Here is a 56,880-nt window from a genome sequence, read left to right on the forward strand (position 1 = left end):
CCACGCCCATGGAGACCACGACCTTTTCGATCCTGGGCACCTGCATGGGGTTGGAGAACTTGAACTCCTTCTCCAGCTCGGGCACGATGCTCTCGCGGTACTGCTGCAGCAAACGAGGGACTGCCGGTGCTTCAACGGTGGTATCGCTCATGACAGCTCCTTGCCTGACTTCTTGGCGAAGCGGGTGCGCACGACCTTGACTTTGCCGTCACGCGCCTCCTCCTTGATGTTTACGCCGATGCGAGTCGGCTTCTTGGTCTCCGGGTCGATGACCATCACGTTTGAGCGATGGATGGGCGCCTCGGTCGGGACGATGCCCGACTCCTGACCCTGCTGGGTGGCGCGCACATGCTTCTTGACGATCTGAATACCCTCGACGATCAGACGGTCATTGGGCAGAATCCGCAGAACCTTGCCCTCCTTGCCGCGATCCTTGCCGCGGATGACCTTGACCTGGTCGCCTGTCTTGATCTTGGCTACCACTTCAGATCACCTCCGGTGCCAGGGACACGATCTTCATGAAGCGCTTGTCGCGCAGCTCACGACCGACCGGTCCGAAGATACGAGTGCCGCGGGGCTCACGGCCTGTGCCTAGGATGACCGCCGCGTTCTCGTCGAACTTGATGTAGGAGCCGTCATGACGACGATGCTCCTTGACCGTGCGGACGACGACCGCCTTGACGACCTCGCCCTTCTTGACCGACCCGCCGGGAATGGCATCCTTGACGGTGGCGACGATCACATCGCCAATGCCGGCATAGCGTCGCTTCGACCCGCCGAGCACGCGGATGGCCAGGATCTCCTTGGCACCCGTGTTGTCGGCGACCTGAAGCCGCGATTCCTGCTGAATCATTGATTCTCCTTAGCCGCGCTGGTTCTCCGCAGACACCCCGCACCAGGGCGGGATGAAATGCGGAGCCTGGCCGAACTTGTTACTTGGCGCGCTCGACGATGGAGTCGAGACGCCAGCGCTTGGTCTTGCTCAGAGGACGGGTCTCCATGATACTCACGAAGTCGCCCACATGGGCCTCGTTCTTCTCATCATGGGCCTTGACCTTGCGGTTGCTGCGGACGACCTTGCCGTACAGGGGGTGGGTCGAACGCTGCTCCAGCTCTACGGTGATGGTCTTGTCCATCTTGTCGGACACGACGTAGCCGCTGCGAACCTTGCGGAAGTTGCGCTCCTGCTTGTCAGCCATGCTTACTTCTCCTCAGCTTTGCTCTCGGCCTTTGCTTCGGCGGGCTCCTGGCTGATGCCCAGCTCGCGCTCACGCAGGACGGTGTACATCCTGGCGATGTCGTGCTTGACGGCCTTGAGGCGGGAGGTGTTCTCCAGCTGACCAGTGGCCGACTGGAAGCGCAGGTTGAACAGCTCTTCCTTGGACTTCTTCAGGAAATCCTCGATCTCCGCATTGGTCTTTTCATTCAGATTCTTGATGGAATACTCGGCTGTTCCGACTGACATCAGATGTCACCGCCTTCACGTGCAATAATCCGGCACTTCATGGGAAGCTTGTCAGTAGCGCGGCGAAGGGCCTCGCGGGCCACATCCTCGCTCACGCCACCGATCTCGAAGAGCACCCGGCCGGGACGGACGTTGGCCACCCAGAACTCGGGCGCACCCTTGCCGGAGCCCATTCGGGATCCCAGAGCGTGCTTGGTCAGGGGGCGATCCGGGAAGACCGTGATCCAGACGCGGCCACCACGCTTGATGTACCGTGTCATGGCGATACGGGCCGCCTCGATCTGCCGGTTGGTCAGGTAGGCCGGAGCCAGGGCCTGGATGCCGTAATCGCCGAAAGCGATCTCGTTGCCGCCCTTGGACATGCCCGAACGACCCGGACGATGCTGCTTGCGGTATTTAGTCCTCTTTGGGATAAGCACGGCTCACTCCTTTGCTTCGGTTGCGACGGGGGCCGAGGCGGTCTGCTCCTGAGCCGCCGCCGGCGGCGCGGCCACACCGCTGTTCTGCTTGGCTGCATCCTGCTCGCGGCGGGTGCGTCCCTCGGAGGGACGGACGCCACGACGGGGACGACGATCGCCACGCCGACCGGGGCGGTTGTTCTGCTGAGCCTGCTGCTCCTCGAACTGACGCTCGGTCATGTCGCCCTTGTAGATCCAGACCTTGACGCCGATGCGGCCGTAGGTGGTCCTGGCCTCGAAGAAGCCGTAATCGATCAGGGCGCGGAGCGTCTGCAGGGGCACACGACCCTCGCGGTAGAACTCCGAACGGCTCATCTCGGCTCCGCCCAAGCGGCCGGACAGCTTGATCCTGATGCCCTTGGCGCCGGCCCGCATGGCATCCTGCTGAGCCTTGCGCATGGCCCGGCGGAAGGTGACGCGGTTGGTCAGCTGCTCGGCGATGCCCTGAGCAACAAGCTGGGCATCGATGGAGGCGTTCTTGACCTCGAAGATGTTCAGCTGGACCTGCTTGCCGGTGATCTTCTCCAGCTTGGCGCGCACGCGCTCGGCCTCGGCGCCGCGACGGCCGATGACGATGCCCGGCCGGGCGGTGTGGATGTCGACGCGCACACGGTCGCGGGTCCGCTCGATGACGATCTTGGAGACGCCTGCGCGTTCCAGATCCTTGTTCATCTCCTTGCGGATCTTGTCGTCCTCAAGAACGAAGTCGCTGTATCGCTCCCCCGACTTGTTGGAGTCGGAGTACCACTTGCTGCGGTGCTCCTCGGTGATGCCGAGTCGGTACCCAAACGGGTTGATCTTCTGCCCCATTATCGGGCTCCTTCCTTGTCGGCCACCACGACGGTGATGTGGCTGGTCCGCTTGTTGATGCGGGCCGCACGACCTTGGGCGCGGGCGCGGAACCGCCTCAGGGTGGTGCCCTCGTCCACGTAGGTCTCACGAACCATCAGCTCGTTCTCGCGGAAGGGCTGGTTGGCCTTGTCCGCCTTGACACGCGCGTTGGCGATGGCGCTCTCCAGGCACTTGCGGACCGGAACGGCCGCATCCTGGGGGGCGAACTTCAGAATGGTCACGGCCTCGGTCGCCTGCTTGCCTCGGATGAGGTCGACGACGCGGCGAGCCTTGCGAGGCGTCACGCGAACGTGACGTGCAATTGCCTTAGCTTCCATGTGTCTCTACTCTCCCTCGCCTCAGCGGCGTGCTTTCTTGTCGTCCTTCACGTGACCCCTGAAGGTCCTGGTGGGGGCGAATTCGCCGAGCTTGTGGCCGACCATGGCCTCGGTGACGAAGACCGGGACATGCTTGCGGCCATCGTGCACAGCGAAAGTGTGCCCGATGAAGTCCGGGGTGATCATGGAACGACGGGACCAGGTCTTGATGACGTTCTTGGTGCCCTTCTCGTTCTGCTCGTCGACTTTCTTCTGCAAGTGGGCGTCGACGAATGGGCCCTTCTTGATGCTACGAGTCATCTTTCCGACACTCCCTTACTTGCGGTTCTTACCATTTGGACGACGACGCACGATCATCTTGTTGGAGGCCTTCTTGGGCCTGCGGGTGCGGACCTCGCCCTTGCCCCAGGGAGACACTGGCGGCTTGCCGCCACGAGTGCGTCCACCATGCGGGTGGTCGACCGGGTTCATGGATTCACCGCGGGTGATGGGCCTGCGTCCCATCCAGCGGGCACGTCCTGCCTTGCCGAGCTGGACGTTGGCGTGGTCGTTGTTGCCGACCTCGCCCACGGTTGCACGGCAGCGGGAGTCGACGTTGCGGATCTCGCCGGAGGGCATACGCAGCTGGGCGTAGGCCCCGTCCTTGGCCACCAGCTGGACGGCAGCACCGGCCGAGCGGGCGATCTTGGCGCCGCCCAGGGGCCGCAGCTCAATGGCGTGGACGATGGTGCCGGTCGGGATGTTGCGCAGAGGCAGGTTGTTGCCGGGCTTGATATCGGCCTGGGGGCCGGTCTCGATGACGTCACCCTGCTTGATGCCCTGCGGGGCGATGATGTAGCGCTTCTCGCCGTCGGCGAAGTGCAGAAGGGCAATGCGGGCCGAACGGTTGGGATCGTATTCGATCTCAGCCACCTTGGCCGGCACGCCGTCCTTGTCCCAGCGGCGGAAGTCGATGAGACGGTACTGGCGCTTGTGCCCGCCGCCGCGGTGGCGGCTGGTGACGCGGCCATAGGAGTTGCGTCCGCCGGTCTTGCTCAGCTTGCGAACCAGCGACTTCTCGGGCTTGGAGCGCGTGATTTCGGCGAAGTCCGAAACCGAGGCGTTGCGACGGCCCGCGGTCGTCGGCTTGTATGTACGGATAGCCATAATCTAGTTCTTCCTTAACTTTTCTCGGCTAGCCTTCAGTTGTTGGTACCGAAGACATCGATCGACTGGCCCTCGGCCACCTTGACGATGGCGCGCTTCTCGGCGGCGCGGCGACCCCAGCCCGTACGGGTCCGGGTCCGCTTGCCCTGACGATTGAGGGTGTTGACCGATGTGACCTTCACATTGAAGATCTGCTCGATGGCCTGCTTGATGGCGACCTTGTTGGCATCAGGGTCCACCACGAATGTGTACTGGCCGCGGTCCGAGTTGGCGTAGCTCTTCTCGGAGACGACCGGACGCAGAATGATGTCGTGCGCTGGCTTGTGAATAGCTGCCATGAAAATCAGGCCTCCTTGACGGTCTCGGACTTGGCGCCGCCCTTGACAGCCAGGAAGGCGTCGAAGCCATCCTTGCTGAAGACGACATCCTCGGCCGTGACCACATCGTAGGTGTTGAGCTGATCGGCGAAGAGGACATGGACGGTGGGCAGGTTCCTGACGGAGAGCCACTCGTTGATGTTCTCACGGGACAGCACGACGGTGGTGAATCTGTTGTCGACCAGGGGCAGCAGGGCTGCCTTGGCGGCCTTGGTGGACGGGGTCTCGCCAATGCCGAAATCGACCACGTGCACGCGTCCGGCGTTGACCCGGTCGGACAGGACGTAGCGCAGGGCTGCGGCCTTCATCTTCTTGGGGGTGCGCTGGGAGTAGTCGCGCGGCTGGGGGCCGTGGACAATGGCGCCACCGGTCCACTGGGGAGCGCGGATGGAGCCCTGACGAGCACGACCGGTGCCCTTCTGCTTCCAAGGCTTGCGGCCGCCGCCGGAGACGGTGGACCGGGTCTTGACCGAGTGCGTGCCCTGGCGGGCAGCAGCCAGCTGGGCGACGACCACCTGATGGATCAGCGGCACATGCGAGCGGACATCCTCCTCGGCAATGCCGAAGATCTGCTCGGGCGCATCCACGGTCCCGGTGTTCTTGCCCTGGGCGTCGGTGATGTTCAGAGTCAACTTAGCCATGGTTTCAGGCTCCCTTCACTGCCGAACGAACCAGGACGATGGCGCCGCGGGGCCCGGGCAGGGCACCCTTGATGGCGATGACGCCCTTCTCGGCATCTGCGGAGACGATGGTCAGGTTCTGGACGGTCGAGGTGTCATGACCCATGCGGCCGGCCATCCGCTTGCCCTTGAGGATGCGGCTGGGCGTTGCGCAGGCGCCCACTGAACCGGGGCGGCGCTCGTTCTTGTGCGAGCCGTGGGTGCGGCGGTAGGACTTGAAGCCCCAGCGCTTGATGGTGCCGGCAAAGCCCTTGCCCTTGGTGGTGCCGGTCACATCGACCTCGCTGCCCTCGGGCAGCAGGTCCAGGCCCAGCTCCTGGCCGGGCTGGTAGCTGTCGGCATCGGCGGTGCGAACCTCGACCAGGTGACGACGCGGGGTCACTCCGGCCTTGGCGAAGTGACCAGCCAGCGGCTTGGTCACCTTGGTGGGGTCGATCTGCCCGTAGCCGATCTGGATGGCCTGGTAGCCGTCCTTCTCCTGGTTCTTGACCGCGGTCACCACGTTGGTGGACACGTCCACCAGGGTCACCGGGACGAAGAAGCCGTTCTCGTCCCAGACCTGGGACATGCCCAGCTTGCGGCCCAGGAGAGCCTTGCGGTTCCTCTGCTCTTCAGCCATGCGGTTTCCTCCTCCCCTACAGCTTGATCTCAATGTTGACGTCCGCCGGCAGATCGATGTGCATCAGCGAATCCACAGCCTTGGGCGTGGGATCCACGATGTCGATCAGGCGCTTGTGGGTGCGCATCTCGAAGTGCTCGCGGGAGTCCTTGTACTTATGAGGAGAACGGATGACGACATACACGTTCTTCTCAGTCGGCAGCGGAACGGGGCCAACCACAGTTGCGCCCGCGTTCGTCACCGTCTCGACGATCTTCTTCGCCGATTGGTCGATGACCTCATGGTCATAGGACTTTAGCCTGATGCGGATTTTCTGTCCCGCCATTGCCGTCCGCCCTTTCTAGCGATCTATGAACTGATTACCCAGTCTGTTTCGAGGGCACGGAACGACGGCCGCAAGGAGACATTCCTCCCGACAGGCCTCAGCCGGATCCATGCGCAGCCGTGGAGAATCCCGTGGGGATGGGACTCCTCGCTGCACCCGCTATTGTGATTGACAAAATGCGAGCCCAAAACAGGCAACTTTCTTATTAAAGCACGAGGGTTCCCCTAGAAGAATCCGGGCGTGTCGCACCGATGCCTGGGGAACCCTCGACTCGATTATGGCCCTGTAAGGCCCGCTGGGAGGCCTCCTGGACCACATCCTCATCCTGGCGGGCCACCCTCATCCGGTGGCCCTCCTCCTGGCTGACCCCGTAGTAGGCTGCCACGGCGATGTCCTTCATATCCTCAATCAGCGGAATGCGGGGGTTGGCCGGCGTGCACTGGTCCTCATAGGCGCGCATGCCGATCTGATCCAGGGACTGCCAGTAGAGGTCCTCGTCCACTCCGGCTGCCTGGAAGGAGGCATCCATGCCCAGGCGCTCGTCCCTGTAGGATTCCACAGCACGGGCCAAGAGCTCCACGCCCTCCTCTGGCGCAGCGGATTCGATGCCCAGCACATGGGCCATCTGCCTGTAGCGCTCCGGGGCCACATACTCGCTGTACTTGGGCCAGCTGGTAGGCTCGTCCGGGACCCGTCCGTTGTAGCGGATCACATAGGGCAGGAGGATGGAGTTGGCCCGCCCATGGGCCACATGGCAGAGGGCTCCGATGGTGTGCGCCATGCCGTGGCACATGCCCAGGAAGGCCGAGCCGAAGGCCATGCCGGCCATGGTTGCCGCATTGTGCATCTTCTCCTGGGCGCGCACCTTGGCCTCGCCGCCGGCGGTGCCCACGGCAGGCTCCAGGTTGTCCCAGATCAGCTTGGCCGCATGCAGGGCCATGGCGTCGGTGTAGTCATTGGCGTAGACCGAGACGAAGGCCTCCATGCAGTGGGTCAGGGCATCGAAGCCCGAGTCGCAGGCCAGCTGCTTGGGCTGGGTGCGGGCCAGAACCGGATCCACGATGGCCACGCTGGGGGTCAGGGCGTAGTCGGTGATGGGGTACTTGTATCCGGTCTTATGGTCGGTGATGACCGCGAATGGGGTGACCTCCGAACCCGTGCCCGAAGAGGTGGGAATGCAGACCAGCCTGGCCTTGGTGCCCAGGGGCGGAATCTTGAAGGCCCGCTTGCGGATGTCGAAGAACTTCTCGCGAACATCGGCAAAGGAGATCTCCGGATGCTCATAGAGCAGCCACATGATCTTGGCCGCGTCCATGGGACTGCCGCCGCCCACGGCGATGATGGTGTCGGGACCGAACTCATCGCGCATCATGGCCGCACCGCGCTCCACTGTCTCGACGCTGGGCTCCGGCTCCACATAGTCGATGATGCGGAAGGTGACCGGCTCGGGCCGGGCCCGCAGCTGATCGATGATCTTGTCGACGATTCCCAGCTGCTCCATGACCTTGTCGCATACGATGACGGCCCGGCGGATGCCGAACATGTCGCGCAGGTAGCGGACGGAGTTGGGCTCGAAGTAGGTCTTGGCCGGCACCTTGAACCACTGCATGTTGTTGTTCCTCCGCGCGATCCGCTTGATGTTGATCAGGTTGACCGCCTGGACGTTGCCCGAGACGGAATTGCCGCCGTAGGAGCCGCAGCCCAGGGTCAGGGAGGGGGCGATGGCATTGTAGATGTCACCGATGCCGCCCAGGGAGCTGGGCTGGTTCCAGACGATCCGGCAGGCGTGCATGCGCTGCCCGTACTCGCGCACCAGCCTCTCGTCATCGGTGTGGATGGCTGCCGTGTGCCCGGCGCCGTAGCGCAGCATCTGCTCGCAAAGGGTGAAGCCCTCTTCCTTGTTGCGGGCCTTGAGCACGGCCTGCACCGGAGCCAGCTTCTCCAAGGTCAGGGGTTCCACGGGGCCCACCTGGTCGCATTGGGCTGCCAGGATGGTCGCGTCCTCGGGGATCTCGAACCCGGCTTGACGGGCGATGAACTGGGGGGACTTGCCCGGAACCTCGGAGTTGAGCCTGGGAGCGGGAGCGTCGTCACCAGCATGGGCCCGCACGCCGAACATGTACTCCTCCAGCTTGGCCTTCTCCTCGGGATTGACGAAGTAAGCCTTGCGCCGCTTCATCTCCTCGATCACCCGGTCATGCACATCCTGATGGGCGATGATGGCTTGCTCCGTGGCGCAGATCATGCCGTAGTCGAAATGCTTGGACAGGATCAGGTCGTTGACGGCCCGGGGAACGTTGACCCTGCGGTCCACATATGCCGGAGCATTGCCGGCTCCTACACCCAGGGCAGGCTTGCCCGAAGAGTAGGCGGCCTTGACCATGCCAGGACCGCCGGTAGCCAGTATGGTGGCCACGCCGGGGTGCTGCATGAGCGCGCCGGTGGCCTCGACTGAGGGGTGCTCGATCCACTGGATGCAATCGCGCGGAGCGCCCGCCTCCATGGCTGCGTCGCGGACGATCCGGGCCGCCTCCACCGAGCAGCGCTGGGCGTATGGGTGGAATCCGAAGACGATGGGACAGCGGGTCTTCAAAGCCAGCAGCGACTTGAAGATGGCAGTCGAGGTGGGATTGGTCACCGGGGTCACGCCGGCCACGACTCCCACCGGCTCGGCCACCTCGATGATGCCGTCCACGTCGTTTTCGCTGATGATGCCCACGGTGCGCTGCTTGGCCAGATAATTGGTCACATGCTCGCAGGCGAAGATGTTCTTGGTGGCCTTGTCCTCCACCAGGCCGCGCCCGGTCTCCTCCACGGCCATCTGCGCCAGGGGAAGGTGCTTGTTCAGGGCCGCGATCGAGGCCTTGGCCACGATCCGATCGACATGCTCCTGGTCGAGCTCTTCAAAGGCACGTAAAGCCGACTGCGCGCGGACGACCAGGGCATCAACCTCCCTGCGGGCCAGCTCACTGCTGTCGGGCTGGCCGCCTTCCCTGCCGGCTGCCGGCTCCTTCACTTGATGGTCATGCTTCTGCTTCTGCGTTCCAGCCAAGATATTGGCCCTCCTCATGTTCCGCGGATGCCGATGAGGGCCGGCAGAAAGTCCCAGACTGTCTCAGAGCGTGCCGATCCACGAAAGACATCCGTCATAACGTGACGAAAGTCACAATATAGACCAGAGGGGGCACTATTGAGCCCCCGGATGAGCGAACGTTCGCTTGAAGCGTGTCATGTGGGAATTCGTGGCATTTCTGGTCGCTTTCCGCACCCGAACGTGCGCTTTGACGTTCGCTTCAGACCGGGCCGTCCAAGCATGAACAGGCATGAATCCAGGCATGAAAAATCCCCAAGGTCCGGGGGAACCTCGGGGATGGAAAAAACTGCGAACGTCAGCGCTTGGAGAACTGCGGGGCGCGACGGGCCTTGTGCAGACCGGCCTTCTTGCGCTCCACCACGCGGGCGTCACGGGTCAGGAATCCGGCCTTCTTCAGGGCAGGACGGTTGGCGTCCCGGTCGATGGCGTTCAAGGCGCGTGCTACGCCCAGACGGACTGCGCCGGCCTGGCCGGTCACGCCGCCGCCCTCGACGCGCACAACCACGTCGAACTTGTTCTCAAGCTTGAGCAGCACGATAGGCGAGTTGACCTCGCGCTGGTGCAGCTTGCTGGGGAAGTACTCCTCCAGGGTGTGTCCGTTGATGCTCCACTTGCCAGAGCCCGGAATCAGACGGACGCGGGCGACTGCCTCCTTGCGGCGGCCGGTGCCGTAGCCCGGCTCGATGGCGGAGGTGCCGGTGCCTGCGCCGGCGTTGGTCTCGGAAGTGTAGGAAGCGCTGGTCTCCTCGGCCTCAAGAACCGCGGAGCTGTTGTTGTTGTCAGCCATGGTGATTATCTCCTCTGGTCCTACTTGGCCTGCTGGGCGACCTGATGGATCTTGTACTCAATGGGCTGCTGCGAGGTGTGAGGATGCTCCTCGCCTGCGAAGACCCGCAGCCTGGTCAGCTGGACCTTGGCCAGCTTGTTCTTGGGCAGCATGCCCTTGACCGCCGTCGTGATGATGCGCTCGGGGTTGTGCTCCATCAACTGCCCGTAGGAGTCGCGACGCAGCCCGCCAGGGCGGCCGGAGTGGGTGTAGAGCACCTTGTCGTTCTTGTTGCCCGTCAGCACCATCTTGGACGCGTTGATGACGATGACGTTGTTGCCGGAGTCGGCGTATGGCGCATAGGTGGGCTTGTTCTTGCCGCGCAGCAGATCGGCCACCTGGGCTGCCAGACGCCCCAGCACCACACCGGAGGCATCGACGATATACCAGTCATGTGTCAGATCGGCTGGTTTCGGGGTGAAAGTCTTCACGATTCAACCTTTTCCTTGCATTGTGTTTCGGGCTCTCCGCGCCGCATGCTGCCATGCTGGCCGAAAGCCATGTATTCCGTGGGCTCCCTGAAAGTCCTAGACGGCGAGTGGGAAAAGCGCTTTGAGGACCCCTTAGGGAAACACAACAATCCATTATTGTAACGCCTGTGGGCCGTTCGTCAAAATTCGCGTCGGCACCGGTCTCAGCGCGAGGCGGCTGCCCGTGCCACCTGCCCGTCCGGGTCCTTGCGCAGGGCCTCAAGGGTCGCCTGCCCGGTGTTGGGATTCAGGGCCACGGCCCGGCGCACCATGGCGGCCAGCACATGGGGGGCGTCCTGCTCGTCGCGAGTGCCCAGAGCCCCGAGAAAGTCCAGGGTATCGGCATCGGTCCGATCGTCCTGGGCGCCCTCCAGGCGCATCTTCCAGGAGGTCATGGGGTTGGTCAGCGCAGCAGCCCTGACACCAGCGTCCTCGTCCTTGGTGAGCAGACCGACCAGCCAGTTCTTGTCATCCTTGTTGGCGGCCACCGCCCGTCGGACCTCAGGGCTGGAATCCTGGGAGAGCTTGACCAGAATGTTGGGGAATGGCATGGTCTGCGCCAGGTAGACCCTGTCCTCCACCGGCGTATGCTCATTGCCAGCCACTGCCTCCAGCAGTGCCGTGAAGCGCGAGAAGGCGGCCTGGTCGGACCTGTCGGGCAGGGGGCTGCGGGCGAATTCGTGCAGCTCGGCCGTATCCGTGGAATGCCTGAGCCTTTCATAGAAAACGGTCAGGGCCTCATGGGGCTTGCCGGCTGATGGGGATTCGGTGTCCGGTTGGTCCTGGGGATTGGTCATGCGGCCAGCTTAGGTCCTCTCCTTGATATCAGACCCGGCCCGGGATCCCCCTTAGCATGGAGATAGTGCAAGAACCGAGGAGACGACAGGCATAGGAGGCAAGCCGATTTGCTCACCATACTGGATACGCCGCAGAAACCGGCCACGGGTTCCCTTACCGAGCGGAAGTCCGAGTTCATCGGCCAGGCCTGCCATGTGGAGGACCAGCAGGCGGCCATGGCCTTCGTCCAAGAGGTCCGTTTACAGCACCCCAAGGCCCGGCACGTCTGCCACTGCGCGATCTGGGGACCCGAGGGCCGCACCAGCGAACGCATGAGCGATGACGGGGAGCCCTCCGGGACGGCCGGCAAGCCCATACTTGAGGTCATGCGTCGGCGGGGAGTGACCGACTGCGTCCTGACGGTGACCCGTTACTTCGGGGGGATCCTTCTCGGGTCAGGAGGGCTGATCCGGGCCTACTCCTCAGCAGCCTCCCTGGCGCTCAAGGCGGCAAAGCAGGCACGTGTGCTCCCGACCCAGCGATTCACGATCACCGTGGACTATCCAGAGTACGATCCTCTGCGCCGTCTGATCCGCACCTCCGGGGGGCACGTGGAGACCGAGGACTTCACTGATCAGGTCCGGCTGACCTACGACCTGGAGCCCGCAGCGGTGCCGGCCTTCCATGGTCGGCTGGACGACCTTCTGCAAGGCCGGGCAGAACCCAGTGCACTGGGCGAAGGCCAAAAACTTATTCCCCTGTCTGGGGACCAAGCTTCATCTGCCACATGATCGGCGGGACGGGCCATGCAGCCATTGCCCAGCTGTGATCTGCCCTGCCGGACAGGCTCACGCCAAGCATCTTCGGTCCGCCGCCTCACAGACTCGGACCTTCCCAGGCCGCAGCTCCACACAATATGTGGGAATAAACACGGATATGGGAATAAACGTCTTTGGCAATAAATCCCCAGTAATGAATGGGACCGGTGATCGTGCAGAATCAGCGATCACCGGTCATCTGGCGGAGACGAGGAGATTCGAACTCCTGGACCGCTTGCGCAGTCAACACCTTAGCAGGGTGCCCCTTTCGGCCACTCAGGCACGTCTCCATGCAGGCTCCCGATCCAAGGCCTTAGCCCCAGAGTTTTGGGAACAAAACAATAGATTACCATGATTTACCGACCTGACTCGCCGGTGCGACAGGATGCAATGAAGCACAGGACAGATTCGTTTATTTTCATGGATAAAAACCAGAATTGTGAATCTTTTTCAAGAATTTACGTTTGAGAATAATTTATTGCATGTTCCTCTGGGGCCCCCTTATATCATGGAGCCATGAGTACCGCACCAAGGCTTGCAGCCGCCAAGAAAGACTGGGGACATGACGAGACCGGCTGCACGGTGCTGCACATTGACATGGATGCCTTCTACGCCTCCTGCGAAGTCGCCCGACACCCTCAATTGCAGGGCCGGCCGGTCATCATCGGCACCGGACGGCGGTCGGTGGTCTCCGCGGCCAGCTATGAAGCCAGGGCTTTCGGCATCAACTCGGCCATGCCCCTGGCACGTGCCGAGCGATTGTGCCCTCAAGGGGTGTTCCTCCCGGTCGACATGACCTATTACCGGAATATCTCACGAAGGATATTTGATACGGTTTTCTCACGAATTACTGATCAGATCGAGCAGGTCTCAGTAGATGAATGCTATATGGACGTGTCCGGGGCGCTCATGCGCTGGGGCATGCCCACGGCCATCGCCCGGTGGATTCGAGCCAGCGTGGCCCGACAATTCCACGTGACCTGCTCGGTGGGCATCGCCACCAACAAGCTGGTAGCCAAGATGGCCTCCACCAACGCCAAGCCCGACGGCATGCTGCTGATCCCCAAGGCCCGGCAGGCCGAGTTCGTCCAGCTGATGCCCCTGCGCGGCATCCCCGGCATCGGACCGGCCCTGGAGAAGCGGCTCAACGCCTGGGCCATCAAGGACGTGGCCGACCTGGCCACCATGAGCGAGCGGGATCTGACTCGGGCCACGGGATCGAACCTTACCGCCAGGAAGCTGGCACAGGCCTCACACGGACTGGACGACGATCCGGTCCAGCCGCGAGCGCCGGAGAAATCCCTAGGCGCGGAACGCACCTTCCTGCACGACACGACCAGCATGAAGCAGGTCTGCGACCTCCTGCGCGTCTGCAGCAACGAAGTGGCCACCGGACTGCGATCGCACGACCTGATCGCCCGAACCATCACCGTCAAACTGCGCTTCGATGATCTGCGCTATATGACCAAGGCCCACACCCTGGAAACCCCGGTCAACTCAGCCAACCGCATCTATCCGCAAGCAGTCGGCCTGCTCAAGGCCATGCTGGGGCTGCCCGATGGCGTGCCCATGGACACACCCCTGCCCAGGCTGATCCGTCTGGCCGGTGTCAGCGCATCCGGCCTGAGCCGGGTGGAGGACACTCCCATCCAGCCGTCCTTGGACGACATCATCCACGAGAGCAAACGCCGCACCGGCAGCGAGGCCCAGCGCCTGGATCAGGCAGAGGCCACCATGGACTCCATCAGGAACCGCTACGGCAAGGGCTCAGTCAGCATGGGCCTCTAAGCGGCGCTCCGCAGACGCCCCAGGGCCAGATCCAGCTGCTCGTCAGCGATGGTTGACGAGAACCGCAGATAGCGGCCATCCCCGTAGAACTCCCCCGGGCTGGCCAGGATCCCCAGACGGGACAGTTCAGCCATGTCTGCCCAGCAATCGCCCGAACGGGCTTGTGCCCAGATATAAAGGCCGCCTTGAGGCATGACGGCATCGTATCCGTAAGCTCCGAGAGCTTCAGTCAGTGCATGCAGGCGACGAGCATAGACATCGCGCTGGGCCGTCACGGCCTCGCCATCCTCCAGAGCGGCCCGCATGGCCCGTTGCACTGGACCTGGCACAATCAGTCCGACCTGCTTGCGGTAGGCGGTCATGGCCTTCACCAGTTGAGCATCGCCGGCCACCAAGGCAGCCCTATATCCGGCCATGTTGGACTGCTTGCTCATTGAGTACAGGCACAGTATCCCGCTGGCATCGCCGCCACAGACTTGGGGCTCCAAAATGCAGGGTGAGGCCTGGGCGGATCCTGACCAGTCCAGCAGGGCATAGCACTCGTCACTCAGGACCGTAGCCCCTATCGAACGGGCTGCCTGTACAATCTTCGCCAACCCGGCTCGGTCGATGACCCGTCCACTGGGGTTGCCCGGCGAATTGATCCATATGGCTCGCACGCCGGGCAGGTCCACCCATGAATCCGTATCAGCCGGATCATCCACGGTCGTCACCAGGGCCCCGGCCAGCTGGGTTCCGATGGCATAGGTAGGATAGGATACCCTCGGCTGCACCACCCGGTCCCCCGGCCCCAGATGCAGGAGGGAGGCCATGAGCGCCACCGCCTCCTTGGATCCGACGGTGGGAACCAGGTCCGCTCCCAGGGCATCCAGATCGACCCCGCGGCAACGACGGAACCAGTCGGCCACGGCCTGCCTCAGAGGGCCATCACCGGCAGTTTTTGGATAGCCTCGTGCCTGGCCGTCATCCGCAGCCGCAGCCAAGGCCTCCCTGACCGACCTGGGCACAGGATCCACCGGCGAACCTACCGACAGGTCGACCAGGCCGCCGGGGCATTGCTCAGCATGCCGCCGATAGGGGTCGATCCTTGACCAGTCGTAGGGGGATTCGAAAGAGTGGAAACCCATGGCCCTTCTTTCTCCTATAAATAAGCCGCGGTGGGATGGCTCCCGTCCGCGGCTCGTCAGCCTGAATCGACTACTTGTTGGGCGGCAGGGCTGCCACACCCTCCGGATCATGATCGTAGGGGCCGACCGCGGCAGCGCCGCCGGCATCCCCCACCTGGGCGAAGAAATCAGTCGCCGCGTCCTTGTACCAGGTCCACTCCTCGGGCAGGTCGTCCTCGTAGAAGATGGCCTCCACCGGGCAGACCGGCTCGCAGGCGCCGCAGTCCACGCACTCGTTGGGGTTGATGTAGAGCGAACGGACGCCCTCGTAGATGCAGTCCACCGGGCATTCGTCCACGCAGGCCTTGTCCTTGACGTCCACGCAGGGCTGAGCGATGACGTAGGTCATGGGTTACCTCCTGAGTATGCGAGTATTCACTCTACACTGCAGCGCCGACGCTCCAGGTCAGTCCAGACCAGCCTGGGTGGCCTTGGATATCTTCCCGCTGAGCTGATGACGGCCGAGCAGGGAGTGCCGGTAGGAATAGCCGAAGTAGATGGCCAGTCCTGCAGCCAGCCAGACCACGAATCGGATCCAGGTCAGCACGGTCAGGTTGAGCATGAGCCAGAGGCAGGCCAGGGCGATCAGAATGGGCACCCAGGGGTTGCCGGGCATCTTGAAGGACCGGGGCAGGTCAGGCCGGCGCTTGCGCATGATGGGCAGGGAGATGGCCACCAGCAGGAAGGCCGAGAGCGTGCCGATGTTGACCATGTCGGACAAGACGTCTATGGGGAAGCAGGAGGCCACTACAGCCACCACAATGCCGCCCAGGATCTGAATGCGGGCCGGCGTGCCATGACGGCCAGTGCGGGACAGGGCACGCGGAAGAAGCCCGTCCCGGCTCATGGCGAAGACGATGCGGGTCAGCCCCAGCAGGAGCACCATGACCACGGTGGTCAGCCCCACCACGATGCCGAAGGAGATGATCTTGGCGGCCCAGGGAGCACCGACCATCTCGAAGCCTGTGGCCAGGGAGGGATTCTTGGCCTTGGCCAGGTCCTTGTAGGAGACCATGCCGGTGGTGACGATGGCGACCAGGATGTACAGGGTAATGACGATCAGCATGCCCAGGCCGATTCCGCGGGGAATGGTCTTATGGGGCTCCTTGGCCTCCTCGGAGGTGGTGGCGACAATATCGAATCCCACGAAGGCGAAGAAGACCAGGGCCGCGCCTGAGAGGATGCCGGGGATACCGTAGATAGTGGGCTGCATGCCTGAGACCCACTGCCAGAGGGGCTGGCCCATGATTCCCGGCACGCTGGCCCCCGGAACGGCAGAAGCCGGCTCAGAAGGCGGGATGAAGGGCCGGTAGTTGTCCAATTTTACGTAGAAGAAGCCCACCACGATGACGAAGACCACGATGCCGATCTTGAGGACGGTCAAGGCGCCGTCGAACCGGGCTGAAAGCTTGGTGCCCAGGACCAGAAGGACCGTGAAGAGGGTGACGACCACCAGCGGGGCCAGGTCCACATCCAGGCCACCCAGATGGAAGCTGGAGCTGAAGGAGGTGCCGCCCATCAGATGGATGAAGTCGTTCAGGTAGACGCCCCAGTACTTGGAGATGACCGAGGCGGCCATGAGCATCTCCAGAATCAGGTCCCAGCCGATGATCCAAGCCACCAGTTCGCCCATGGTGTTGTAAGTGAAGGTGTAGGCCGAACCTGAAACCGGGATCATGGAGGCGAACTCCGCGTAGCACATGACGGCCGCCGCACAGACGATGCCTGCGATGACGAAGGAGATGATGACAGCCGGACCCGCATGGAAGGCCGCTGCCTGGGCCCCCACCGAGAAAATGCCCGCGCCCACGGCCACTGCGACGGCCATGATGGCCAGATCCCAGGTGGTCAGCGTCCGCTTGAGCGACCTGCCTTCCTCCCCGGTCTCTGCCAGGGTCTGTTCAACCGATTTCTTCCTGAATAATTCCATCTTGCTCCCGACTCATGAGTCCCGCTCCGGCGAGTAATCATAGGATATGGTGCCATACAAAACCGAAATACGCTCAATACGTGAAAGCAGGAGCTACCAGGCCAGGTCGATGCCTGGGGTAACAGGCTCGGGAATCAGATGGATGCCGAAGGTGGAATCCACACCTTTCTGGATGGCACGGGCCAAGGCCACCAAGTCGTCTGAGCGAGCACCTCCGCGGTTGGTCAAGGCCAGTGTGTGCACATCAGACAGGGCGGCAGCCGACCCCTCTTCCAGGGCGAATCCCCTGTGGAAGCCTGCATGATCGATCAGCCAGGCTGCTGAGGTCTTGACCAATGCCGAGTCTTCGACAGGATAGCGCGGGGCATCCGCCGGCAGGGCATCCGCGGCCTTGCGACTGATGATCGGATTGGTGAAGAAACTCCCGCAGCTATGACGGTCAAGCAGCACCCGCTCGCCCCTGGGGCCGTGAAGGTCATCCTGGACTGCCTCCAGAGCCTCTTCCAGGTCGGAGGTCCGACGGCAGGATCCCATCCAATCTGTCAGGTACCGGTAGGGATCCTCCAGCATCCCCTTGCCTGCTCTGATGGTCAGAACCGCCTGACGGATCCGCTCCAGGGGTAGGGTTGCCCCGACCTCCACACCCAGGGCCCTGGCCAGCTGGGCGGAACCCACCTGAGAGGCGGACCCGTGTCGCAGGACCAGGGTGACCGAAAGGACCACGTAGCGCGGCGTGGGGAAGAACCGTGCGTCGGGCACAGCCGGCGCCTGATACATGGTCTGCTTGAGCAGGGAGGTCCTGTATCCGAAATCCATATCCGAGGCCCGCAGATAGGCAGTGACCTTGTTCTGGCGGTCCCAGACCTCGACCGAGTCGACCAGGCGGCCGACCTCCTGGCCGTAGGCGCCGATGTTCTGGACCACCGAGGCCCCGACAGTCCCGGGGATGCCGGATAGGCCCTCTGCCCCGATCAGGTGCATGCGCACGCAGTAGGAGACCAGATCATCCCAATTGGTCCCAGCCGTTGCGTTGATGTGAACAACAGGAGCACCACCTTCAGGCGGAGCCACCTCGTCGGGCACGCTGATGTCCTGACGGGTGTCACGCACAACCACGCCGGGAAAATCCTGGTCGGAGGCCAGCAGGTTGGATCCCCCGCCGATCAGGCAAAGGGGCAGCCCCTTGGAATCCGCGTCCTCCACAGCCTCGATCATGCCCACACGGCTTTGGGGCTGAACGAAGGCGGCCATGCTCCCGCCCACACCCACAGTGGTGATATCAGCAAAGGTCGGCATGGTGTCTCTGGAGGATACGTCAGACATGCAATTCACTGTATCATCGTCCCCTTATGAGGGCCTCTCCCGAGCAGGAGCCATGCCAGACCTGGGATGCCCCCTGTCGCCCTTGGCGATCATCAATCGGCCATACTCGGATAGCAAAGCAAGGGCATCAAGGTGACTGCGAAGTCCTGTCTGACCCCCCTATCAGCTTTTCCTATAGCTTTCGCAAGACCCGCGCAGGGTCAGGGGACGATTAGCGGCGATAGATATTACCTATATGCCAGGTCGTTGACGGGCCTGCTTCCTGGGGGTTTTATGTGACAAGAGCTTTGGGAAGGGGAATCTCCAAAGCCCTGTTTCCGGACGAAGGGCACCGGAACCACCTGGACGCCTGACCGGGCGTTCATAGGACACATCAGGAAATGAGCATGCAATGACAGAAGACAGACGAACCCAGTTCCACCAGATAGCCCATGGCCAGACAAGCCGCCCCTGGCTGACCTCCGCCTGGCAGCACCACATCGGGCACGAGTACGGTGCCGAGAATTTTGCCGCAGCCACCTTGGACTTCGTTCGCAAGTGGGATTGGGACTGGGTCAAGATCAACCCGAGGGCCATCTACTATGCCGAGGTCTGGGACGCAGTCTACGACAAGGATCACTATGATTGGCTGATCCCGCGCACCGTCCGCACGGCCATCCAGGAGGCAGGGGACATCGCCCGCATCGACTACCGCGATCCTGAAACCAATAAGGTCCTCCAAGAGCAGATCCAGGCTGCAAGAGGCATCCGAGACGGCCTGGAGGACCGAGCAGTCATCGACACTGTCTTCTCCCCACTCTCAGTCCTCCTTCAGTTGGCCGATCTCCCCTCTATCCCGAGGGGCAGGGCTCCGCGCAGGAGGATGACAGGGGCCTGAACAGACAGACGCTGATCTTCAACCAGCCCGAGGCGGCCAAGTCGGCGCTGGACAACATCGCCCGGACCCTTGCCGACTACGCTACCCTGCTGGTCAGCCCCAAGGAGCAAGGCGGGGCCGGCCTGGACGGCATCTTCTTCGCCGAAACGGGCCTAGCCAGCCATGGCTACTTCAACCAGGCGCAACTGGAGGAATGGGCCAAGCCCTATGACCGGATCGTGATCCAGGCGGTCAGACAGGCCAATCCGGAAGCCCTGGTCCTGGTGCATACCTGCCGGGAGGATGCGCATCCCGAAGAATTCACCGACCTGAATCCCGATTTTCTTCATTGGGATCAGTTCCGCCCAGGCAATCCTGAAATCAGCACCGACTTTCCAGCGGTACCCGTGGGAGGAGCCGACTTCGAACTCTTCAATCCGGGGAGCGACGTGGATCAGATCCGCCAGGAATTGGATCAGACCATCCGGGCCCGTCAAGGCCGTCCCTTCCTCCTGGCGCCCTCATGCACCATCCCAACGCCCGCCGACGAGGAGGCCCTGCGCCTTCTGAGCGGAACCCGGGCCCCCGAGCAAGTCTGAAACCACAAACAACCCACCGACATCAACTGTCAAACTCCAAGGGAGACATCATGGTCATCACATCAAAGCAGCACCGGCAGCACCGTGGCACCATCAGGGCAATGGTTGCCCTCATGACCGCCATGGCCATGGCCGGAGCGCTGTCGGCCTGCGGATTGGGAGGCGACCAGGGCTCCTCTGCAGGATCGTCGGATCATGTGACCATCGCTGCCATCTACCCCAAGACCGGTCTCTACGCCGAGTACGGCAAGATGTTCCAGCAGGGCTTCGACCTGGCCAAGGACCAGGTCAACAAGAAGGGCGGAATACAGGGCAAGCGCCTGAACATCGACTACTACGACACCCAATCAGACGCCAAACAGGATGCCGCCGTTGCCCCAAAGATCGCCTCCGATAAATCAGTCATCGCCGTTGTGGGAGACTACTCCTCGCCGGCCTCCTCAGCCGCATCGCCCATCTTCCAGCAGGCTGGACTGGTCCATTACGGCTTCAACAACTCCTCGCCGACTTTCACGAATTCAGGTGATCATGTATGGACACCTCAAATATCGCAGAAGACCTACCAGGAAGCCAACGCTGAGGCGGTGTCCAAACGAGCCAAGAAGATCTCCGTCGTCTATATAGAAAACGACTGGGGGAAGGAATCCTTCCAGTACTTCAAGGAGGCTGCGGAACGGCTCGGGGTGCAGATCGTCTACCAGTCCTCCTATCTGCCAGATTCCACGGACCTGACTCCGATACTGATCCCGGCCAAGAATGCCGCCCCCGAGGCCGTGGTGGACATCGGTTACGGACCAGATGGGGCGCTGATCGCCAACACCCTGCGGGACAAACTGGACTATAAGGGACCCTTCTTCGGCGGTCAGGAGACCAAGGAGTTCCTCTCCCTGACCGGAGCGAACGCCCAAGGGGCCATCATTACCGGTGTCTTTTCGGCGACAGGCACCAAGGATGCGAAAGCCAAAGCCTTCGTCAAGAGCTTCGAGGACCGGTACCACACTGTTCCGGGCAACTTCGAAATCACTGCCTACCAGGCCATCAAGGACCTGGCCTACGCGGGCGAGAAGACCAGCCCCACCAGGGAGGGCATCCAGGAGGCCCTAAGCAAGGTCAAGGACTTCCCGCTCTACCAAGGCCAGGGAGGGACTTTCCGATTCAACACCAAGACCCGCCGGGCGGATACGATCAAGCCCATCCTCCTCCAGGTGGATCAGGGCAAATTCAAACAGATCGAGGAGTGAGCAGCGATCATGGTCGAGACGCTCTTTTCCGGACTCATCCACGGCGGTGTTTACGCTCTGGCCGCCGTGGGTATGTCCCTGGTCTTCGGAGTGACCAATGTGGCCAACTTCGCACAAGGGTCGCTGGTGGCGGTCGGGATGATGACGGCCTGGTGGGTAGGCTCCTCCCTAGGCTGGGGACTCGTTCCCACCATCCTGGCCGTCGTCCTGGTCACGGGCCTGGTCGGCCTGATCACCAACCTCCTGGTCATCACTCCCCTGGAGGGTCGGCAACCGATCGCCGCCCTTCTGGGCACCGTGGGTCTAGGACAGGTCCTGGATAACGGGATGCAGCTGATCTTTGGCTCTCAGACCAGGCCCTTCCCCCAGCTGTTGCCCACCCACAACCTGCATGCCCTGGGCATCAGCTTCGGCACCTCCGACCTGGTCATGGGTCTGGTCGCCCTGGCCAGCATGGTTGCGCTCTGGGCCTTCTTGACCTATGGCAGGACCGGACAGGCCATCAGGGCCACCTCCCAGGATTCCCAGGCCGCATTGCAGATGGGAGTACCTGTCACCTCCATTCGCACCATAGCCTTCGTTATCGGTTCGGTCCTGGCTGGTATCGCCGGAATTTTCATCGGCCTGTTCAAGACGAACATCAACCCCATGGACGGCAACGCCATCGGCATGACGGCTTTCGTGGCCGCCGCCATCGGCGGGCTGGGCTCCATCCCCGGAGCCATCATCGGTGGCCTGGTGCTGGGTTTGGCCGAGGCCGTCGGCGTAGGACTCTTCGGCGATGGTGTACATGACCTAATCACCTTCGGCACCCTCCTGCTGGTTCTGATCCTCAAGCCTTCAGGATTCCTGGGCCGCAAGGCAGACATGGGCAAGGAGCCCATGACCGGAACCCTCCCGGAAGCCGCCAGACCCATCCGTCTGCCACTTTGGGCCAACCTCGGCCTTGCAGCAGCCGCTCTGGCCACCCCCTTCATTTTCTCCGACCATCTGGCCGGCATCGGGACCCAGGTTGCCATCTACGCCATCGCCGCAGTGGGCCTGACGCTGATCTCGGGCTCGGCCGGGCAGACCATCCTGGGGTTGGCGGGACCTGTGGCCGTGGGAGCCTACGCCTCGGCCCTGTTGACCATGCGTCTGCATTGGCCCTTCACCCTCTCCCTGCTGGGCGCGGCCGTCATCGCCGCCCTGGCCGCATCCCTGCTGACATTCCCGGTATGGAAGCTCAGTGGCCACTATGTGGCTATCGCCACCATAGGGGTGGGAGCAGTCATGGTCGCCATCATCCGCATCTGGGAACCTCTGACCAGGGGCTCGCTAGGTCTGCAGGGCATTCCGCTACCGACCTTCCTGGGCAAGCCGCTCTACACCCAGCAGATGCAGTACCTGCTGGACCTGATCGTTCTTCTACTAGTCCTCGCAGTGATCTCTCGGATCAGGTCCTCACACCTGGGTCACGTCTTCGAAGCCATCGGCGAGGACGGACAAGCGGCCTGGTCCCTGGGGATCAGGACAGGGGCCTACAAGGCACTGGCCTACGCCCTGGCATGCGGTGCTGCGGGTATCGCTGGTGCTCTGCTGGCGCACCAGTACACCTACATCGATCCGACCCTCTTCAACCCGACCATGTCGACCCTGATTCTGACCATCATCGTCCTGGGCGGGATGAAGTCCCCGACCGGAGCCGTGATCGGCTCCCTGATCCTGGTAGGCGCCCCTGAACTGCTGCGCATCCTGCCCGAGGTGAGAATCATGGCCTACGGACTCGTCCTGATCATCTTCATCATCTGCAGACCACAGGGTCTGTTCTCAACCAAAAGGAGGGCATGATGACGGGCAGCCGACATAATCCCGAACCTGTACCCGACAATCCCGATCAACCCCTGCTCAGCGTGCGCGATCTGAGCAAGAGCTTCCAGGGACTGCAGGCGGTGGCCGACGTCAACATGGATCTGGCATCCGGCCAGGTGATAGGAATTATCGGCCCCAACGGATCAGGAAAGTCCACGACCATCAACCTGATCTGCGGCTTTCTCAAGCCCGACTCGGGCCAGATCAGCCTTAAGGGACGCACCGTGACCGGCCTGCCCGCTACGGACATGGCCGAGCAGGGGGTGTCCCGCACCTTCCAGAACGGCAGGGTCTTTCCGACCATGAGCGTTGAGGAGAATGTGGCCGTAGGATTCCATAGACGCCTGGAAGCCCGCAGACCCTTTCGCCGCCTGGAGCGGTGGCCCGTCCTGCGATGGATCCCCCTGCTGACGCAGACCTGGCTGACGCTGGTGCCCGGTCCCGCTTGCCGGAGGGAGGCGGTCGTCGAGCGCAAGGCCGTCCAGTCTGAAATTGACAGATTCAGCGAGCGCCTGGAGGAGCATCGCACCCAGGCCGCCTACACACTCTCCTACGCCAACCGGCGACGCACCGAGATAGCCAGAGCCCACGTCAGCTCACCCGACATCCTGGTTTTGGACGAGCCCACGGCAGGAATGAACCAGTCGGAGACCGCCGAGGTGCTGCAGCAGCTCCTGGAACTCAAGGCCCAGGGGCAGACCATGCTTCTGGTCGAGCACAAGATCGACCTGATCGAAGCACTGTGCGATCAGGTCATCGCCATGGACGGCGGCAGGATCATTGCCTCCGGACTTCCCAAGCAGGTCAGTGCCGATCCCCGCGTCATCACCGCATACCTGGGCGACCGCAGACCCCGCAACGATGCCCCCATGAACGGGCAGGCGGATGTTCTGGCCCGGCAGAACGCCCTGGCTCCGGTCACCGCTGCGGAACCGATTGATGGCCAGGATCCCGACAGCACGGGAACCAGGCTGAGAGCCAAGGCTGAGGCCTCTGATGATGAGGGGAAGCCGACAGCCGAGGGGGAACGAACATTGCTCTCCCTGGATGGCGTCGATGTGAGCTATGGCCCGGTCAAGGCCCTGGACCATGTCAGTCTTCGCATTCCCCAAGGCGGCATCGTCTCGCTTCTGGGTGGAAACGCTTCAGGCAAGTCCACAACCATGAAGACCATCCTGGGCCTGCTGGCTCCAAAGGAGGGGACCATCCGTTTGGATGGACAGGAAATCACCCACACCCCCACCAAGGATCGGGTCCGTTCCGGAATCGCCTCGGTCCCGGAGGCAAGAAGGGTCTTCGCGGCCATGAGCGTGGAGGAGAACCTGCGTATGGGCGCCTACACCCAAAGGGAGCGCAATCAGATCGAACAGGATCTGGATACCATATATGAGCGCTTCCCCCGCCTGGCCGAACGCCGCGGGCAGCAGGCCGGCACCCTTTCAGGAGGCGAGCAGCAGATGCTGGCCTTCGGCAGGGCCCTGATGAGCCATCCCCGGCTGATATGCATGGACGAGCCGACCATGGGCCTCTCGCCCAAGCTGGTCGACCAGGTGCTTGAGCAGATCGCCTCCCTTCGGGACCAGCTGGGCATCTCCATCCTTTTGGTCGAGCAGCAGGCCGAGCTGGCCCTGTCCATCGCCGACTACGGGTACGTGCTGCAGAACGGCTTGATCCGTCTGGAGGGGCCTGCCCGACAGCTCTTGAATGATGAACGTGTCCGCCAGGCATACCTGAGCAAGGCAACCTCCCGATAGCGGGCGATAAGGAACACCTATGAGCGGAGCCTTGCCCGAGACCCTGAAAGAAGATTCGATGGTGGGCTAGCGAAGGATTCACGACCGGACATAAGCAGAGGAAGACACCCGCATGAGCAAAGGATTCGCAACAAAAGCCGTCCATGACGGCTATGACTGTCAAAGTCAGGGCGGAGGCGCGGCCAGCGTCCCCATCTACCAGTCGGCCGCCTTTGACATGGTCACCGCCGACCGGGGAGATGCCCTGGCCGCCGGCGAAATTCAAGGGTTCTCTTACTCGCGCCTGGCCAACCCCACCGTCAAGGTCCTGGAGGAGCGTCTGGCCAGTCTGGAGGGTGGCAAGGGGGCTGTGGCCATGGCTTCAGGGATGGCCGCCGTGTCATCCGCCCTCATGTGTGCAGCCGAAGGTGGCGGGAGACTGATCTCCCCTGTCGATCTTTATGGAACATCCGTGGATACCATGAAGACCTTCTTTCCCAACTTCGGCATCGAAACGGATTTTGTGGACGACATCAACGACCTTGAGGCAGTGGAATCCCTGATCCAGGACGACACCAGGGCCATCTTCGCTGAGTCCGTGGCCAATCCGTCCACAGCCATAGCCGACATCCCTGGCCTGGCCGACCTGGCCCACCGGCATGGACTGGCCCTGATCGTCGACAATACGGTGCCCACGCCGTACCTGCTCAACCCGATCGACTTCGGTGCCGACATCGTCGTGCATTCGACCACCAAGGGGATCAGCGGCCATGGCAATGCCCTGGGCGGGGTCATCGTGGATGCGGGACGGTTCGACTGGGGCAATGGCCGCTTCCCGCAGATGAGCCAGCCCGAGCTGATCATCAGCGACGAGCGGCACGGGTCCATGGTCAGCTTTCTGGATGCCTTCGGCAAGATGGCCTTCCTGCACAGGGTCCATACCAAGTACCTGCACACCTTTGGGGCGGTCATGAGTCCCTTCACCGCCTATCTGCAGCTGACGGGCCTTGAGACCCTGGCCCAACGGGTCGCCACCGAGGTGAAAACGGCAACAACCCTGGCCCGCCACCTGCTGACCATCCCCCAGGTGGAGCAGGTCAACTATTCGGGCATACCCGAGGGGCGGCACCAGGGCGATGCAGACCAGCAGGACCGCCTGGCATCGACCCTGCTGCCCAAGGGCGTCGGCACGATTCTCTCCTTCAAGGTCCAAGGGGGCTACGAGCAGGTCAAGCGCATCGTGGACTCGGTGCGTCTCATGAGCTACATGCCCAACATCGGCGACTGCCGCACCCTGATTGTGGACCCGGCCAGGATCACCCACAGGGAGGTTCCAGAACCCTACCGCCTCAGCGCCGGTGTGGGCGACGACCTGATTCGAATCTCCGTAGGCCTGGAGAACCCGGACGACCTGATCGCCGATCTGGATCAGGCCTTTGCGGCCGCCTACCAGGGCGCTCTCCAAGGCTGAGTCCCCTTTACATCACCAAACCCGTTCTGCTCCCAGCAGTATCTTCAGATAATGCGGAGCAGGCATATAAGCAGATTTATATAAAGACGAAACCTTGTATAAAAAAGGACCCGACCAAATGGTCGGGTCCTGATGAAGCCAAAAGACGGGAAGAACTCAGCGGGTCTCCCGGTGCAGGGTATGCTTGCCGCAACGGGGGCAGAACTTCTTGAGCTCCAGACGGTCAGGAGTGTTACGACGGTTCTTGGTCGTAATGTAATTACGCTCCTTGCACACGGTGCACGCCAGCGTAATGCCAGGACGGATATCTGCGGCTTTTGCCATGGTTCACCTCTATAGTCGTTGCACGACCGACGTATGTCGGCCACAGTAGCGAGGAAGAGACTCGAACTCTTGACCTTACGATTATGAGTCGTACGCTCTAGCCAGCTGAGCTACCCCGCCAGAGAGCCTCGGGTGAGAATCGGACTCACGACCTCTTCCTTACCAAGGAAGTGCTCTGCCACTGAGCTACCGAGGCGTGGCGGATAGAGGATTCGAACCTCTGAAGCATTACGCGGCTGATTTACAGTCAGCTCCCTTTGACCGCTTGGGAAATCCGCCATGCCGCACTAGAACCGGAGCTCCGTACGGCAACTTGCCTATAATGACATGTTTTTCTGTTTTCCGCAAGTCCCGCTCCAACGTCGTGTCTTCCGCGTCAGGGCGGGACAGACCGGTCAGAAATCCCAGTCCTCGTCGTCCGTCTCCACGGCCTTGCCCATGACGTAGGAGGAGCCGGAGCCGGAGAAGAAGTCGTGGTTCTCGTCGGCGTTGGGGCTCAGGGATGCGATGATGGCCGGATTCACATCAGTGGTGTCCGAGGGGAAGAGGGCGGGATAGCCCAGGTTCATCAGGGCCTTGTTGCCGTTGTAGCGCAGGAACTTGGTGACATCCTCCACCAGGCCCACCCCGGAGTACAGGCTCTCGGTGTATTCCACCTCGTTGTCGTACAGGTCGCCCAGGAGCTCGTAGGTGTAGTCGCTCATGGCCTGACGCTCAGAGTCGGAGACCTTGGCCAGACCCTTCTGGTACTTGTAGCCGATGTAGTAGCCATGCACGGCCTCATCTCGGATGATCAAGCGGATCAGATCGGCCGTGTTAGTCAGCTTGGCATGGCTGGAGAAGTACATGGGCAGGTAGAAGCCCGAGTAGAAGAGGAAGGACTCCAGCAGGGTGGAGGCCACCTTGCGCTTCAGGGGGTTGTCGCCCTCGTAGTAGTCCAGAACGATCTGGGCCTTGCGCTGAAGGAACTCGTTGTGCTCGCTCCACTCGAATGCAGCGTCAATCTGAGGGGTGGAAGCCAGGGTGGAGAAAATGGAGGAGTAGGACTTGGCGTGGACCGACTCCATGAAGGCGATGTTGGTGTAAACAGCCTCCTCATGGGGGGTCAGTGCATCCGGGATCAGGCTGACGGCGCCCACGGTCCCCTGGATAGTGTCCAGAAGGGTCAGCCCGGTGAAGACCCGCATGGTCAGGGTGTGCTCCTCCTCGCTCATGGCCTGCCAGGAGGGCAGATCATTGCTGACGGGAACCTTCTCGGGCAGCCAGAAGTTGCCGGTCAGACGGTCCCAGACCTCCAGGTCCTTCTCGTCCTCCAGACGGTTCCAGTTGATGGCGGAGACCCGGTCGATCAGCTTCAGCGGCTGCCGGGGAATGGAAATGGGTGGGACCATGGTTGATTGCTCCTTGTTGGATAGGTGTTCGACAGTGCGAAGCGGATCATGACTGGACCGTCAGTCTACCGCATGGACGGACCCGGCCTGTGGATGTGGATACCAAAGGGCCGGCGCCGCCCTCAAAGACGGCACCGACCAGGGATTGCATATGCCTTAGGGCAGATGCATTAGAGCATGCAGCTGACGCAGCCCTCGACCTCGGTGCCCTCCAGCGCCTGCTGGCGGATTCTGATGTAGTAGAGGGTCTTGATCCCCTTGCGCCAGGCGTAGATCTGAGCCTTGTTCAGGTCGCGGGTGGTGGCCGTATCGGGGAAGAAGAGGGTCAGCGAGAGCCCCTGATCCACATGCTGGGTGGCCTCGGCGTAGGTGTCTACGATCTTCTTCCAGCCGATCTCGTAAGCGTCCTCGAAGTAGTCCAGGTTCTCGTTGGTCATGTAAGGGGCCGGGTAGTAGACGCGCCCGATCTTGCCCTCCTTGCGGATCTCGATCTTGGAGGCGATCGGGTGGATGGAGCTGGTGGAGTGGTTGATGTAGGAGATGGACCCGGTCGGGGGGACGGCCTGGAGGTTCTGGTTGTAGATGCCGTCCTTGAGGATGGCCGCCTGGAGTTCCTTCCAGTCCTCCACCGTGGGGATGTGGACCTGATACTGGTCGAAGAGGTCCTTGATCCGCTGGGTCCTGGGCTCCAGGGAACGGCTGCCCTCGGTGTACTTGTCGAAGTAGTTCCCCTGTCCTGCCGGCTTGGCGTAGTCGGACTTGGCGAAGGAGGCGAAGGCCTTCCCCCGCTCCACGGCCAGGGCATGGGAGGCCCTGTAGGCGTGGTAGGCCACGGTCATGAAGTACATGTCCGTGAAGTCCAGCCCCTCCTCGGACCCGTAGTGGATGCCCTCGCGGGCCAGGAAGCCATGGAGGTTCATCTGACCCAGGCCGATGGCATGGCCTTCATCGTTGCCCCTCTTGATGGAGGGGACGGCCTCGATGTTGGTGTGGTCGGAGACGGAGGTCAGGGCCCGCACCGAGGTTTCGACCGTGTCAGCCAGTCCGCCGTCCATGGCCTTGGCGATGTTGAGGGACCCCAGGTTGCATGAGATGTCGCGGCCGATATGCTCGTAGTTCAGGTTCTCGGAGTAGGTGCTGGGCTCCTGGACCTGCAGGATCTCCGAGCAGAGGTTGGACATGGTGATCCGGCCGTCGATGGGGTTGGCCTTGTTGACCGTGTCCTCGAAGAGGATGTAGGGGTAGCCGGACTCGAACTGGATCTCGGCCAGGGTCATGAAGAAGTCACGGGCGTCGATGTACTTCTTGTGGATCCGCTTGTCCTTGACCATCTCCTCATAGTGCTCGGTGATGGGGATGTCAGCGAAGGGCTTGCCGTAGACCCGCTCCACGTCGTAGGGCGAGAAGAGAGCCATGGGCTCCTTGCGCTTGGCCAGCTCGAAGGTGATGTCGGGGATGACCACGCCCAGGGCCAGGGACTTGATGCGGATCTTCTCGTCCGCGTTCTCCCGCTTGGTATCCAGGAAGCGCATGATGTCGGGGTGGTGGGCCGACAGGTAGACGGCGCCGGCACCCTGGCGGGCGCCCAGCTGGTTGGCGTAGGAGAAGGAATCCTCCAGGAGCTTCATGACCGGAACCACGCCGCTGGACTGGTTCTCGATGTGCTTGATGGGCGCGCCCATCTCGCGCAGGTTGCTGAGCAGCAGGGCCACGCCGCCGCCCCTCTTGGACAGCTGCAGGGCGGCGTTGACGCCGCGGGAGATGGACTCCATGTTGTCCTCGATGCGCACCAGGAAGCAGGAGACCGGCTCGCCGCGCTGGGCCTTGCCCAGGTTCAGGAAGGTGGGGGTGGCGGGCTGGAAGCGGCCGGAGATGATCTCGTCCGTGTACTTCATGGCGGCCTGCTCGTCCCCGTCGGCCAGTTCCAGGGCCACGGCCACGCAGCGCTGGGGGAAGTCCTCCAGGTAGCGCTTGCCGTCGAAGGTCTTCAGCGCGTAGGAGGTGTAGAACTTGAAGGCGCCCAGGAAGGTCTCGAATTCGAAGCCGCTCTCGGCCGCATGCTTATAGATCCTGTCCAGGAACTCAGGGGTGTAACGATCGAAGACCTTCCGGTCGTAGTACTCGTGATCCAGGAGGTAGGCGATCCTCTCGGCCGTGGAGGGGAAGGTCATGGTGTTGGGCCGCACGTGCCGGTCCATGTACTGGCGCTCGGCCTCGTGGTCCTTGTCGAACTGGATCCTGCCGTCCTTGTCGTACAGGTTCAGCATGGCGTTCAGGGCATGGTAGTCGTGAGCCGGATCGAAGGTCTCTTCATCCTCGGATGCGGTCCTGTCCAGGGCCAGGGACGTGTCCTCGTTTGCTCCCATCGGGTGTCCTTTCATGAGTTTTGCGGTGATGATGCGTGTAATGAAATTGGCTCAGGACTCGGGGTGGTTGCGGAAGAAATCCACAACCCCGCGGCGGACCTTCTCCTGGTCCTCCTTGGTGCCCATGAGCTCGAAATAGTAGAGGAAGGGCACATTGCACTTGCGGGAGATGATGTCCCCCGCCATGCAGAAGGCCTCCCCGAAGTTGGTGTTGCCCGAGGCGATGACCCCGCGGATGCCGGCCCGGTTGGCCGGGTCGTTCAGAAAGCGCTTGATCTGCGGCATGACCGCCTTCTTGGCCGATCCGCCCCCATAGGTGGGGACGATCAGGATGTAGGGCTGTCGAATGTTGAGCGGCGGATCCTTGGGCCTCAGAGGGATGCGGAAGACGTCAATCCCCTCCTCGTCCAAATGGCAGTTGGCGATGAACCGGGCGGTGTTGCGCGAGGCCGATGAGAAGTAGACCACAGCCCCCAGGCGCTGACCCTGGGCGGCGAACTCGGGAGCGCTGAGCTCCGAATCAGTTCCGGCGGTCTGCTGTTGCTCCATGCTTCCTCCTGATCAGGCCATCCAGAGCCTGTCTTGACGGTGATGCCCGCCCTGAGGACGGACCGATCAGAACCCGCCCAGCGCGAGCCTGAACTACTATATGTGCTGTTGATATCGGAAACGGTGAGCATATATAGGGTTTTCTGTGCCCAATATCACACCGTCTCCAACTGGCCTAGAAGTCCCAGTCATCGTCGTCCGTGGACTCGGAATGCCCCATGACGTAGGAGGAGCCCGAACCCGAGAAGAAATCATGGTTCTCGTTGGCCGATGGCGACAGGGCCGCCAGGATCTCCGAGCTGACATCGGTCTGGTCGGCTGCGAACCGGGCCGGGTAACCCAGGTTCATCAGCGCCTTGTTGGCATTGTAGCGGACGAAGGCGAAGACATCCTCGACGAAGGGGAAGCCCTCATAGATCTGCCCGGAGTAGACCATCTCCAGATCGTAGAGCTTGTCCAGCAAATCGTTGGTGAACTTCTCCAGCATGGCCTGGTCGGCCTGGGTCCTCTCCTCCAGACCCCGCTGATACTTGTAGCCCGAGTAATAGCCGTGGATGGCCTTGTCGCGCAGGATCAGCCGGATCATGTCAGCCGTGTTCATCAGCTTGGCATGGCTGGAGAAGTAGAGGGGCAGGTAGAAACCTGCATAGAGCATGAGCGAGGAAAGCATGGTGGAGGCCACCTTGCGCTTCAGGGGATCCTCGCTGACATACTCGTGCAGGACCGTGTGGACGCGCTCCTGGAGGACATCGTTGGCCACGGCCCAGCGGTAGGCCTTGTCGATCTCCTCGCTGGAGCAGAGGGTGGAGAAGACCGAGGAATAGGAGCGGGCATGAACCGACTGCATGAAGGCGATATTGGTGTAGATGGCCTGCTCCTGCTCGGTGCGGGCGTGATCGATCTGCACCAGCTCGCCGATGGTGGCCTGGGTGGTGTCCAGCATGGTCAGCCCGGTGAAGACGCGGACCGTGGTCTGGCGCTCGTGATCGGTCAGCGTGTTCCAGGATGGGATGTCGTTGGACAGGGGCACCTTCTCGGGCAGCCAGAAGTTGGAGACCAGGCGGTTCCAGACCTCCAGATCCTTCTCATCGGTGATCTTGTTCCAATTGACCGGGCGAATCCTGGCCTCAGGGGTGACACGGTACTGGGGCGGGGTGATGGATTGGCGCATCATCTCGTCGTCGGCATAGACGCCGGCCTCTGACTTGGTGCTCTCTTCGGTGCTTTCCTGCTGGCTCATGACAAAACCGCCTTTCGTGAATCAGTCGACTGCTGCTGGAGCTGCACTCCCATTCCGGCCAGAATGGCCCTGACCGCTTGAACATCCTCGGAGGTGCCCAGCAGCTCGAAGCGATAGAGCTCAGGGACGCCGCACCGGCGGGCTATCAACGGGCCGGCCGCGCAATAGGCGCTGCCGAAGTTGCGGTTGCCCGAGGTGATGACCCCGCGGATCAGTCCGCGGTTGACCGGATTGTTCAGGAAGTGGATGACCTGCTTGGGCACGGCCCCCTTGGCTGACCCGCCCCCATAGGTGGGCACCAGCAGAAGGTAGGGCGCATCCATAACAGGCATGGGCTGGCGCCGTTCATACAGGGGGATGCGGATGGGCTCCTCCACGCCCAGCCGCTGCACAAAGCGGTGGGTGTTGTTGGAGACGCTGGAGAAATACACCAGCCTGGAGGCGCCATCGGGAGGATCGTGCCGATCCACATCTGCTGAAGACATAGTGACTGCTGCTCCTTGATAAACACTATATGTTGGATATACTTGGCCAGCCAACCACAATATATAGGTTTATCCAAGACGACACAAGTTCACAGGAGCAAAACCGCCCCCGCTGTGACATTCCATACAACAGCAGGGACGGCAGTCAAATGCTTTTACGATTGCGCGAGTGCGACCTTCAGTCGGAGGTCTAGTCCTTGGGCAAACCCTGTCGACGCAGGTCGGCGCAAACCTCCAGGACCCGGTCGTTGGCCTCCCTCTCCCCCACAGTGATGCGGATGCCCTCGCCAGGGAAAGTCCTGACCGACAAGCCTGCGTCGCGGAAACGCTGATCAGCCTGCGCGGAGGCCTGGCCCAGGGGCAGCCAGTAGTAGTTGGCCCGAGGTTGGGAGATCTTCCACCCCTGCTCCTGCAAACCAGCCAGTACTCTGGCCCGCTCCTGCTTGAGTGCCTGGACCCGTTCGGCCAGGCGGTCCTGTGCATCCAGGCTGGCCATTGCCGCCGTCTGGGCCACATCGGAGACGCCGAAGGGCAGGGCCACCTTGTTCATGCCGGCAATGATCGGCTCGGCAGCCACGGCGTATCCGATCCGCAGCCCCGCCAGTCCGTAGGCCTTGGAGAAGGTCCGGGCCACTATCACGTTGGGATGCTCGCGCATGAGTGACAATCCGTCGGCGCGGTCAGGGTCGTCGTTGAACTGTATATAGGCCTCGTCAAAGAGTACCGGCAGGTCGGCGGGCAGGGCCTGCAGCAGCCGTTCGGCCTGGTCGCGGCCGACGTTGGTCGCAGTCGGATTGTTGGGATTGTTGACGATGACCAGTCTGGTGTTGTCGTTGACCGCGGCGATCATGGCCTCGATGTCATGCCGTCCCTGCTTGTCCAGGGGCACGGGCACGCCGGTGGCTCCAGCCGAGGTGACGATGATGGGATAGGCCTCGAAGCTGCGCCAGGGGTAGACCACCTGGTCGCCATGACCGGCCACCAGGTCAACCAGCTGGGTAATGACCTCAGTGGACCCGCAACCCAGCTGGATGCATGCGGGATCCACCCCGTGCAGCTGGGCCAGCCGCTCCACCAGACGGGTGCCATGCATGTCCGGATAACGGTTCAGATGGCTCAAGGCCTGCTCCGAGACGGTCCGGAGCACGCCCGGCAGAGGCGGGTAGGGATTCTCGTTGCTGGAGATCTTGTAGCTGGTCAACCCGGGAACGGCTGGTGCCGGGCTGCCCTGCCGGTATCCGGGCAGGGAATCAATGCTGGCGCGATGACGATAGTACATGGGCACCATGCTAGTGGCCGCCATATGTCTCCGCGGTGTCTGTTCCGCTGCACGGTCTCCCGAGACGCGAATGGCCCCCGGTCCTTGCACAGGACCAGGGGCCACTATCACCGCCTCTTTACTTGAGGATGGCCAGAACGTCGCGCGCGGACACGATCAGGTAGTCCTCGCCGCCGTAGTTGACCTCGGTGCCGCCATACTTGGAGTACAGAACCTTGTCGCCAACCTTGACATCCATGGGGATGCGCTCGCCCTTGTCGTCACGACGGCCGGGGCCTGCCGCCAGCACCTCGCCCTGCTGGGGCTTCTCCTTGGCGGTATCGGGAATGACCAGCCCGGAAGCGGTCTTGGTCTCCGCCTCAGCCTGCTTGATGACGATCTTGTCTTCCAACGGTGTGAGTGAAATCGACACTGTGGACCTCCTACATCTTGTGAGAACAGCCAATGAACCCACGCCGGAACGTCGATGAGAGGCTGACGAACACTCACCACGCATTCCTTTGCGCTACAAGCCATAGTAGCGCGAAATTAGCACTCTGCCAACTTGAGTGCTAACGCTGGTGGTGAAAGATCAATCGCCGATTGATCCCTCAGGACTTGGCTGCCGGACGACGCCGGGCCAATATGGCCTCCACGCCGATGGACAGGGAGTCCTCGCTGCGGTCGGGCACCTCGACCTGAGCCTGCAACTCCCGCTTGTGAAAGTCGTCGGGCTGCCCGTCGGCCTTTTTCTTTTCGGGGGGACGGGCCACGGAGACCTGCCGGGTGGACTTGATCTCCAGGCTGTGAGGACCCTCGTCCTCGCTATTCCTGCCGTCACCGTCTGTTCCCTCACCACGGGCTGAACCCAGGGAGAAGGAGATCAGATCCTGTCCCGCCGCCATGCCGAAGGCGTCCAAGGCCGGAGAGGGATTGATGCGCTTGAGCTCATTGGTGGCGTCGTCCTGGGCCTTTGCCGAGGACGACGATCCCCCGGATGCGGAGGACTGAGCCGACGAAGCTGGGTGCTCGTTGCCAGCAGATGCAGAGACCGATCCCGACTTGCCTGACTGGGCAGCGGCGGATTGCACGGATGCCGACTGCGGAGAGGCAGCGGACTTGTCCACTGACGACTTGGGCGCTGCGGGCTTGGATGCAGCCTTTTGGGCCGTTGAAGATTTGGCGGTTGCCGGTTTGGAAGCCTTCGGACGAGAAGCCGCTTGTTTGGCTGGGGTCCGTTCAGGGGCCTTCTTGGCGTCGGACGGCCTGTTCGTCGTATGTCCTGTCTGCGCAGCAGACTTCCCGGTCGACTTGACGGACCCAGCCGAACCTTGAGTCTTGCTGCGGCCGACTGTCGGATTTGCAGGCTTGGCGGAATTGTGCTGCCTGGCCTTGAGAGCTGCCTGCTGATCAGCCCTGGCCTGTGCCAGCGTTCGACGGATCTCACCCTGGTCCAGCACATCCGTGGCAGTTTCCGCGCGTCCCTCATTCTTGGCCTGTCCAGGCTTGCCGGAGGTCCTGCTCTTAGTCAGACTGGCTGCCTGCTGACGACGCTGCCGGGCACGCCGCTGGGCTAAATTGCGCTCCCAGGCCCGCGCCTGGGCCGAAGCATGCGCGCCTGCAGCCAACACCACTACCACCAGCGCCAGGGGAATCAAAGCAAACCATGGGCTGTAGTCCATAAGGAAGGAGCAACCGGCCACCAGCAGGGTGACAACCAAGAGGGTAACGACCAAGATGCGACGACGTCGTATGGCCGCGCGGCGCAACTGTCTGATCTGCTTGACGCGCTGGGCCTGACTCCGCCGGTTGCCATCCTGCTGCCCTTGCTGCATGACCAACCCTTTCACCGTCCTCGACTGCCTGTCGCAGAACCTCATGCCGTCTTCCCGACCCACCATGTGCAGGGAGGTGGAAAGCCTGTCCTGGCGATGCTCCGAGGCCCGCTTCATGCCCTTGACGGTGCGAAACGGCAACCAACCCAGCACCAGAATCACCGCAATCACCAAAACCACGATGCTGCTGAGTGATTCATAAACCATAGGTACTACGTTAGTTGACGGTATGCCCCAAGCGGCAAGTCAAACCCAGCGTGTCGACCATGTCCGTCCCAGGGGCTCATAGACGAGCCAGCAAATCCGGATCGAATTGGTCACTGATCCAGGCGAAGGTCAGGTGGTCCCGCCACTGTCCGTTGACGTACATGTAGCTGCGGCGCAGCCCCTCCGGCTCCATGCCCAGCTTCTGGACTACGCGCAGAGACCGTTCGTTTTCAGGCAGAATCGCCACCTCAAGCCGGTGCAGATGGGGTCCGTTCCTGTCCCTGAAGGCCCAGTCAGCCAGCATGGCCAGAGCCAGGGGCGCGAACCCGTGACCAATCCAATCCTGGTCCACCCAGTAGCCCGCTGTCGCTGCACGCATGGACCCGTAGCGGATGGCACCCAAGGAAATCTGCCCCACGATGCTCTGATGAAACTCCATCAGGAAGACCGCTGAAGAGCCCTCCTGCCGGGCACGTGCCAGCTCCTGCATCCACTGGGCATAGGTCATGCCAGGCCCGTGGCGGGGATCCCCCGACTCCCATGGGGCCAGCCAATCGCGATTCCTCCATCGGACCGCGTTCCAGGCTGCTTGATCGCCCTCGCGGATGGGCCTCAGCAGGAAGTCCCCATGGCCCGGGGGCGAAGTCAGACGATCAGGCAGATCCAGGGCATGGTCCGAACGGGCTCGGGAACCCTGCCAGACCTGGCGGAAGGTATGCAGAACCGACATGGCTCCATGTTCTCACCGAACGGCTGCTGAGGCAGGCATGCGTCCACCAGGGAGAGCCCCTGCTGGTAGAACTGGGGACATGAACGAGCAGGAACGCATCGATAGGGACAAGCAGGATCGACGCAGCCGGCTGCTTGAAGCCCGACGACGTATCGACCCGGCCCGATGCCTGGACGCAGGCCGCAAGCTTGCCGATCTGCTGGCAGGCCAGGTGCTTGCCAGGATCGAACGCTCACCAGGCGGCCAAAGCCTGACCGTGGCTGCTTTTGCCTCCATTCGTGGGGAGATAGCCATGGACCCCAGCCTGGATCTCCTACTGGACCGTGGCGACCAGGTGCTCATCCCCATGCTGGGTACAGGCACCGAAGTAGGTTGGGGCCGACTGCAATCACGGCAGGATCTGGATGACATGAAGCGGATTCCAGGTTGGCGGCCTGACGAACCTGATATGCCTGCCCTGCCGGCGCAGGCCTTAGATAAGGCTGATCTGATTCTGGTGCCAGCGCTGGCCATCGACCATGCCGGCATTCGCCTGGGACGGGGCGGCGGCTGGTATGACCGTGCCCTGGCCCTGCGTGCAGACCGGACCCCGGTAGTGGGCATCTGCTGGCCCGGCGAATTCATGGAAGCCCCTCTGCCCCATCTGGACCATGATCTCCCTGTGGATGCAGTCCTGACGCCTGAAGGTTTCACGCCCACAGCCGCAGGTCTGTCACGAAGGCCCGGCACAGACCATAATGGTGATGAACAAGGCTGACGAGAGGCCCGGCGCCGATTCTTCTGGTCGAAGCCACCACTAGGATATTGGGTGTTGAACCAATCGTCGAGCGAACCGACCATCAGCGGAGGGAAAGAACGGTGCCCACCTATCATTATCGCTGCAAGAACTGCGGATACGACTTCACCAAGGAGCAGTCCTTCAACGACGAACCCATCACCATCTGCCCCAAGTGCGGGCAACAGCAGGTCCGCAAGATCTTCTCCGCAGTGCCCATCGAGTTCAAGGGCCATGGCTTCTACCGGACCGACGGAGCCTCATCCTCCTCCTCGGGCTCCACAAGCAGCAAGTAGACCGAAAAGCACATTCGACCACATCGACCATGCAGACCCATACGCCGGCCAAGATCCTGGCAGGCTGGGGACATGGCCGATTTTTCCATCTTCAGCAATAGGGATAAGCCTTCATCGGCAGCCGGATCCCTGACCCGCCGACGGCGACTTTTTCGGTTGCGGCGTGTAGGGGCCGCCCTGGCATTAGGGCTTGCGGTCTTCTGCACCCTGCAGATCCTGCTTCAGGCTCAGGGCCGCCTATCTGTACTGGTCGCCGCGCGGCCCATTGCACGCGGATCAACCATCGAGCCCGCCATGGTTGAAACGCGAATCCTGCATGGCAGGGAAGGTCTGCCCGGCCTGATCCCCTCATTTGCGCAAGTACGTGGGCAGCGGCTGATGATCAGCGTCCACACAGGGCAACCGCTGACCACGGCCATGATCAGCAGCAGACCGGCACAGCCACCTGGAACCACCCCGGTGACTGTTCGCCTTGCCGACGACCCGGGAAACCTGCAGGCTGGCGACCAGGCGAGTTTGCTGGCCTCGGGGAACTGCCCAGCCGCCGCCAGCACGCATCCCGCCCAACCCGGTTCTCTGCCACCACCCTCCACACAAGACCGACCAGGTTCTGATAGGGCGCCAGGGCTTGCCCATAGCCAGCAAGTCAACGACATGCAGACGCCGACTCCCGGGCAGGCCTCAGGCGGCGGACACTGCATGATAGCCGAGCAGGCACTGGCGCTGCAACCGGCGCAGACCATCGCCAAAGATCGATCCGACCCGGAAGAGCGGGAGGGCAACCAAGTCCGGCAAGCGTCCCAGGCCGTCTTCGCCCTGAATGCCAGTCAGGCTCTGCTCTTGCTATCGCTGGATCCATCCACACCCGTCATCGCCATCCGCCCCGACAGCACTTCTGCACCGACACCCTCCGATCATGTCGGAAAACCGAAACCATTCTGGGCCCACGATAATGGAGGAAGAAGCAGGCATGGGCGCTCCATGCCTCACATCGGCTACGGAAGGATGCAGGATGGCCTCGATCAATCAGGTGGCGGCCAAGGATACCGCCGAAGCAGTCCACAAAATCTCGCAGATCAGCAACAAGGGGGTGCTGGGCGAGTTCAAGCAGTTCATCTCACGCGGATCCATGGTGGATATGGCCGTGGGCGTGGTCATGGGTTCTGCGGTGACCAGCGTGGTCAACGCCATCGTCAACAATCTGATCAGCCCCCTGATCGCCATGATCTTCGGCAAACCGGATCTGTCGGGACTCCTGACCATCAGCTACCGGAACGCCACCATCTCCTTTGGCGCCATTCTGACGGCCCTGCTCAACTTCCTCTTGATCGCCATCGCCGTCTACTTCTGCATCATCATGCCCATCAACAAACTGCGGCAGTTGAGCCGGGCAGCCTCGGGCATCAAGGACCAGCCCAACGCACCCAGCCCTCAGGACCAGACCCTTCAGCTGCTGCGCCAGATCGCCGAAGACATCCACCAGTCAACAGGTTCAGACAATCAACAGGCCGGAACCGGACTGCCCAAAGACCAGGACTAGGACCGGCAGTCAGTCGCCGCGCTCATTGGGGAAGAGTCCCCAGTGGGGCGGCAGCTCGCCCAGGATCCGCCGGTCATCCCCGTCAAGACGATCCTGCGCACAGATCCTGTCCTGGGGATCCTCCTCGATGCCGTCGACATCGAACCGTTCCCTGCCTGGGCGCACCACGCGGCGATGCCGACGCGGGCGCGAAGCCGCAGGCTCACCGGCCTGATCGCCGTGGTCGAGCTGATCATCCGCCATCAACGCGCCTGCTGATAGATATCGGCAAGACGGGCGACGATCCTGTCGGCTTCCTTGTCGGGGTTGACGAAGGCCGAAACGCTCCAAACGGTCATGACCGACCAGCCAAGATACTGCAGGTCCTCAGTGGTGAACCGGTGACGTTCCCGTGTGGACTGGGTATGCATGAACTCGGCGTCGTCGGTCAGCACGGCCAAAGCAAAGGGCTTGTTCTTGAGCCCGACCACCAGCGGAATCCGGGGCGCATGGTCGTACCCGTAATCCAAGGCCACGTCCAGCCCCCGGGTCCGCAGCCGCTGGGCCAGATCCCGGAAGAGCACATTAGTGGACTGCTCGGCCTGCTCGGGCCGGGCCGGTTCCGCGTCGGGATGCTCAACCCAGGTCAACAGCTCCTTGAGCAGACGCGGTCCAGGCTGGTGAAGGCGATCATCCTCCAGATCATCAGCAGAGAACGCCGCGACGATATCCAGATTCCGATCCGGCAGAACCAGGGCATCCAGCAGCATGCCCTTGCCCCCTTCGCCCTCCAGATCGCCGAACTGCTGCAGGAGACGGCCGTGGGTGGTCTTGGCAAAGCCCAGAGTGAGGATCACGTCCGTGGCACGAGCGCCGCAGACCTCGTCAATGCCGACGATGCGTACATGCCGCAGGAACTTGGCGAAGACCCTGTCCTTGGCTGCCGCCGACTTGAGTTCGGCGCCCAGCCTTGAGCGGTGGGTAGCCGATAGGGTGACCACAGTCAGCAGATAACTGTTCGGCACCAGGGAGAAGGATCCGGCCCTGCGCTTGAGCATGTCGACAACGGCAGCGACCTCCTGTTGGCTGGACTCGACCAGACCGGTGGCCATGACCGGAACGCCAGCGCCCTCCACCCTGGTCAGGGTCACCCTGCCAGGTTCCCGACAATCGGGGACAGGTGCCGACAGATCCCCATAGCCGTGATCCTTCAGGAAGGCGTCCAACCGAATCGAACGGCGCGAGGGTCGGGCTTTGACGGTGACCGGGACCAGATGGTCGACCAGTTGCAAAAGGCCATCCGAAGTGATGGTGGGCCGGTGGGCGATGACCGCCACCTGCCGGGCCCGAGCCAGCACAGTCAGCACCTGGATGGAAGGCATATGGGCCCCGGCATCGATGATGACGGTGTCGGCCAGCTGTGTCGGATTGGTCCTGGTTGCCAGCGTGGCCGGAGTCGCGATGATGATGGGTTTGGCCGCCGACAGGATGCCGGGGTGGGCCTGTTGGAAGACCGCAAGGGAGGCACCGGGGTTGCCGGCCAGCATGGTGTGCAGCTGATTGGCCTCCTGGGTGCGCGAGAAAAGCAGTTCGGACAGACGCTTTTCGCTCTCCTGGGCAACCATGGGCCCTACGCTGGCCACATGCTGGGCATCCACCTGACTGAAGCGGTCGGCTGCATTGGACAGGGCGGAGCCATCCTGGTTGGAGATAATCTGCGAGGAGCGCATGATGTCGTCGAAAACCGTGGTCCACCAGGCCAGTTGCAGCTCGGCCCTTACCGCCTTGCCTTCAACCTGGCGGTTGCGCAGATCCTGGACCAGCTCCTCCAGCCCGGCCTTGCTGAATTCACCCTCCAAAGCGCAGCGCTCAGGCAAGGTATCCAAGGCTGTATGGTCGTCAAAGAGCGCCTTGAGTCGCTCCTCCACCTTGTTGAAGTCCATGGTCTCCAGATCGCCGCCAGCCGGAGTCGAGTCCAGGACGGTGTCCAGAGCTGTCATGTCGCGGATCAGGGATTCCTGCGTGTCGATGATGACGTCCAGTTTGGGCGGCAGGACCGGCCAGCCGCCGTGGGGGACGAAGGTCCGCCACTGCTCGGCCTGCTTGGAGACCACCACCAGCGACTCATGCAGATCCTCGACCTGGGCGCCTGGCCTGAGCAGGCTCTTGGCCTCCTTGACCAGACGCCGACGCTCCCAGAATCCCAGATTGGTGCCATTGGCCTTGCGATCGGCCTTGGACTTGGTGGCCTCGATCATGGCGGGAATATCGCGCTCGAAGATGGAAGGCTGGAATACATCCAGGACCCGGCGCAGGTTCTTGAGGACCACCACCTGCCGTCCCCAATCCTTGACGGTGGCGGGCACGGGGAATCCGCAGGTCTCTACAGTGGACTTGACCTGCTCACGGGTGTCCGGCAGAAGCCGTTGCAGAAGACGAACCACACGGGAGTATGCGTCCACAGCCTCGTTCTCGTTGACCAGGGTGGCACCGAACCAGGGAGTGTCCTGGGGGCCGATGACGAATTCGCCCAACTCGGCAGCCCTCTCCAGCTTGTCCGCCCACGTATCCAAATCGGGCTGCAGATCGTGGGCGGTGGCCGCGCCCAGACGGACACGGGTGGCAGGATGCGTAGGCATATTGGCGATGTTGGCCAGATTCTGAATGGTCTGGTAGGCCGAAACCCCCCAACTGGAATCCACCCCGTGCAGATCGCCCAGGTAGCGGGTCAGTCGGGAGCGGACACCCACAAGCTCGTCAGCCACCTGATCAAAATGCTCGCTGGACTTGCCGGGTTTGAACCCCACTGCATCGATCAGCCGTTGATCCAGGACCCTGCCCAGCTGGTCATCGGTCAGATCAAGGGCCATGTCAGCCATCCCGGCAGCATCCAAACGATGCTGGAAACGCCGCTTCTCCTCCACCACGCAGGGCACATAGAGCACGGTCCTGCCGGCGGTGACGCAGCGCGAGGCGATGGCCAGGGCATCGTCGGCGCTGTGGAGGCCGGTCTGCTCATCCACAAGCACGCTGTGCCCGGTCGCCACCAGCTGGGCGGCATAACGGACCCGGTTGTCCACATCTCCAGCCTCAAACTCGCTGTGAGGGTCAGCATCGAAGGGGCTGTAGTCGGGCACTGGTCCGCCCTTGAGCCGCTCGGAGGCTGCCTGGTCGCCAGCCAAGGCATCCAGCAGATCGTTGCCGGTGGACCCAGCGGTCATCCGATCCAGAATCCGAAGGCTTTCGCCCAGCAGCTGGGCCGATGGCTCGATAAAGCACCCCAGAACGATTTTCCGCTCAATGGTGAAGTCGCTGATATGCGGCGTGATCAGGGCCGTCATGTCCTTGAAAAGCGATGAGGTTTCAGGGGTGCCGCCCTGATAGTGGGAGGCGGAAAACAGACGCTCCGGATCCAGGGTGATGCCCCGCTCGCGCATGGCCGAGATCAAGGCAGGATTAAGATCCACCTTGCCTGTGAATCTGATGGAAGCCCTGGAGGCCCCCTGTGCGCTCTCATCGATGCGCACGGGATAGAGCAGTACGGGCATGTCGCGCCCCTGCCAGGCAGCCACCCCCACCACCATGGAGAGCTGGGCGAAACCGCTGGCGCGCTCCTTGGCGGCCTGATCGTCCAGGACCCGCTCCATGCGACGGTGGGCCGCACGCAGCATGCCGCGGTCCCGGAAAAGCGCATCCAGATGAACCTGGCCGCTGGCGAAGAGCTGGGCAATGCCTGAAGGATGCGCGTGCGTGAGGTCCATCTGCGCCGCCAGTTGCGACACATTCTCCAGTGGGGTCAGTCCCACCTGGTTCTGGTAGTCCTGGCGCCATCCCCGGATTCGCTCCAGTGGAGTCAACGGGGCCTTGACCTCTTCTGCCGTACAATCGGAGGAGGACCCGGCCGTCGATGCCTGTGCACCTTCAGCCTGTTTGTCTTCTTCCGATCCCCCGATGCTCATTACCGTCTCGCTCATCCGTCCACTCACTTCCGCACGGCGTTCAGATATTCGTGATACCCGTCATTGTTGCGCAGGGCCGCGTCGATGTCCTGGTCGCCCTGAGCCTCCAACCAGGCGTACAGATCATCATAGAGGGCCGGATTCATCGCCAGAAAGGGCAGCAGCTGGCGATGCTTGGCCATGGCGAACTGCAGGGCGAAGTCACCGGTACGCTTGGCATCATCGGAGCTCATTCCGTCCACCACGATGGCCTCCTGGCCACGGTCATAGTCACCCTTGGAGACCCGCTCGAAGACCGATCCGGGCTCGAAGGCCGGCTGATACTGCTGGTCATCATCCGGCTGATCCGCTGGCTGAGGACGTCGGGCCTGATCCGATTCCTTCTTGGAAAGGCGGGCCAGCTCTACGGCTCCCAGCGGGGTGAATCCCTGGGCAGTGTCCGCTTCCCTCCCCCGGCCTTGCCGGGACTGACCATCTGCATAGCCCCTGCGGCCGGAAGCTGCACGATCATCGCGATGACGACGATCATCACGGGCATCGCGAGCATCCTGGTCGTAGCGATCCTGATCAGGGGCGGATTCAGCGGAACGGGAACGACGAGCATCAGCGAAAAGATCGCGGTCGACCGGCTGGCTGTCCTCCTGCCGAGTGCCGACCAGCGGCAGACTCTGCTCGGATTCGTGCTCCTGCCATGGCAGAGGCTGGCGGGCTTCGCCACCACGCCGATCACCTTCGCGGTCTTCGAATGCTCTGTCATCCGGCTGGTCGGCATAGGCCCTGCGAGGGTATGATCCCTGACCATCAGCCGGCCCCCTGTCAGTCTGGCCATGCTCAGCTGAATCAGAATCGTCAGAATACCGAACCTGCGGGCCTTGCGAATCTGTGGGCTCTGCTCTTCCGGAGAAAGGCGGCGACGGATTGCCCTCCGAACCCTGAGCGGCTGGGGCAGTCCTGGGACGATCCTGTGAAGCACCGCCGGCCTCTTGGGAAGAATCGGCTGTCTTGGCAGCGCCCAAGGCCATATCGTGAAGGGCAGTGACCCGGTTGCGGACCCCGTCGGCCTTGAAGATGCCAGTGGGCTCGCCGGCGCGCATGTCCAGAATGTCGTCGACGGACATTTCAGCCGCATCAGGCTCCACCATGCCCCGGGGCTGTGTGGAGTATGAGAAGAGGTCGGGCACCCGGGGCGAGGGATCGGTCTTATCCTCTTCGGGATTGTTGATGCGCACGAAGTCGACAGGGACATCACCGAACTGAAAGCGAGCCGAGCTGCTGGACAGGGGGAAGGCGGCGTCCACGGGCAGCCTGACCAGCGATCCGTCGGACTGGATCAGATAGGAGCCGTTGGTGGAACCCATGTCGCGCAGGGTGGCCAGACCGTCCTGGTCGACGGCGAAAATGGCATGCCGCTTGGACATGGATTTAGTCTGATCGGGCACCTCCAGACGACGCCGACCGTCATCGGCCAGCGGACGCAGAGGCTTGCGGCCGATCTCGACGGTCTCGCCAGGCTTGAGCCGGGTCTCTTCCGCCCCATTGAACTTGACTATCCACACCTGCCCCGGTCGCCGATCGTCACTCACGTTTTCGACCTCCCAAATCTGCAGCCGCCTTCACTCGGTACTATCGCCTATTCTGTCATGAAACCCAGAGATAGGATTGATTGCGTGCCGAATTAACTGATAAAGGACACATGATAGGTTCGCAGGCATAGCCCAGCACTTGGAGCCGTCAGGATCGGGAGCATCTGCAGACCTGATTGCGAAAACGGCACGTGGTTCATTGCCTGCCATGAATCAATTCAGACACTTTGGTCCACCCTCGCACAGATAGTCTCCGAACAAATACGCACACCCATCCCCCATGGCATGGCCGGATATGGGAAAGCCCCGGGCCGTCGGTGACGGCACAGGGCTTTCCAGCATGCAAGGGCTCAGAAAGAGCCGATGACTACTTGAGCTCGACGGTGGCGCCGGCCTCTTCCAGCTGAGCCTTGGCCTTGTCGGCGTCCTCCTTCTTGGCACCTTCCAGGACGGCCTTGGGGGCACCGTCAACCAGAGCCTTGGCGTCGGCCAGGCCCAGGTTGGTGATGGCCTTGACGGCCTTGATGACCTGGATCTTCTTGTCGCCGATGGCGGAGAGGACGACGTCGAACTCGGTCTTCTCCTCCTCAGCCGGAGCAGCAGCACCGGGGGCGGCAGCGGCCACGGCCACGGGGGCGGAGGCCTCGACGTCGAACTCGTCCTCGAACTTCTTGACGAAGTCGGACAGCTCGACCAGAGTCATTTCCTTGAACGCGTCGATGAGCTCGTCAGCGGAGAGCTTGGCCATAATGGCTTCCTTTCATTTGTGGCGACCGGCATTGACTGGTAGGCCGATCACCGAACATCTTTTTTTGTGTTTGCCGTATGAATCCGGGCCAGTGGCCGTGGACTCAGGCGGCCTTTTCCTGCTTCTCGCGCAGGGCGTCGAACGTGCGCACGGCCTTGGTAGGCACAGCGACGAACAGGTTGGCGGCCTTGGACATGGTGCCCTTGAGCGCGCCGGCCATCCGGGAGAGCAGAACATCGCGGGATTCCAGATCCGCGATCTTCTTCATGGCATCCGCGTCAACAACAGCTCCATCAATGAAGCCGCCCTTGACGATCAGTGCCTGGTTGTCCTTGGCGAAATCACGCAGCGCCTTGGCGGCATTGACGTAATCACCCTTGACAAAGGTGATGGCGCAGGGGCCGGCAAGCATCTCATCGAGACCCTCGATTCCAGCCTCTTTGGCTGCAATCCGGGCTAGCGTGTTCTTCGCCACGTTGTAGGAAGTATCGCGGCCTAGCTTGTTCCGCAGATCGGCGACCTGCGGAACACTGAGCCCGCGGTACTCGGTGAGGATGATGGCGTCGGCGTCACGGAACTTGTCCGTCAGCCTGGCGACAGCCTCTTCCTTTTCGGGCCTTTTCATGGCGTTCCTTCCTAGACAGACCTCTGGAGGGAGCCGGACGACCGAGCATGGCAGGCAAAAAGAAAGCCCTGCCGACAGGCAGAGCGAAAAAACAGGTCGCAAGGACCGATTTGAAACTCAACCTGTGCTGGCTCGATCAACCGAACTTAGGAGACCCAAGGGTCCCGACCAACGGTCTTTGGTATGCAAGGGGCAATACTACACAGGTCGGGTGCAGCCGTCAAGTTCACAGGCACGGCAAGTTCGAAGCCAGCCAGCTTCGGGGACTGCAGAACTGCAGCAGATTCACGGCATCTAGGCCCTGACGGGCGCAACCCGTCAGATCGCAGGCCCATAGGCGCCAAGCTGCACGGCTGTGCTGACCTGCGCTCAGAGCTCGCACACGATGCCCAGCACCAACCTGGCGGCCGTGTCGGCATATTCGGAGATGTCGAACTCCCGGAAGACCTCGTAGTCGGTGTCGGCGTTGTCGCTCAGAGCACGGATGACCAGGGCTGGCACCTTGTTGCGGGCCGCCACATGGCAGACAGCCGCGCCCTCCATCTCGACCGCGTCGGCCCCGGTCTGCTCCTTGACTTCGGCGATCTTCTCCGGGCTGTCCACGAAGTAGTCACCTGTTGCAATGGTGCCGACGATGTGCTTGATCCCCATGGAGTCCAGAGTCCGGCTTGCCAGATCCAGCAGGCGAGGGTCCGAGTGGAACTCCTCGGTGCCGGGGGCCGACTGGGCTACCAATCGCATGTCGGTATCCAGATAACGCAGAGTGCCGCCAAGAACCACGTCGTTGATGTGCAGGTCCTTGTTCAGATTGCCCGCAATGCCGGAGAAGATAACGGCCCTGGGGCGGAAAGCATCGATCAAATACTGTGTGGTGGCGGCGATGTTGACAGTACCCATGCCACCCACGGTGGCAGCCAGACGAACCGGGCCGTGCGCCCCATTCAGGGCGCCGCATATGACCTTCAGGCCAGCTTCACCGGCCCGGGGATCCTGATCCGCCTGCTGCAGACCTCGGCCGATCAGGGCCACCTCCTCATCCATGGCCCCGATGACGGCAACCGGCCGCCGATCCTCACCCTTCGGGGAAGCATCCGCTTCGCTCATACCTGACTCCTTATCCAAGATTCCACTGGCAACTGCAGCCCGACCAGACTACTGCAGGCGCAAGTCAACGAGTTGCGCTTCGACGACGATCCACTGCTCCTGCCAGCTCCTCCAGCCGGTCCTGGGTATCAGGCCAGGAGATGCAACGGTCGGTGATCGAACACCCGTAGACCAGCTGGTCCAATGGGGCCGGCTTCTGATTGCCTCCACGTATGAAACTCTCCATCATCAGGCCAGTGACGCCTTCCTCACCGTCACCTATCCGCTGGGCCAGCTCATGGACAACCTGGATCTGGCGCCGCTCGTCTTTGCCGGAATTGCCATGGGAAGCATCGATGAGCAGTCCGTGGGCAGCCGCGCTGTCCTTAGGCATGCGCTGGCGCAGCACGGCAAGGGCTGCACGCACCGAATCCTGATCATAGTTGGGGCCGGACTTGGAGCCGCGAAGAACCAGATGGCAGTCGGGGTTGCCCATGGTCGCCACAGCCGCAGCCTGACCCTCATGGTCTATTCCGAAGAAGGTATGGCGCTGAGAGGCTGCATAGCAGGAATCAATGGACACATCCACGCTGCCATCCGTGGCGTTCTTGAAGCCGATGGGCATGGACATGCCGCTGGCCAGCTGCCGATGGACCTGGCTCTCCGTGTTCCGGGCACCAATGGCCCCCCAACTGACCGCGTCAGAAATGTACTGGGGCGATGTAGGCTCAAGAAATTCCGTGGCCGCCGGAAGCCCGGTCTCCAGCACACCCAGCAAAATGCGCCGTGCCAGAACCAGGCCCTTCTGGATGTTATAGCTGCCATCCAGGTCGGGGTCGTTGATCAGGCCCTTCCAACCGACCGTGGTCCGAGGCTTCTCAAAGTAGACCCGCATGACGATCAGCAGCCGATCCTTCAACCGCTCATTGACGGCCGACAGACGACGGGCATAGTCCAGCGCAGCATCGGGGTCGTGGATGGAGCAGGGGCCCACAATGACCAGCAGCCGGTCGTCCCGCCCATGCAGGCAGTCCACGATTTCCTGCCGGGAGCGGATGACCAGATCCTTGGCCGATCCGTCCAAGGGATATCGAGTCAGCATCTGCGCGGGCGAAGGCAGGCGGTCAAGCTCAAAGACCCTCCTGTTGACGATCCGGCCTATGCCTACCTCGTCCTCCCACCTGGGCACGTTCCCGGTCTGCAGGGGGTTGACGCCTGCCGCCAGCGCCTTGTGCACCAGTTCAACCTCGTAGGCCTTGCTGGGTCGGGGCAGAGGCTCCTGTGGCTCATCCTTCATCCGGCTCATGCCTTCTCCTTTCCCGACGAGCCTGCACGGCATCGGCCAGGATCTGCAGCAGTTCCTCGGTCCTGTCCCAGGAAATGCAGGCGTCGGTGACGGACTGGCCGAAGACCAAGTGATCCAGCGGGGCCGGAGCCTGGTGACCGCCCTCAAGGAAGCTCTCCATCATGATGCCTGACAGGCCCTGCTCACCCTTGGCGATACGTTCTGCCAGCTCTTCGACCACCTGGGCCTCACGCACTGGATCCTTGCCACAGTTGCCATGGGCTGCGTCGACGATCAGCCCCCGGCAGGCACCAGGGCCCAGCGGGGCCTGATGCATGGCCTCCAGGGCGGACCGGACGGACTCCGAATCGTAGTTGGGGCCATGACTGGAACCGCGCAGAATCAAGTGACAATCTGGATTGCCCCTGGTCTCGGCAGCGATGACATGACCGTCTAGGTTGATGGACAGGAAGTGATGCTCGGATGCTGCGGCCAGGCAGGAATCAACCGCTGCCTTTACACTGCCCTCGGTCGAATTCTTGAAACCCATGGGCATGGACATGCCGCTGGCCAGTTCCCTGTGGACCTGGCTCTCCGTGTTTCGAGCCCCGATGGCCCCCCAGCTGACCGCGTCAGAGAGATACTGCGGAGTGATGGGATCCAACCATTCCGTGGCCGCCGGAATCCCTTGTCCCAGAACCTGCCAGAGCACCTGACGGGCCAGGCGAATCCCCTTGCGAATATTGAATGTTCCATCCAGATCGGGGTCGTTGATCAGCCCCTTCCAGCCCACTGTGGTCCGGGGTTTCTCAAAGTAGACCCGCATGACGATCAGCAGCCGATCCTTCAACCGCTCATTGACGGCCGACAGACGACGGGCGTACTCCAGAGCAGCCTCCGGGTCGTGGACTGAGCAGGGGCCGGTGATGACCAGCAGCCGATCGTCCCGGCCATGCAGAACATCCCGAATGGCCTGACGGGAGTCCCGCACCAACTCCATACGCTCCGAATCCAAGGGCCGCGAGCGCAGAAAGACCCTGGGGGCCGGGATGGGATCCAACTGACGGATGTTGACGTCCACTGTTTCGGGAAAGACGGCCGTATCGGCAAAATACTGCCGTTCCTCTTCCGGGATGATATCCGGTTCCTTGACGAATGCCACGGTCGCTCTCCTCTCTGTCGTACTCCGACGATCCTGCCCGAATTTCTTATGACCGCCCGCATCCGGACCAATGCGGACGGTCCGTTCCCGCGATCCATACAGACCACGGGAACGAACAGCTGAATGGATAAATTGGTGACGTTGCTCAGGCCAGGGCGCCCATGGGATCCCAGGCGGGCAGCATGATGGCCTCTTGGTCAAAGGCCCGGCGATACTCCTCGGACAGCATGGACTTGGGCACGGCCACCTCATAGACATACTGGCTGAACCAGTCGTCGCTCATGGTGAAGTAGCCCTTGTTGGCGATGTCCCCGCCCCAGGAGTTCTCCACCCGCCAGCGGTTGGTGGTCCGGCCGTCATCGGCCACATCCACACCCACGAATGCCATGGCGTGGTTCTGGGCCGAGTCGCCGAAGCGCACCCGCTGCTCCTTGTCCATGTCGAAGTCCACACCGTAGACCCGGCCGTACTCGAACAGGTCAGTGGCCCACTGGCCGGCCTTGCGGTCCATCATGGGGTGGCAGTCGGCGCCGAACCAGACCGGCAGGCCCTGCTCGCTCATCAGACGACGGGCGCAGTCCTTCATGACCTCCACCGGAACGTTCAGATACTCGGTGGGATCGCCGCCAGCCACGTTGCCCAGATGCTCGATGCCGATCTTACGGCCCTTGGGGTGCTCGGGACGCGGATCGTCGACCAGGCAGACATAGTCTTCAAGTCCGGCATTCACGTAGCGCTTCCAGAACTCCTGCGGGGTGATCCGCCCATCCCTGTGGAAGACGCCGTCCTTGTCGGTCCACTCCCAGTCGAAGCTGGTGGGCGGGGTGCCCAGATGAATGGTCAGGATACGGTGGCCGGCCTCCAGGGTCCGATCAATGATCCCGTCGATCCCCTCCGGGTTGGCCACCATGTGAGCCGTGGCCTGATGAAGCAGGCGACGGAGCTGGTCGTTCATCTGGCTGGTGTTCTGGGAGGAAGCGGTCTCGGGATAGAACTGCTTGGGCACTGCACCGTACTTCTTATAGATGTTCATGGCCATGATCCACTGGCCGCCATCGCCCATGACATCGCCCATCAAGAAGCGCATGAGCTGGGAGTCGACGGGCTCGCCGGCACGCACCAGAGCGGCCACGTCGCGCAGGAAGTAGTTGACGCGCTCAAGCTTGTCATAGTACATGGCGTAGTTCTGGGACAGCTCGAAATCGCCCATAGGGTTGGCAGTGCTTTTACCATCGATGTTCAGAGCCTTGCGGGCCACAAATCGGGCTACATTCAACGAGCTGAAAAGCCAGCAACGTCCGGAATGCGCCTGCGAGGTGACCGTGCCATTATCGATGCTGACCGAAAATCGGTGCTGGAGCAGGCGGGAGCGGTTATAGTTGTGGGCCACTTCGTCAATGCCTACCTGAGTGACGGCGTTCATGGCGACGTGGTTGGCCTCGCGCTCATCAAAGGCGGTGCGCAGGCCCTCCAGACGGGTCTGATCCAGTGGTGTCAGTACTGATGTCATACGGTCTATCCTTGTTTCCTTTCATACGGATGTATCTGCATCCCTGCATCCAGCATAGCGGGAATCGGTCCTCAAAGGTTCGCCTGGCGGAGGATGTGGACAACTGTACCTTTTGTCAAGCCAGGGAGAAGCGCTGGGCCGCATTGACCACGGCCAGAACCAACAGGACGGCCAATCCAAGGGAGATCCAGCCCTTATAGGTGCCGGAGCGTGAACGATTGGCGCGCAGACGGTCTGCCAGCCGGCCCCGAATCAGCCAGAGGACTACCAGTCCCCCAACCAGCCCCAGAAGGGTCATGCCCTGGTTGATCATCATGCCGGTGCGGGCCGGCACCGTCTGGGTCAGCCACATCATGGCGTCAGCCAGGACCAGGTTGTTGAAAATGTGCAGGGCCATGGACCAGAGGATGGAGTACTCCATGGCGATGACACCCAAGACCAGACCCAGCAGGAAGGTGAACAGACTCTGGGTGATGTCTCCGTGCAGGCAGGCGAAGATAAGGGAGGAGGTGACGATGGCGAAGGTCCGTCCGTAGGGCTTCAGTCGGCCCATGACCACGCCGCGCAGCAGGAACTCCTCGACGATGGGGACCAGGATGGCCGTGTCCAGGGGCGACAGGAACCCATGCTGGCCCGCCGCGATCTGGGAGGTGGTGGAGTGATAGACCAGCCCCAGGGCCTGGGATCCCTGGTTGACCACCCAGGTGAAGCCGGTCTCGATGCTGCTGGCCAGCATGATCAGCAGGATGGCTCCGATCAGCACGGCCGGACCGGGATTGGTCTGAGCCTTGTACTGCACAGGGTTGGAGCCACGCCCGAGCAGATCCTGGCTGCGGGTGCCGAAGAGAAAGACCAGCATGACCAGATCGCCCAGCAGATCGCCCAGCCCCGGCTGACGGGCAATGCCCAGGGCTGCGGCCACCGAGGGCAGATTCAGAACCCCCGCGATCAGGTTGGCCACCACCAGGTACACCAGGGCATAGAGGGATTGCAGGTCCACCCCACGGCGCACCTGGGCACTCCATGGGCGCGAAACAGCCGACCCGGATGACCCCGTGGCGGACACATGTGATGATGAGTGCTGTGATTGCTGCATGACGCTCTCCCAACCCTACGACCCTTGGCCTGCACCTCTTCACCATCGACTCTAGGCCTCAGCAGGGGTTCGGCCCGAGATTGACAGGCACGCCGGTTTCGGCACGCAGCCAACCAACTTCCAAGCGAGGCTGAACGACAGGGCCGGATCGCAGACCATGCCTGCGATCCGGCCCCAACGGACAATGTCCTTTGCTGATCAGTCCTGATCGGCGGAGGTAGCGTCGTCGTTGATGGGCGGAATAACCGTAGTTTCCTGATCGGTGACTGCCTTCTCCACCTGTCCGTCCTCACTCTGGGCCGGCGCGTCATCGGCCTGGACGGGTTCATCGGGAAGGGCGCTCGGCGCTGGTGAGGGCAGGACCTGGGTGGGCATATTGGCTGAGGACCTGACAGCCGCAGCCTCAGCCGCGCTGGCATCATCCCCGGAATTACTGTCGGAATCAGTTGCCGCACCATCGGCTGACTGGCTGACTGGGACCGGATCGACTGATGTCTGAGGGGCTTCTGCCTGGGCGTCGGCAAGGGGCTGGTCGACGGCCTGATCCTCGTCTTCAGCCTCCGAGGATGTCGCCGAAGCCGACGAAGCAGGGGCCGGCAGCGGATCCGCGGCAGGCACAGCGTTGACCACGGGCACGCTGGGCGCCTGCCCCTCGTCCTGGTCATTGACCACAGCCTCATCGTGGAAGCCGTCGAAGTTGCCGAAGGACTTGGAGAAGATGTTCCGCAGCTCGTCGACCCGAGCGGTAATGGTGGCCTCCCGGTGCTGCAGCTTGGTGATGTGGTCCTTGAGCCCGTCAAGCTCGGCCTGGGCGGCCTTGCGATGGGCGTCGACTTCGGCCTGGGCGCGCTGCTTGGCCTCATCCAGCAGCTGGTTGGCCTTGCGCTCGGTCTCCTCCCGCTTGAAGGAGGCGAACGAATCGGCATCCTTGCGGGTGGCCTTGGCCTGTTCAATCAGCTCCTGGGTCTCCTTCTCGGTCTTGACCCGCCGATCCTCCAGGCTCTTAAGCAGCTCGCCCACCTTCTTGGTGGCATCCTCCTGCTGGGCGGCGATGTCGGAGCGGACCTGCTCGGCCTCGGCGTTGACCTTGGCCATGGTCTCGGCGCTGGTGACCTTGGACTCGTCCACGATCTGCTGGGCCTCTGACTTGGCTTTGTCGGTGATTTCCGAAGCCTGCCTACGGGCGTCATTCAGGCTCTTGGAGACCTGCTCACGCACGTCGGCCAGCTTCTTGTTGGCCTCGGCCAGGGCCTTCTGGATCTGATCGTTGGCCTCTTTCTTGAGCTTGGCGATCTCCTCGTCGCTCTTGCGCCGCTTGTCGGCAATCTCCTTGGCGGCCTTGGCCTTCTGTTCGGACAGTTCCTTGTCCTGGGTGGCCTTGCTGGTGGCCAGCCGCTTCTCATGCTCCTCGCGTGAGTTCTGCAGCTCCAGATCCAGAGCCTGACGGCGTTCGGCCACCACCTTATCGGCTGCGGCCTTGTTCTGTTCGCTCTGCTGCTTGGCGGTGGTGGTGACTGTCCTGGCTTCGTCGTTGGCGGCCTCGACGATGGACTTGGCCTTGGCGTTGGCCTCGTCCACAATGTGCTTGGCTTCAAGCTGAGCCTCGTTGACCAGGGTCGTCGCCTTCTCCTGGGCGGAGGTCTTGGTGGATGCCGCATCCTGCTTGGCGCGGTTGAGCAGCTCGGTGCTGGTCTGCTCGGCCGAGGCCAGCAGTTGCTGGGCGTTGGCTCCAAGTGAAGCAAAGGAGTTGCGCGGCTGTTCGGGCTTGCGGGACTTGACCTCCTGGAGTTCCGCCTCCAGCTTCAGAATGCGATCGTCATCGGCCTTGATCTGCTGACGCAACCGGGCCAGATTGCTCCGCGAGGCCGCCAAGGCCTGGTCGACCCGCTCCTTGTCATAGCCTCGCAGGACAACGGGAAACTGATCTTCGGCCATGGAAACACTCCTCTTCGCCACCAGGACATGCCGGCCCGTGACAGAAATGTCTTCGGTCCGGTGGATTTACCTCGACTCTACCCCATGACCGGCCTAAAGTCGCCGTCTGACCTGCCGCCGACACATTGGCCTTACATACGGGTCTCAGGCAATGAGAATGGGACTGGAGGAGGGCCTGCGATAGTAGCGAATGGTCTCATTGACCACCTCGCGCACAGCCTGTATCTGCTGATCCAGGGGCAGGCCGCACTCCTGACCGCCGCTTTCGTTGACCAGGGGAAGGCTGACGAACCCGGCCAGAACATCCTTGTGTCCTGCAGCCCATGCCAGCAGGTTGTAGAAGAGCGCGTTGCAGACATAGGTGCCCGCGTCCGAGCTCAGTGTGGCAGGAATGCCGCAGGTGCCGAAGTCGTGCAGGATGGCCCTCAGCGGCAGTCGGGTCCAGTAGGCGGCCGGGCCCTGGGGGTCGATGGGCTGGCGGCTGGCACGAGGGACGGTATCTCGAGACTCCTGCTCCCCCAGGTTTTCACGATCGTCAGCGTCGTCCTCCTTGAGGTTGACGGCGCAGCGCTCCATGGCGATGCCGCGAGCCCGACGCTTGAGCCCTGTAGCGATGATGATATCAGGGCGCACCCGCTCTATGGCCTCATGCAGGATGGGCCAGGCCTTGGCGAAGCTGACAGGCATGGTGACGGAGGAAATAGCCAGGTCCACGCCCTCCAAGGGATCCTCCTCGGTGGGGCCGACTGGCCGCATGCCTTCCATGCCATGCTCGGCCAAAGCCTGCGAGACCTGATAGGAGGGGTTGACATCAACACCCTCGTAATGATCGTATCCGGCGACGATGACCTTGATCTGCTCCATGTGCCCCATGGTACACAGGACTTCACCCGGCCAGGGAGCGCGCTATCCATTCAGCCATGGGCACGTCCGAGGGCAGGGTGATCTTCATATTGGTCACGCTGCCGGCCACGATGGCCACCGGCTCCTCGGGCAGGCGGTCCACCACCACCCTGGTGTCGTCGGTGGGATGGAAGTCGGGGTCTGCGGCGGCCAGGTCGTAGGCCTTGCGGATGGTGCTGAAACGGAAGGCCTGCGGGGTCTGGGCCCGGAACATGTTGTCTCGGTCGGGCACTTTACGGACCACCTTGCGCTCGCCCAGGTCGCCGGCCATCAGCATGGTGTCGGTCGAGGCCACGGCCACGGTAGCGGCGTTGAAGGTATCCAAGGCATCGATGCAGCCATTGATGGACTCCTGGCTGACGAAGGGACGTACCGCATCGTGGATGAGCAGCTTGGCATTCTGGGGGATCTCCGCTTCGGCCAGGGTCTGCAGGGCCGCCTCGGTGCTGTCCATGCGCTCGATGCCGCCCTGGATGACCGTGCGGACCTTGTCGTAGGTGTCGTCGCCCACGATGGCCTCGACAGCCTCCCGCACCCGATCGTTGACCACGACCAGGATGTCGGTGACCCGGGCATTGAACTGGAAGGCATCAATTGACCAGGCGATGATGGGTTTGCCGCCCACCTGCACCAGCTGCTTGGGGTTGCTCTCGTCAAACCGAACGCCCAGCCCGGCTGCCAGAATCACCGCCACAACTGGCTGAATCTGCTCCTCCGGCTCTGCATTATCCTGACTGACCTCGGACGGGGCTGCTGATGCTCTGCTCTCACTCATAGACTCAACGGTACTCACGCGAGGAGAGGAAGGGGCGCAGGCCCGGCGCTATCTGCACCGAACATCTGCACCCGAGGCCTGCTCCAGCTGCCGGAAGCCGGATCAATCAACATGCTGCATCAGTCGTCGGCCAGGATAAGGGCCAGCATGCGCCCCTCCCCCGCCTTGCTGGCCAGCGAGGCCCGGCGGTGGGAGTACCAGAGCGGATTCTCCAGAGTGCACAAGGGTCGGCGCAGATCCTCAAGACGCTTCGACAGGGAGGGACCCTCACTGTCATGGCTGCAGAGCTCTTCCAGGTCCGGATCCTGACGCAGGTAGCTGGTGGCGGCACCGACCCGGGGGGCGGAATCTACGATACGGGTCACTCCTGCCGCCTTCAGTTCCATCCTGGCTGCAGCGGCGATGTCGATGGCGATTCCGCCGAATCGGCATGGTCCTGATGCGCCGGGGAAACGCTTCTCGAAATCATCGGCCAAGTGCGAACACACCTGATAGCAGTCTGCGCAGATCCGAGGCCCCAGAGTTGCCACGATCCTGGACGGGTCAGCGCCCCTGTCAGTCATGGCCTTGACTGTGGCCGGAATGACGCCAGCCACCAGACCACGACGACCGCAATGCGCCGCCCCCATCACGCCGGCCTGCGGGTCGGCCAGCAGCACGGGGAGGCAATCGGCCGCGAAGATGCCCAGGGCCAGGTCACGACTGGTGGTCACCTGGGCATCGGCTTCGCAGCGCCCCTGGGGCTGACCCTGGTCAGCGTCCCAGACCCTGGCTGAGTGAACCTGATCCACCAGGACCATGGGACGGTCCAGCTGGCGGCCCAGGGCCTGACGGTTGGCAGCCACCGCCTCTGGGTCGTCGCCCCCCTTGCCGCCGAGATTCAGCTGGGCATAATCGCCCGAGGAGACCCCGCCCAACCTGGTGGTGTAGACCACTTTGATCCCAGGCGCCAGGGCTATGGGAATGGTGACCGGGATCGGCCGGCCCTGATCGTCCAGCGACGGCAGGGGACTGCTGTCCAGTAGGGTCCGTTCCCGATCCCAGGCTTGGCCCTGAGCG

56 protein-coding genes, 4 tRNA genes and 2 pseudogenes (2 of these 62 only partly in view) are annotated in these 56,880 nt (G+C 62.4%); 12 read left to right on the forward strand and 50 right to left on the reverse strand.

The window, feature by feature from the left end; translation table 11 throughout:
- From rplE to RAM15_RS06885, 18 genes and pseudogenes are all read right to left on the reverse strand, one after another.
- On the reverse strand, positions 1-151 hold the 5' portion of the coding sequence (gene rplE, locus RAM15_RS06800) for a 50S ribosomal protein L5 (protein ID WP_024626788.1). 422 nt of this gene lie to the left of the window's left edge; 151 of the gene's 573 nt are visible here — the first part of the coding sequence; its start codon is at positions 149-151; its stop codon lies beyond the left edge, outside the window.
- The gene (gene rplX / locus RAM15_RS06805; protein ID WP_015022348.1) at positions 148-483 is read right to left on the reverse strand and encodes a 50S ribosomal protein L24; all 336 of its coding nucleotides are present in this window, start codon (positions 481-483) and stop codon (positions 148-150) included. The genes rplE and rplX overlap by 4 nt, the downstream gene beginning before the upstream one ends.
- A gap of 1 nt (position 484) precedes the next feature.
- Positions 485-853 (reverse strand): 50S ribosomal protein L14, encoded by a 369-nt coding sequence (gene rplN / locus RAM15_RS06810; RefSeq protein WP_015022349.1) that lies wholly within the window; start codon positions 851-853, stop codon positions 485-487.
- Between the two features lie 79 nt (positions 854-932).
- The gene (rpsQ, locus tag RAM15_RS06815; protein WP_015022350.1) at positions 933-1,199 is read right to left on the reverse strand and encodes a 30S ribosomal protein S17; all 267 of its coding nucleotides are present in this window, start codon (positions 1,197-1,199) and stop codon (positions 933-935) included.
- A 2-nt stretch (positions 1,200-1,201) separates the two neighbouring features.
- Complete coding sequence (gene rpmC, locus RAM15_RS06820) at positions 1,202-1,465, reverse strand: 50S ribosomal protein L29 (RefSeq protein ID WP_015022351.1); 264 nt, start codon at positions 1,463-1,465, stop codon at positions 1,202-1,204.
- Complete coding sequence (gene rplP / locus RAM15_RS06825) at positions 1,465-1,884, reverse strand: 50S ribosomal protein L16 (protein ID WP_015022352.1); 420 nt, start codon at positions 1,882-1,884, stop codon at positions 1,465-1,467. The genes rpmC and rplP overlap by 1 nt, the downstream gene beginning before the upstream one ends.
- A 3-nt stretch (positions 1,885-1,887) precedes the next feature.
- Positions 1,888-2,733, reverse strand: a complete 846-nt coding sequence (gene rpsC, locus RAM15_RS06830; protein ID WP_306221296.1) for a 30S ribosomal protein S3 — start codon at positions 2,731-2,733, stop codon at positions 1,888-1,890.
- A complete protein-coding gene (gene rplV / locus RAM15_RS06835) occupies positions 2,733-3,092 on the reverse strand; it encodes a 50S ribosomal protein L22 (RefSeq protein WP_045924817.1) in 360 nt (119 codons plus the stop codon). The genes rpsC and rplV overlap by 1 nt, the downstream gene beginning before the upstream one ends.
- A gap of 21 nt (positions 3,093-3,113) precedes the next feature.
- Positions 3,114-3,392, reverse strand: a complete 279-nt coding sequence (rpsS, locus tag RAM15_RS06840) for a 30S ribosomal protein S19 (protein ID WP_015022355.1) — start codon at positions 3,390-3,392, stop codon at positions 3,114-3,116.
- A 15-nt stretch (positions 3,393-3,407) separates the two neighbouring features.
- Positions 3,408-4,238, reverse strand: a complete 831-nt coding sequence (gene rplB, locus RAM15_RS06845) for a 50S ribosomal protein L2 (protein WP_015022356.1) — start codon at positions 4,236-4,238, stop codon at positions 3,408-3,410.
- A 35-nt stretch (positions 4,239-4,273) separates the two neighbouring features.
- The gene (rplW, locus tag RAM15_RS06850; protein ID WP_015022357.1) at positions 4,274-4,576 is read right to left on the reverse strand and encodes a 50S ribosomal protein L23; all 303 of its coding nucleotides are present in this window, start codon (positions 4,574-4,576) and stop codon (positions 4,274-4,276) included.
- Between the two features lie 5 nt (positions 4,577-4,581).
- The gene (gene rplD / locus RAM15_RS06855; protein WP_015022358.1) at positions 4,582-5,256 is read right to left on the reverse strand and encodes a 50S ribosomal protein L4; all 675 of its coding nucleotides are present in this window, start codon (positions 5,254-5,256) and stop codon (positions 4,582-4,584) included.
- Between the two features lie 4 nt (positions 5,257-5,260).
- Entirely contained in the window at positions 5,261-5,914 is a 654-nt protein-coding gene (rplC, locus tag RAM15_RS06860) for a 50S ribosomal protein L3 (protein WP_015022359.1), read from the reverse strand.
- A gap of 16 nt (positions 5,915-5,930) precedes the next feature.
- Positions 5,931-6,239 (reverse strand): 30S ribosomal protein S10, encoded by a 309-nt coding sequence (rpsJ, locus tag RAM15_RS06865; RefSeq protein ID WP_006295278.1) that lies wholly within the window; start codon positions 6,237-6,239, stop codon positions 5,931-5,933.
- Between the two features lie 292 nt (positions 6,240-6,531).
- Positions 6,532-9,255, reverse strand: a pseudogene (gene adhE / locus RAM15_RS06870) (bifunctional acetaldehyde-CoA/alcohol dehydrogenase); the annotation flags it as partial.
- Positions 9,256-9,628: 373 nt separating this feature from the next.
- Positions 9,629-10,120, reverse strand: a complete 492-nt coding sequence (gene rpsI, locus RAM15_RS06875) for a 30S ribosomal protein S9 (protein ID WP_015022361.1) — start codon at positions 10,118-10,120, stop codon at positions 9,629-9,631.
- A gap of 20 nt (positions 10,121-10,140) precedes the next feature.
- Positions 10,141-10,590 carry a 50S ribosomal protein L13 gene (rplM, locus tag RAM15_RS06880; RefSeq protein ID WP_024626794.1) on the reverse strand — a complete coding sequence of 150 codons (450 nt, stop codon included), beginning with the start codon at positions 10,588-10,590 and terminating at the stop codon, positions 10,141-10,143.
- Between the two features lie 203 nt (positions 10,591-10,793).
- Positions 10,794-11,426: an AbrB family transcriptional regulator gene (locus RAM15_RS06885; RefSeq protein ID WP_045924818.1), complete on the reverse strand. Its 633-nt coding sequence runs from the start codon at positions 11,424-11,426 to the stop codon at positions 10,794-10,796.
- A 108-nt stretch (positions 11,427-11,534) separates the two neighbouring features.
- Between RAM15_RS06885 and RAM15_RS06890 the strand changes: the two genes are divergently transcribed.
- Complete coding sequence (locus RAM15_RS06890; RefSeq protein ID WP_306221298.1) at positions 11,535-12,197, forward strand: IMPACT family protein; 663 nt, start codon at positions 11,535-11,537, stop codon at positions 12,195-12,197.
- A 227-nt stretch (positions 12,198-12,424) separates the two neighbouring features.
- Here RAM15_RS06890 and RAM15_RS06895 read toward each other — a convergent pair.
- Positions 12,425-12,514, reverse strand: a tRNA-Ser gene (locus RAM15_RS06895).
- Positions 12,515-12,740: 226 nt separating this feature from the next.
- Between RAM15_RS06895 and dinB the strand changes: the two genes are divergently transcribed.
- Positions 12,741-14,012: a DNA polymerase IV gene (dinB, locus tag RAM15_RS06900; RefSeq protein WP_045924820.1), complete on the forward strand. Its 1,272-nt coding sequence runs from the start codon at positions 12,741-12,743 to the stop codon at positions 14,010-14,012.
- Here dinB and dapC read toward each other — a convergent pair.
- The 4 genes from dapC to RAM15_RS06920 form a co-directional block, all read right to left on the reverse strand.
- A complete protein-coding gene (gene dapC / locus RAM15_RS06905) occupies positions 14,009-15,139 on the reverse strand; it encodes a succinyldiaminopimelate transaminase (RefSeq protein ID WP_306221299.1) in 1,131 nt (376 codons plus the stop codon). The genes dinB and dapC overlap by 4 nt on opposite strands.
- Before the next feature lie 70 nt (positions 15,140-15,209).
- On the reverse strand, positions 15,210-15,527 hold the full coding sequence (gene fdxA, locus RAM15_RS06910; RefSeq protein ID WP_015022367.1) for a ferredoxin: 318 nt from the start codon (positions 15,525-15,527) through the stop codon (positions 15,210-15,212).
- Positions 15,528-15,584: 57 nt separating this feature from the next.
- Positions 15,585-17,108, reverse strand: a complete 1,524-nt coding sequence (locus RAM15_RS06915; protein WP_045924822.1) for an amino acid permease — start codon at positions 17,106-17,108, stop codon at positions 15,585-15,587.
- Between the two features lie 93 nt (positions 17,109-17,201).
- On the reverse strand, positions 17,202-18,404 hold the full coding sequence (locus RAM15_RS06920; RefSeq protein WP_306222265.1) for an FAD-binding protein: 1,203 nt from the start codon (positions 18,402-18,404) through the stop codon (positions 17,202-17,204).
- Positions 18,405-18,822: 418 nt separating this feature from the next.
- On the opposite strand from RAM15_RS06920, the gene RAM15_RS06925 reads away from it, so the two are divergent.
- From RAM15_RS06925 to RAM15_RS06950, 6 genes are all read left to right on the forward strand, one after another.
- A complete protein-coding gene (locus RAM15_RS06925; RefSeq protein ID WP_306221301.1) occupies positions 18,823-19,308 on the forward strand; it encodes a hypothetical protein in 486 nt (161 codons plus the stop codon).
- 56 nt (positions 19,309-19,364) lie between these two features.
- A complete protein-coding gene (locus RAM15_RS06930) occupies positions 19,365-19,886 on the forward strand; it encodes a uroporphyrinogen decarboxylase family protein (protein WP_306222266.1) in 522 nt (173 codons plus the stop codon).
- Positions 19,887-19,936: 50 nt separating this feature from the next.
- A complete protein-coding gene (locus tag RAM15_RS06935) occupies positions 19,937-21,127 on the forward strand; it encodes an ABC transporter substrate-binding protein (protein WP_306221302.1) in 1,191 nt (396 codons plus the stop codon).
- Positions 21,128-21,136: 9 nt separating this feature from the next.
- Positions 21,137-22,957, forward strand: coding sequence for an ABC transporter permease (locus RAM15_RS06940; RefSeq protein WP_306221303.1), 1,821 nt, complete (start codon positions 21,137-21,139; stop codon positions 22,955-22,957).
- Positions 22,954-24,732: an ATP-binding cassette domain-containing protein gene (locus RAM15_RS06945; protein WP_306221304.1), complete on the forward strand. Its 1,779-nt coding sequence runs from the start codon at positions 22,954-22,956 to the stop codon at positions 24,730-24,732. The genes RAM15_RS06940 and RAM15_RS06945 overlap by 4 nt, the downstream gene beginning before the upstream one ends.
- 112 nt (positions 24,733-24,844) lie before the next feature.
- Positions 24,845-26,182, forward strand: coding sequence for an O-acetylhomoserine aminocarboxypropyltransferase/cysteine synthase family protein (locus RAM15_RS06950; protein ID WP_306221305.1), 1,338 nt, complete (start codon positions 24,845-24,847; stop codon positions 26,180-26,182).
- Positions 26,183-26,338: 156 nt separating this feature from the next.
- Here the strand turns inward: RAM15_RS06950 and rpmG are convergent, their stop codons facing one another.
- The 13 genes from rpmG to RAM15_RS07015 form a co-directional block, all read right to left on the reverse strand.
- Positions 26,339-26,506 (reverse strand): 50S ribosomal protein L33, encoded by a 168-nt coding sequence (gene rpmG / locus RAM15_RS06955; protein WP_015022386.1) that lies wholly within the window; start codon positions 26,504-26,506, stop codon positions 26,339-26,341.
- A gap of 46 nt (positions 26,507-26,552) precedes the next feature.
- Positions 26,553-26,626, reverse strand: a tRNA-Met gene (locus tag RAM15_RS06960).
- Between the two features lie 4 nt (positions 26,627-26,630).
- Positions 26,631-26,702, reverse strand: a tRNA-Thr gene (locus tag RAM15_RS06965).
- Position 26,703: 1 nt separating this feature from the next.
- Positions 26,704-26,785, reverse strand: a tRNA-Tyr gene (locus RAM15_RS06970).
- A 116-nt stretch (positions 26,786-26,901) separates the two neighbouring features.
- Entirely contained in the window at positions 26,902-27,897 is a 996-nt protein-coding gene (gene nrdF, locus RAM15_RS06975; protein ID WP_024626806.1) for a class 1b ribonucleoside-diphosphate reductase subunit beta, read from the reverse strand.
- Between the two features lie 170 nt (positions 27,898-28,067).
- The gene (nrdE, locus tag RAM15_RS06980) at positions 28,068-30,263 is read right to left on the reverse strand and encodes a class 1b ribonucleoside-diphosphate reductase subunit alpha (RefSeq protein WP_306221306.1); all 2,196 of its coding nucleotides are present in this window, start codon (positions 30,261-30,263) and stop codon (positions 28,068-28,070) included.
- A 51-nt stretch (positions 30,264-30,314) separates the two neighbouring features.
- Complete coding sequence (gene nrdI, locus RAM15_RS06985) at positions 30,315-30,812, reverse strand: class Ib ribonucleoside-diphosphate reductase assembly flavoprotein NrdI (protein WP_101432834.1); 498 nt, start codon at positions 30,810-30,812, stop codon at positions 30,315-30,317.
- A 175-nt stretch (positions 30,813-30,987) separates the two neighbouring features.
- Positions 30,988-31,983: a class 1b ribonucleoside-diphosphate reductase subunit beta gene (gene nrdF, locus RAM15_RS06990; RefSeq protein WP_045925134.1), complete on the reverse strand. Its 996-nt coding sequence runs from the start codon at positions 31,981-31,983 to the stop codon at positions 30,988-30,990.
- A 65-nt stretch (positions 31,984-32,048) separates the two neighbouring features.
- Positions 32,049-32,537 (reverse strand): class Ib ribonucleoside-diphosphate reductase assembly flavoprotein NrdI, encoded by a 489-nt coding sequence (nrdI, locus tag RAM15_RS06995; protein WP_101432835.1) that lies wholly within the window; start codon positions 32,535-32,537, stop codon positions 32,049-32,051.
- A gap of 190 nt (positions 32,538-32,727) precedes the next feature.
- Entirely contained in the window at positions 32,728-33,816 is a 1,089-nt protein-coding gene (locus tag RAM15_RS07000; RefSeq protein ID WP_306222267.1) for a histidinol-phosphate transaminase, read from the reverse strand.
- A 118-nt stretch (positions 33,817-33,934) separates the two neighbouring features.
- Positions 33,935-34,228 (reverse strand): co-chaperone GroES, encoded by a 294-nt coding sequence (gene groES / locus RAM15_RS07005; RefSeq protein WP_015022393.1) that lies wholly within the window; start codon positions 34,226-34,228, stop codon positions 33,935-33,937.
- Between the two features lie 178 nt (positions 34,229-34,406).
- Positions 34,407-35,837: a hypothetical protein gene (locus RAM15_RS07010; protein ID WP_306221307.1), complete on the reverse strand. Its 1,431-nt coding sequence runs from the start codon at positions 35,835-35,837 to the stop codon at positions 34,407-34,409.
- Positions 35,838-35,913: 76 nt separating this feature from the next.
- Positions 35,914-36,567: a GNAT family N-acetyltransferase gene (locus RAM15_RS07015; RefSeq protein ID WP_306221308.1), complete on the reverse strand. Its 654-nt coding sequence runs from the start codon at positions 36,565-36,567 to the stop codon at positions 35,914-35,916.
- 79 nt (positions 36,568-36,646) lie between these two features.
- On the opposite strand from RAM15_RS07015, the gene RAM15_RS07020 reads away from it, so the two are divergent.
- The 4 genes and pseudogenes from RAM15_RS07020 (at position 36,647) to mscL (ending at position 39,178) form a co-directional block, all read left to right on the forward strand.
- On the forward strand, positions 36,647-37,324 hold the full coding sequence (locus tag RAM15_RS07020) for a 5-formyltetrahydrofolate cyclo-ligase (protein ID WP_306221309.1): 678 nt from the start codon (positions 36,647-36,649) through the stop codon (positions 37,322-37,324).
- A 101-nt stretch (positions 37,325-37,425) separates the two neighbouring features.
- The gene (locus RAM15_RS07025; protein WP_045924833.1) at positions 37,426-37,638 is read left to right on the forward strand and encodes an FmdB family zinc ribbon protein; all 213 of its coding nucleotides are present in this window, start codon (positions 37,426-37,428) and stop codon (positions 37,636-37,638) included.
- Positions 37,639-37,710: 72 nt separating this feature from the next.
- A pseudogene (locus RAM15_RS08550) lies at positions 37,711-38,049 on the forward strand (SAF domain-containing protein); the annotation flags it as partial.
- A 601-nt stretch (positions 38,050-38,650) separates the two neighbouring features.
- Entirely contained in the window at positions 38,651-39,178 is a 528-nt protein-coding gene (gene mscL, locus RAM15_RS07030) for a large conductance mechanosensitive channel protein MscL (protein ID WP_306221310.1), read from the forward strand.
- A gap of 9 nt (positions 39,179-39,187) precedes the next feature.
- Here the strand turns inward: mscL and RAM15_RS07035 are convergent, their stop codons facing one another.
- The 14 genes from RAM15_RS07035 to RAM15_RS07100 form a co-directional block, all read right to left on the reverse strand.
- Positions 39,188-39,421, reverse strand: coding sequence for a hypothetical protein (locus tag RAM15_RS07035; protein ID WP_306221311.1), 234 nt, complete (start codon positions 39,419-39,421; stop codon positions 39,188-39,190).
- Positions 39,421-43,131 (reverse strand): helicase, encoded by a 3,711-nt coding sequence (locus RAM15_RS07040; RefSeq protein ID WP_306221312.1) that lies wholly within the window; start codon positions 43,129-43,131, stop codon positions 39,421-39,423. The genes RAM15_RS07035 and RAM15_RS07040 overlap by 1 nt, the downstream gene beginning before the upstream one ends.
- 8 nt (positions 43,132-43,139) lie before the next feature.
- On the reverse strand, positions 43,140-44,699 hold the full coding sequence (locus RAM15_RS07045) for a variant leucine-rich repeat-containing protein (protein ID WP_306221313.1): 1,560 nt from the start codon (positions 44,697-44,699) through the stop codon (positions 43,140-43,142).
- A 367-nt stretch (positions 44,700-45,066) separates the two neighbouring features.
- Positions 45,067-45,447, reverse strand: coding sequence for a 50S ribosomal protein L7/L12 (gene rplL / locus RAM15_RS07050; protein WP_045924837.1), 381 nt, complete (start codon positions 45,445-45,447; stop codon positions 45,067-45,069).
- 103 nt (positions 45,448-45,550) lie between these two features.
- Positions 45,551-46,072 carry a 50S ribosomal protein L10 gene (rplJ, locus tag RAM15_RS07055; RefSeq protein ID WP_045924838.1) on the reverse strand — a complete coding sequence of 174 codons (522 nt, stop codon included), beginning with the start codon at positions 46,070-46,072 and terminating at the stop codon, positions 45,551-45,553.
- A gap of 369 nt (positions 46,073-46,441) precedes the next feature.
- Complete coding sequence (mtnN, locus tag RAM15_RS07060; protein ID WP_306221315.1) at positions 46,442-47,176, reverse strand: 5'-methylthioadenosine/S-adenosylhomocysteine nucleosidase; 735 nt, start codon at positions 47,174-47,176, stop codon at positions 46,442-46,444.
- Between the two features lie 64 nt (positions 47,177-47,240).
- On the reverse strand, positions 47,241-48,461 hold the full coding sequence (locus tag RAM15_RS07065; protein WP_306221316.1) for a 3-deoxy-7-phosphoheptulonate synthase: 1,221 nt from the start codon (positions 48,459-48,461) through the stop codon (positions 47,241-47,243).
- Positions 48,442-49,602 carry a 3-deoxy-7-phosphoheptulonate synthase gene (locus RAM15_RS07070; RefSeq protein WP_306221317.1) on the reverse strand — a complete coding sequence of 387 codons (1,161 nt, stop codon included), beginning with the start codon at positions 49,600-49,602 and terminating at the stop codon, positions 48,442-48,444. The genes RAM15_RS07065 and RAM15_RS07070 overlap by 20 nt, the downstream gene beginning before the upstream one ends.
- Positions 49,603-49,747: 145 nt before the next feature.
- Positions 49,748-51,112: a C1 family peptidase gene (locus RAM15_RS07075; RefSeq protein ID WP_306221318.1), complete on the reverse strand. Its 1,365-nt coding sequence runs from the start codon at positions 51,110-51,112 to the stop codon at positions 49,748-49,750.
- A 115-nt stretch (positions 51,113-51,227) separates the two neighbouring features.
- Positions 51,228-52,208 carry a CPBP family intramembrane glutamic endopeptidase gene (locus RAM15_RS07080; RefSeq protein ID WP_306221319.1) on the reverse strand — a complete coding sequence of 327 codons (981 nt, stop codon included), beginning with the start codon at positions 52,206-52,208 and terminating at the stop codon, positions 51,228-51,230.
- A 198-nt stretch (positions 52,209-52,406) separates the two neighbouring features.
- On the reverse strand, positions 52,407-54,143 hold the full coding sequence (locus RAM15_RS07085) for a cell division protein (protein WP_306221320.1): 1,737 nt from the start codon (positions 54,141-54,143) through the stop codon (positions 52,407-52,409).
- Positions 54,144-54,287: 144 nt separating this feature from the next.
- Positions 54,288-55,007 (reverse strand): pyroglutamyl-peptidase I, encoded by a 720-nt coding sequence (locus tag RAM15_RS07090; RefSeq protein WP_306221321.1) that lies wholly within the window; start codon positions 55,005-55,007, stop codon positions 54,288-54,290.
- A 22-nt stretch (positions 55,008-55,029) separates the two neighbouring features.
- The gene (locus tag RAM15_RS07095; protein WP_306221322.1) at positions 55,030-55,821 is read right to left on the reverse strand and encodes an IspD/TarI family cytidylyltransferase; all 792 of its coding nucleotides are present in this window, start codon (positions 55,819-55,821) and stop codon (positions 55,030-55,032) included.
- Positions 55,822-55,940: 119 nt separating this feature from the next.
- Positions 55,941-56,880: the 3' portion of a polyphenol oxidase family protein gene (locus RAM15_RS07100; protein WP_306221323.1), read on the reverse strand. 41 nt of this gene lie beyond the right edge of the window; only the last 940 of its 981 coding nucleotides appear in the window; its start codon lies beyond the right edge, outside the window; the stop codon is at positions 55,941-55,943.

Origin of the sequence: Bifidobacterium asteroides (assembly GCF_030758775.1) — a bacterium.
GTDB classification, from domain to species: Bacteria; Actinomycetota; Actinomycetes; order Actinomycetales; family Bifidobacteriaceae; genus Bombiscardovia; species Bombiscardovia kimbladii.

Coding starts and splice junctions, on each gene's coding strand:
- rplN (WP_015022349.1), bottom strand. CDS start 853: ATGATTCAGCAGGAATCGCGGCTTCAGGTCGCCGACAACACGGGTGCC.
- rpsQ (WP_015022350.1), bottom strand. CDS start 1,199: ATGGCTGACAAGCAGGAGCGCAACTTCCGCAAGGTTCGCAGCGGCTAC.
- rpmC (WP_015022351.1), bottom strand. CDS start 1,465: ATGTCAGTCGGAACAGCCGAGTATTCCATCAAGAATCTGAATGAAAAG.
- rpsC (WP_306221296.1), bottom strand. CDS start 2,733: ATGGGGCAGAAGATCAACCCGTTTGGGTACCGACTCGGCATCACCGAG.
- rplV (WP_045924817.1), bottom strand. CDS start 3,092: ATGGAAGCTAAGGCAATTGCACGTCACGTTCGCGTGACGCCTCGCAAG.
- rpsS (WP_015022355.1), bottom strand. CDS start 3,392: ATGACTCGTAGCATCAAGAAGGGCCCATTCGTCGACGCCCACTTGCAG.
- rplB (WP_015022356.1), bottom strand. CDS start 4,238: ATGGCTATCCGTACATACAAGCCGACGACCGCGGGCCGTCGCAACGCC.
- rplW (WP_015022357.1), bottom strand. CDS start 4,576: ATGGCAGCTATTCACAAGCCAGCGCACGACATCATTCTGCGTCCGGTC.
- rplD (WP_015022358.1), bottom strand. CDS start 5,256: ATGGCTAAGTTGACTCTGAACATCACCGACGCCCAGGGCAAGAACACC.
- rplC (WP_015022359.1), bottom strand. CDS start 5,914: ATGGCTGAAGAGCAGAGGAACCGCAAGGCTCTCCTGGGCCGCAAGCTG.
- rpsJ (WP_006295278.1), bottom strand. CDS start 6,239: ATGGCGGGACAGAAAATCCGCATCAGGCTAAAGTCCTATGACCATGAG.
- rpsI (WP_015022361.1), bottom strand. CDS start 10,120: ATGGCTGACAACAACAACAGCTCCGCGGTTCTTGAGGCCGAGGAGACC.
- RAM15_RS06885 (WP_045924818.1), bottom strand. CDS start 11,426: ATGACCAATCCCCAGGACCAACCGGACACCGAATCCCCATCAGCCGGC.
- dinB (WP_045924820.1), top strand. CDS start 12,741: ATGAGTACCGCACCAAGGCTTGCAGCCGCCAAGAAAGACTGGGGACAT.
- dapC (WP_306221299.1), bottom strand. CDS start 15,139: ATGGGTTTCCACTCTTTCGAATCCCCCTACGACTGGTCAAGGATCGAC.
- fdxA (WP_015022367.1), bottom strand. CDS start 15,527: ATGACCTACGTCATCGCTCAGCCCTGCGTGGACGTCAAGGACAAGGCC.
- RAM15_RS06915 (WP_045924822.1), bottom strand. CDS start 17,108: ATGGAATTATTCAGGAAGAAATCGGTTGAACAGACCCTGGCAGAGACC.
- RAM15_RS06920 (WP_306222265.1), bottom strand. CDS start 18,404: ATGCCGACCTTTGCTGATATCACCACTGTGGGTGTGGGCGGGAGCATG.
- RAM15_RS06925 (WP_306221301.1), top strand. CDS start 18,823: ATGACAGAAGACAGACGAACCCAGTTCCACCAGATAGCCCATGGCCAG.
- RAM15_RS06935 (WP_306221302.1), top strand. CDS start 19,937: ATGGTCATCACATCAAAGCAGCACCGGCAGCACCGTGGCACCATCAGG.
- RAM15_RS06940 (WP_306221303.1), top strand. CDS start 21,137: ATGGTCGAGACGCTCTTTTCCGGACTCATCCACGGCGGTGTTTACGCT.
- RAM15_RS06945 (WP_306221304.1), top strand. CDS start 22,954: ATGATGACGGGCAGCCGACATAATCCCGAACCTGTACCCGACAATCCC.
- RAM15_RS06950 (WP_306221305.1), top strand. CDS start 24,845: ATGAGCAAAGGATTCGCAACAAAAGCCGTCCATGACGGCTATGACTGT.
- rpmG (WP_015022386.1), bottom strand. CDS start 26,506: ATGGCAAAAGCCGCAGATATCCGTCCTGGCATTACGCTGGCGTGCACC.
- nrdF (WP_024626806.1), bottom strand. CDS start 27,897: ATGGTCCCACCCATTTCCATTCCCCGGCAGCCGCTGAAGCTGATCGAC.
- nrdE (WP_306221306.1), bottom strand. CDS start 30,263: ATGGGAGCAAACGAGGACACGTCCCTGGCCCTGGACAGGACCGCATCC.
- nrdI (WP_101432834.1), bottom strand. CDS start 30,812: ATGGAGCAACAGCAGACCGCCGGAACTGATTCGGAGCTCAGCGCTCCC.
- nrdF (WP_045925134.1), bottom strand. CDS start 31,983: ATGCGCCAATCCATCACCCCGCCCCAGTACCGTGTCACCCCTGAGGCC.
- nrdI (WP_101432835.1), bottom strand. CDS start 32,537: ATGTCTTCAGCAGATGTGGATCGGCACGATCCTCCCGATGGCGCCTCC.
- RAM15_RS07000 (WP_306222267.1), bottom strand. CDS start 33,816: ATGTACTATCGTCATCGCGCCAGCATTGATTCCCTGCCCGGATACCGG.
- RAM15_RS07010 (WP_306221307.1), bottom strand. CDS start 35,837: ATGGTTTATGAATCACTCAGCAGCATCGTGGTTTTGGTGATTGCGGTG.
- RAM15_RS07015 (WP_306221308.1), bottom strand. CDS start 36,567: ATGTCGGTTCTGCATACCTTCCGCCAGGTCTGGCAGGGTTCCCGAGCC.
- RAM15_RS07020 (WP_306221309.1), top strand. CDS start 36,647: ATGAACGAGCAGGAACGCATCGATAGGGACAAGCAGGATCGACGCAGC.
- mscL (WP_306221310.1), top strand. CDS start 38,651: ATGGCCTCGATCAATCAGGTGGCGGCCAAGGATACCGCCGAAGCAGTC.
- RAM15_RS07035 (WP_306221311.1), bottom strand. CDS start 39,421: ATGGCGGATGATCAGCTCGACCACGGCGATCAGGCCGGTGAGCCTGCG.
- RAM15_RS07040 (WP_306221312.1), bottom strand. CDS start 43,131: ATGAGCGAGACGGTAATGAGCATCGGGGGATCGGAAGAAGACAAACAG.
- rplL (WP_045924837.1), bottom strand. CDS start 45,447: ATGGCCAAGCTCTCCGCTGACGAGCTCATCGACGCGTTCAAGGAAATG.
- rplJ (WP_045924838.1), bottom strand. CDS start 46,072: ATGAAAAGGCCCGAAAAGGAAGAGGCTGTCGCCAGGCTGACGGACAAG.
- mtnN (WP_306221315.1), bottom strand. CDS start 47,176: ATGAGCGAAGCGGATGCTTCCCCGAAGGGTGAGGATCGGCGGCCGGTT.
- RAM15_RS07065 (WP_306221316.1), bottom strand. CDS start 48,461: ATGAGCCGGATGAAGGATGAGCCACAGGAGCCTCTGCCCCGACCCAGC.
- RAM15_RS07075 (WP_306221318.1), bottom strand. CDS start 51,112: ATGACATCAGTACTGACACCACTGGATCAGACCCGTCTGGAGGGCCTG.
- RAM15_RS07080 (WP_306221319.1), bottom strand. CDS start 52,208: ATGCAGCAATCACAGCACTCATCATCACATGTGTCCGCCACGGGGTCA.
- RAM15_RS07085 (WP_306221320.1), bottom strand. CDS start 54,143: ATGGCCGAAGATCAGTTTCCCGTTGTCCTGCGAGGCTATGACAAGGAG.
- RAM15_RS07090 (WP_306221321.1), bottom strand. CDS start 55,007: ATGGAGCAGATCAAGGTCATCGTCGCCGGATACGATCATTACGAGGGT.
- RAM15_RS07095 (WP_306221322.1), bottom strand. CDS start 55,821: ATGAGTGAGAGCAGAGCATCAGCAGCCCCGTCCGAGGTCAGTCAGGAT.